This is a genomic window from Amycolatopsis rifamycinica, from assembly GCF_000695625.1.
GTDB classification, from domain to species: domain Bacteria; phylum Actinomycetota; class Actinomycetes; order Mycobacteriales; family Pseudonocardiaceae; genus Amycolatopsis; species Amycolatopsis rifamycinica.
This window is the reverse complement of the sequence record NZ_JMQI01000071.1, coordinates 1-55,356: the sequence shown is the minus strand read 5'-3', so window position 1 is coordinate 55,356 and position 55,356 is coordinate 1. Positions and strand designations below refer to the sequence as shown.

The 55,356-nt window shown below is 71.0% G+C and carries 57 protein-coding genes and 2 tRNA genes (1 of these 59 only partly in view); 21 read left to right on the top strand and 38 right to left on the bottom strand.

Annotation, left to right across the window (positions count from 1 at the left end; all coding sequences use genetic code 11):
* The 4 genes from DV20_RS34695 to DV20_RS34680 form a co-directional block, all read left to right on the top strand.
* Nucleotides 1-704: the 3' portion of an RNA polymerase sigma factor gene (locus tag DV20_RS34695; RefSeq protein ID WP_043787458.1), read on the top strand. It extends 523 nt beyond the left edge of the window; only the last 704 of its 1,227 coding nucleotides appear in the window; its start codon lies beyond the left edge, outside the window; its stop codon occupies nt 702-704.
* Nucleotides 705-780: 76 nt separating this feature from the next.
* A complete protein-coding gene (locus tag DV20_RS34690) occupies nt 781-1,263 on the top strand; it encodes an SRPBCC family protein (protein ID WP_043787457.1) in 483 nt (160 codons plus the stop codon).
* A gap of 33 nt (nt 1,264-1,296) precedes the next feature.
* Entirely contained in the window at nt 1,297-1,632 is a 336-nt protein-coding gene (locus DV20_RS34685) for a hypothetical protein (RefSeq protein WP_043787456.1), read from the top strand.
* Nucleotides 1,619-2,200, top strand: a complete 582-nt coding sequence (locus tag DV20_RS34680) for a carboxymuconolactone decarboxylase family protein (protein WP_043787455.1) — start codon at nt 1,619-1,621, stop codon at nt 2,198-2,200. Before DV20_RS34685 ends, DV20_RS34680 begins: the two co-directional genes overlap by 14 nt.
* 200 nt (nt 2,201-2,400) lie before the next feature.
* On the opposite strand, the gene DV20_RS34675 is transcribed toward DV20_RS34680, so the two are convergent.
* The 4 genes from DV20_RS34675 to DV20_RS34660 all read right to left on the bottom strand — a co-directional run bounded on the left by DV20_RS34675 (nt 2,401) and on the right by DV20_RS34660 (nt 5,338).
* Nucleotides 2,401-2,477 (bottom strand) — tRNA-Leu (locus DV20_RS34675).
* Between the two features lie 102 nt (nt 2,478-2,579).
* Entirely contained in the window at nt 2,580-3,914 is a 1,335-nt protein-coding gene (locus DV20_RS34670) for an NAD(P)/FAD-dependent oxidoreductase (RefSeq protein ID WP_043787454.1), read from the bottom strand.
* A gap of 84 nt (nt 3,915-3,998) precedes the next feature.
* Nucleotides 3,999-4,682 carry a uracil-DNA glycosylase gene (locus DV20_RS34665; protein WP_043787453.1) on the bottom strand — a complete coding sequence of 228 codons (684 nt, stop codon included), beginning with the start codon at nt 4,680-4,682 and terminating at the stop codon, nt 3,999-4,001.
* Entirely contained in the window at nt 4,679-5,338 is a 660-nt protein-coding gene (locus DV20_RS34660) for an endonuclease V (RefSeq protein WP_084093814.1), read from the bottom strand. Before DV20_RS34660 ends, DV20_RS34665 begins: the two co-directional genes overlap by 4 nt.
* Nucleotides 5,339-5,369: 31 nt before the next feature.
* On the opposite strand from DV20_RS34660, the gene DV20_RS34655 reads away from it, so the two are divergent.
* Entirely contained in the window at nt 5,370-6,863 is a 1,494-nt protein-coding gene (locus DV20_RS34655) for a S10 family peptidase (protein WP_043787451.1), read from the top strand.
* On the opposite strand, the gene DV20_RS34650 is transcribed toward DV20_RS34655, so the two are convergent.
* The 17 genes from DV20_RS34650 to DV20_RS34570 form a co-directional block, all read right to left on the bottom strand.
* Nucleotides 6,841-7,281: a hypothetical protein gene (locus tag DV20_RS34650; protein WP_043787450.1), complete on the bottom strand. Its 441-nt coding sequence runs from the start codon at nt 7,279-7,281 to the stop codon at nt 6,841-6,843. The genes DV20_RS34655 and DV20_RS34650 overlap by 23 nt on opposite strands.
* A 66-nt stretch (nt 7,282-7,347) precedes the next feature.
* Nucleotides 7,348-8,112, bottom strand: a complete 765-nt coding sequence (locus DV20_RS34645; RefSeq protein WP_043787448.1) for a hypothetical protein — start codon at nt 8,110-8,112, stop codon at nt 7,348-7,350.
* Nucleotides 8,109-8,522 (bottom strand): hypothetical protein, encoded by a 414-nt coding sequence (locus DV20_RS34640; RefSeq protein ID WP_043787447.1) that lies wholly within the window; start codon nt 8,520-8,522, stop codon nt 8,109-8,111. The genes DV20_RS34645 and DV20_RS34640 overlap by 4 nt, the downstream gene beginning before the upstream one ends.
* On the bottom strand, nt 8,519-9,370 hold the full coding sequence (locus tag DV20_RS34635) for a hypothetical protein (protein WP_152603794.1): 852 nt from the start codon (nt 9,368-9,370) through the stop codon (nt 8,519-8,521). The genes DV20_RS34640 and DV20_RS34635 overlap by 4 nt, the downstream gene beginning before the upstream one ends.
* Nucleotides 9,371-9,417: 47 nt before the next feature.
* Nucleotides 9,418-10,251, bottom strand: coding sequence for a hypothetical protein (locus DV20_RS34630; protein WP_152603793.1), 834 nt, complete (start codon nt 10,249-10,251; stop codon nt 9,418-9,420).
* Nucleotides 10,252-10,331: 80 nt separating this feature from the next.
* Nucleotides 10,332-12,056 (bottom strand): S8 family serine peptidase, encoded by a 1,725-nt coding sequence (locus DV20_RS34625; protein WP_043787444.1) that lies wholly within the window; start codon nt 12,054-12,056, stop codon nt 10,332-10,334.
* Between the two features lie 74 nt (nt 12,057-12,130).
* Nucleotides 12,131-13,168, bottom strand: coding sequence for an ABC transporter ATP-binding protein (locus DV20_RS34620; RefSeq protein ID WP_051736245.1), 1,038 nt, complete (start codon nt 13,166-13,168; stop codon nt 12,131-12,133).
* Nucleotides 13,155-14,156: an ABC transporter ATP-binding protein gene (locus DV20_RS34615; protein WP_043787443.1), complete on the bottom strand. Its 1,002-nt coding sequence runs from the start codon at nt 14,154-14,156 to the stop codon at nt 13,155-13,157. The genes DV20_RS34620 and DV20_RS34615 overlap by 14 nt, the downstream gene beginning before the upstream one ends.
* Before the next feature lie 5 nt (nt 14,157-14,161).
* Nucleotides 14,162-15,115 (bottom strand): ABC transporter permease, encoded by a 954-nt coding sequence (locus DV20_RS34610; RefSeq protein WP_043787442.1) that lies wholly within the window; start codon nt 15,113-15,115, stop codon nt 14,162-14,164.
* The gene (locus DV20_RS34605) at nt 15,108-16,037 is read right to left on the bottom strand and encodes an ABC transporter permease (protein ID WP_043787441.1); all 930 of its coding nucleotides are present in this window, start codon (nt 16,035-16,037) and stop codon (nt 15,108-15,110) included. The genes DV20_RS34610 and DV20_RS34605 overlap by 8 nt, the downstream gene beginning before the upstream one ends.
* A gap of 93 nt (nt 16,038-16,130) precedes the next feature.
* Nucleotides 16,131-17,756 carry a peptide ABC transporter substrate-binding protein gene (locus tag DV20_RS34600; protein ID WP_235191063.1) on the bottom strand — a complete coding sequence of 542 codons (1,626 nt, stop codon included), beginning with the start codon at nt 17,754-17,756 and terminating at the stop codon, nt 16,131-16,133.
* Nucleotides 17,757-18,150: 394 nt separating this feature from the next.
* A complete protein-coding gene (locus DV20_RS34595; RefSeq protein WP_043787439.1) occupies nt 18,151-19,104 on the bottom strand; it encodes a Ppx/GppA phosphatase family protein in 954 nt (317 codons plus the stop codon).
* A 52-nt stretch (nt 19,105-19,156) separates the two neighbouring features.
* On the bottom strand, nt 19,157-20,338 hold the full coding sequence (locus DV20_RS34590; RefSeq protein ID WP_043787438.1) for a lytic transglycosylase domain-containing protein: 1,182 nt from the start codon (nt 20,336-20,338) through the stop codon (nt 19,157-19,159).
* A 139-nt stretch (nt 20,339-20,477) separates the two neighbouring features.
* Complete coding sequence (locus tag DV20_RS34585; protein WP_043787437.1) at nt 20,478-20,987, bottom strand: DUF501 domain-containing protein; 510 nt, start codon at nt 20,985-20,987, stop codon at nt 20,478-20,480.
* Between the two features lie 24 nt (nt 20,988-21,011).
* Nucleotides 21,012-21,374, bottom strand: coding sequence for an FtsB family cell division protein (locus tag DV20_RS34580; RefSeq protein WP_084093813.1), 363 nt, complete (start codon nt 21,372-21,374; stop codon nt 21,012-21,014).
* A gap of 251 nt (nt 21,375-21,625) precedes the next feature.
* Nucleotides 21,626-22,912 carry a phosphopyruvate hydratase gene (gene eno / locus DV20_RS34575; protein WP_043787434.1) on the bottom strand — a complete coding sequence of 429 codons (1,287 nt, stop codon included), beginning with the start codon at nt 22,910-22,912 and terminating at the stop codon, nt 21,626-21,628.
* 65 nt (nt 22,913-22,977) lie between these two features.
* On the bottom strand, nt 22,978-23,439 hold the full coding sequence (locus tag DV20_RS34570) for a VOC family protein (protein ID WP_043787433.1): 462 nt from the start codon (nt 23,437-23,439) through the stop codon (nt 22,978-22,980).
* 72 nt (nt 23,440-23,511) lie between these two features.
* On the opposite strand from DV20_RS34570, the gene DV20_RS34565 reads away from it, so the two are divergent.
* On the top strand, nt 23,512-23,916 hold the full coding sequence (locus DV20_RS34565; RefSeq protein WP_043787432.1) for a tetratricopeptide repeat protein: 405 nt from the start codon (nt 23,512-23,514) through the stop codon (nt 23,914-23,916).
* Between the two features lie 221 nt (nt 23,917-24,137).
* On the opposite strand, the gene DV20_RS34560 is transcribed toward DV20_RS34565, so the two are convergent.
* Nucleotides 24,138-24,884 (bottom strand): lysozyme family protein, encoded by a 747-nt coding sequence (locus DV20_RS34560; RefSeq protein ID WP_043787473.1) that lies wholly within the window; start codon nt 24,882-24,884, stop codon nt 24,138-24,140.
* 366 nt (nt 24,885-25,250) lie between these two features.
* Between DV20_RS34560 and efeU the strand changes: the two genes are divergently transcribed.
* The 6 genes from efeU to DV20_RS34530 are packed head-to-tail and all read left to right on the top strand — an operon-like array spanning nt 25,251 to nt 30,670.
* The gene (efeU, locus tag DV20_RS34555; RefSeq protein ID WP_043787431.1) at nt 25,251-26,096 is read left to right on the top strand and encodes an iron uptake transporter permease EfeU; all 846 of its coding nucleotides are present in this window, start codon (nt 25,251-25,253) and stop codon (nt 26,094-26,096) included.
* The gene (gene efeO / locus DV20_RS34550) at nt 26,093-27,235 is read left to right on the top strand and encodes an iron uptake system protein EfeO (protein ID WP_043787430.1); all 1,143 of its coding nucleotides are present in this window, start codon (nt 26,093-26,095) and stop codon (nt 27,233-27,235) included. The genes efeU and efeO overlap by 4 nt, the downstream gene beginning before the upstream one ends.
* Nucleotides 27,232-28,491, top strand: coding sequence for an iron uptake transporter deferrochelatase/peroxidase subunit (gene efeB / locus DV20_RS34545; protein WP_043787429.1), 1,260 nt, complete (start codon nt 27,232-27,234; stop codon nt 28,489-28,491). Before efeO ends, efeB begins: the two co-directional genes overlap by 4 nt.
* Before the next feature lie 48 nt (nt 28,492-28,539).
* Nucleotides 28,540-29,109: a TetR/AcrR family transcriptional regulator gene (locus tag DV20_RS34540; RefSeq protein ID WP_043787428.1), complete on the top strand. Its 570-nt coding sequence runs from the start codon at nt 28,540-28,542 to the stop codon at nt 29,107-29,109.
* Nucleotides 29,106-30,242 (top strand): SGNH/GDSL hydrolase family protein, encoded by a 1,137-nt coding sequence (locus tag DV20_RS34535; protein ID WP_043787427.1) that lies wholly within the window; start codon nt 29,106-29,108, stop codon nt 30,240-30,242. The genes DV20_RS34540 and DV20_RS34535 overlap by 4 nt, the downstream gene beginning before the upstream one ends.
* 17 nt (nt 30,243-30,259) lie before the next feature.
* Nucleotides 30,260-30,670 carry a PPOX class F420-dependent oxidoreductase gene (locus DV20_RS34530; RefSeq protein ID WP_043787472.1) on the top strand — a complete coding sequence of 137 codons (411 nt, stop codon included), beginning with the start codon at nt 30,260-30,262 and terminating at the stop codon, nt 30,668-30,670.
* A 268-nt stretch (nt 30,671-30,938) separates the two neighbouring features.
* Here DV20_RS34530 and DV20_RS34525 read toward each other — a convergent pair whose 3' ends face one another.
* Genes DV20_RS34525 through DV20_RS34495 form a run of 7 tightly spaced genes read right to left on the bottom strand, consistent with a single transcriptional unit; the run spans nt 30,939 to nt 37,092 of the window.
* Nucleotides 30,939-31,502 (bottom strand): hypothetical protein, encoded by a 564-nt coding sequence (locus DV20_RS34525; RefSeq protein WP_043787425.1) that lies wholly within the window; start codon nt 31,500-31,502, stop codon nt 30,939-30,941.
* Nucleotides 31,499-32,857 carry a hypothetical protein gene (locus DV20_RS34520; protein WP_235191062.1) on the bottom strand — a complete coding sequence of 453 codons (1,359 nt, stop codon included), beginning with the start codon at nt 32,855-32,857 and terminating at the stop codon, nt 31,499-31,501. The genes DV20_RS34525 and DV20_RS34520 overlap by 4 nt, the downstream gene beginning before the upstream one ends.
* Nucleotides 32,854-33,657, bottom strand: coding sequence for an ABC transporter ATP-binding protein (locus tag DV20_RS34515; protein ID WP_043787423.1), 804 nt, complete (start codon nt 33,655-33,657; stop codon nt 32,854-32,856). Before DV20_RS34515 ends, DV20_RS34520 begins: the two co-directional genes overlap by 4 nt.
* An 11-nt stretch (nt 33,658-33,668) precedes the next feature.
* Nucleotides 33,669-34,502 carry a zf-HC2 domain-containing protein gene (locus DV20_RS34510; RefSeq protein ID WP_043787421.1) on the bottom strand — a complete coding sequence of 278 codons (834 nt, stop codon included), beginning with the start codon at nt 34,500-34,502 and terminating at the stop codon, nt 33,669-33,671.
* Nucleotides 34,499-35,056, bottom strand: coding sequence for an RNA polymerase sigma factor (locus tag DV20_RS34505; RefSeq protein WP_043787419.1), 558 nt, complete (start codon nt 35,054-35,056; stop codon nt 34,499-34,501). The genes DV20_RS34510 and DV20_RS34505 overlap by 4 nt, the downstream gene beginning before the upstream one ends.
* A gap of 54 nt (nt 35,057-35,110) precedes the next feature.
* A complete protein-coding gene (locus tag DV20_RS34500; protein WP_043787417.1) occupies nt 35,111-36,043 on the bottom strand; it encodes a MazG family protein in 933 nt (310 codons plus the stop codon).
* Nucleotides 36,040-37,092: a SurA N-terminal domain-containing protein gene (locus tag DV20_RS34495; protein ID WP_235191061.1), complete on the bottom strand. Its 1,053-nt coding sequence runs from the start codon at nt 37,090-37,092 to the stop codon at nt 36,040-36,042. Before DV20_RS34495 ends, DV20_RS34500 begins: the two co-directional genes overlap by 4 nt.
* An 85-nt stretch (nt 37,093-37,177) precedes the next feature.
* Between DV20_RS34495 and DV20_RS34490 the strand changes: the two genes are divergently transcribed.
* Entirely contained in the window at nt 37,178-37,585 is a 408-nt protein-coding gene (locus tag DV20_RS34490; protein ID WP_043787415.1) for a hypothetical protein, read from the top strand.
* Here DV20_RS34490 and DV20_RS44410 read toward each other — a convergent pair.
* The 4 genes from DV20_RS44410 to DV20_RS34475 form a co-directional block, all read right to left on the bottom strand.
* On the bottom strand, nt 37,569-37,733 hold the full coding sequence (locus DV20_RS44410; RefSeq protein WP_084093812.1) for a DUF397 domain-containing protein: 165 nt from the start codon (nt 37,731-37,733) through the stop codon (nt 37,569-37,571). The genes DV20_RS34490 and DV20_RS44410 overlap by 17 nt on opposite strands.
* On the bottom strand, nt 37,714-38,592 hold the full coding sequence (locus tag DV20_RS34485; RefSeq protein WP_084093811.1) for a helix-turn-helix domain-containing protein: 879 nt from the start codon (nt 38,590-38,592) through the stop codon (nt 37,714-37,716). The genes DV20_RS44410 and DV20_RS34485 overlap by 20 nt, the downstream gene beginning before the upstream one ends.
* Nucleotides 38,593-38,688: 96 nt before the next feature.
* Entirely contained in the window at nt 38,689-42,243 is a 3,555-nt protein-coding gene (gene mfd, locus DV20_RS34480) for a transcription-repair coupling factor (RefSeq protein WP_043787469.1), read from the bottom strand.
* Nucleotides 42,244-42,325: 82 nt separating this feature from the next.
* Nucleotides 42,326-43,243: an LLM class flavin-dependent oxidoreductase gene (locus DV20_RS34475; RefSeq protein ID WP_043787414.1), complete on the bottom strand. Its 918-nt coding sequence runs from the start codon at nt 43,241-43,243 to the stop codon at nt 42,326-42,328.
* Between the two features lie 74 nt (nt 43,244-43,317).
* Between DV20_RS34475 and DV20_RS34470 the strand changes: the two genes are divergently transcribed.
* Together DV20_RS34470 and DV20_RS34465 are read left to right on the top strand one after the other, a co-directional pair.
* Nucleotides 43,318-44,115: a helix-turn-helix transcriptional regulator gene (locus tag DV20_RS34470; RefSeq protein ID WP_043787413.1), complete on the top strand. Its 798-nt coding sequence runs from the start codon at nt 43,318-43,320 to the stop codon at nt 44,113-44,115.
* Nucleotides 44,116-44,179: 64 nt separating this feature from the next.
* Nucleotides 44,180-45,361, top strand: a complete 1,182-nt coding sequence (locus DV20_RS34465) for a PQQ-dependent sugar dehydrogenase (protein WP_043787412.1) — start codon at nt 44,180-44,182, stop codon at nt 45,359-45,361.
* A 198-nt stretch (nt 45,362-45,559) separates the two neighbouring features.
* On the opposite strand, the gene DV20_RS34460 is transcribed toward DV20_RS34465, so the two are convergent.
* Nucleotides 45,560-46,444, bottom strand: a complete 885-nt coding sequence (locus DV20_RS34460) for a serine hydrolase (RefSeq protein WP_043787411.1) — start codon at nt 46,442-46,444, stop codon at nt 45,560-45,562.
* Nucleotides 46,445-46,594: 150 nt separating this feature from the next.
* Nucleotides 46,595-47,323 (bottom strand): SDR family NAD(P)-dependent oxidoreductase, encoded by a 729-nt coding sequence (locus DV20_RS34455; protein WP_043787410.1) that lies wholly within the window; start codon nt 47,321-47,323, stop codon nt 46,595-46,597.
* Nucleotides 47,324-47,353: 30 nt separating this feature from the next.
* Here DV20_RS34455 and DV20_RS34450 point away from each other — a divergent pair, with 30 nt between their 5' ends.
* A complete protein-coding gene (locus tag DV20_RS34450) occupies nt 47,354-47,752 on the top strand; it encodes an NUDIX hydrolase (protein ID WP_043787409.1) in 399 nt (132 codons plus the stop codon).
* Entirely contained in the window at nt 47,749-48,141 is a 393-nt protein-coding gene (locus DV20_RS34445; protein WP_043787408.1) for an NUDIX hydrolase, read from the top strand. Before DV20_RS34450 ends, DV20_RS34445 begins: the two co-directional genes overlap by 4 nt.
* Before the next feature lie 51 nt (nt 48,142-48,192).
* Here the strand turns inward: DV20_RS34445 and DV20_RS34440 are convergent, their stop codons facing one another.
* The 3 genes from DV20_RS34440 to DV20_RS34430 all read right to left on the bottom strand — a co-directional run bounded on the left by DV20_RS34440 (nt 48,193) and on the right by DV20_RS34430 (nt 50,777).
* Nucleotides 48,193-49,089, bottom strand: a complete 897-nt coding sequence (locus DV20_RS34440) for a GNAT family N-acetyltransferase (protein ID WP_043787406.1) — start codon at nt 49,087-49,089, stop codon at nt 48,193-48,195.
* Between the two features lie 33 nt (nt 49,090-49,122).
* Complete coding sequence (locus DV20_RS34435) at nt 49,123-49,716, bottom strand: TetR/AcrR family transcriptional regulator (protein ID WP_043787405.1); 594 nt, start codon at nt 49,714-49,716, stop codon at nt 49,123-49,125.
* A 95-nt stretch (nt 49,717-49,811) separates the two neighbouring features.
* Nucleotides 49,812-50,777 (bottom strand): acyl-CoA desaturase, encoded by a 966-nt coding sequence (locus DV20_RS34430; protein WP_043787404.1) that lies wholly within the window; start codon nt 50,775-50,777, stop codon nt 49,812-49,814.
* A 192-nt stretch (nt 50,778-50,969) separates the two neighbouring features.
* Between DV20_RS34430 and DV20_RS34425 the strand changes: the two genes are divergently transcribed.
* From DV20_RS34425 to DV20_RS34410, 4 genes are all read left to right on the top strand, one after another.
* Nucleotides 50,970-51,041: transfer RNA gene (locus DV20_RS34425), tRNA-Gln, on the top strand.
* A gap of 36 nt (nt 51,042-51,077) precedes the next feature.
* Complete coding sequence (locus DV20_RS34420) at nt 51,078-52,832, top strand: GGDEF domain-containing protein (RefSeq protein ID WP_043787402.1); 1,755 nt, start codon at nt 51,078-51,080, stop codon at nt 52,830-52,832.
* Nucleotides 52,833-52,880: 48 nt separating this feature from the next.
* Nucleotides 52,881-54,353 carry a bifunctional UDP-N-acetylglucosamine diphosphorylase/glucosamine-1-phosphate N-acetyltransferase GlmU gene (glmU, locus tag DV20_RS34415; protein WP_043787400.1) on the top strand — a complete coding sequence of 491 codons (1,473 nt, stop codon included), beginning with the start codon at nt 52,881-52,883 and terminating at the stop codon, nt 54,351-54,353.
* A complete protein-coding gene (locus tag DV20_RS34410; RefSeq protein WP_043787398.1) occupies nt 54,350-55,330 on the top strand; it encodes a ribose-phosphate diphosphokinase in 981 nt (326 codons plus the stop codon). Before glmU ends, DV20_RS34410 begins: the two co-directional genes overlap by 4 nt.
* The last annotated feature ends 26 nt before the right edge of the window (nt 55,331-55,356 follow it).

The following is a 55,356-nucleotide window of genomic DNA, read 5'->3' as shown; positions in this document are numbered from 1 at the left end:
ACCTGCTGCCCGAGCGGCTCTCCGGCGTCCTCGCGGTGATCTACCTGATCTTCACCCGCGGCTACACCGCCGGCGGCGACCAGCCGGAGTACCGCGAGCTGCAGCAGGAGGCGATCCGCCTCGCCAAGCTCGTCGCCACCCTCATGCCCGACGAACCGGAGGCCCTCGCCCTGGTCGCGCTGCTGCTGGTCCACCACTCGCGCTCAGCCGCGCGCTACACGCCGGCCGGGGACTTGGTCCTGCTCGAAGACCAGGACCGGTCGCTGTGGGACCGCGCCGAAATCGCCGAAGCCGTCCGGCTGCTGGACCGGGCCCTGCGGTTCGGGACGTCCGGCCCCTACCTGCTGCAGGCGACCATCGCGGTCCTGCACGCCCAGGCACCGACGGCCGGGGAAACGAACTGGTCCGCGATCGCCGCGGTGTACGAGCAGCTGCTCGCCGTGACGCCGTCTCCGGTGGTCGCGCTCAACCACGCCGTCGCGGTCGCCATGGCCACCACTCCTGAGGAAGGGCTGGCCCTGATCGACCGGATCGAGGGCCTCGACGGCTACCACCTGCTGCACGCCGCCCGCGCCGACCTCCTGCGCCGCCTCGGCCACACCGGCCACGCGGTCGCGGCGTACCGGCGCGCTCACGAGCTCGCCACCAACCCCGCCGACCAGCGCTACCTCGCCGGCCGCATCCACGAACTCGAAACCTCATGAGATGAGCTGTCGAGAAGCCGAGCGGCCGTTCGTCCTCTGGTGCGTCAACCGACGACTCACCGAAAGGACCCATCCCATGAGCAGCACTTCACGAGCCGCGACCTCGGTTCAGGCCGACATCGTCGTCGATGTGCCCCAGGAGCACGCCTTCCGCCTGTTCACCGAGCGGTTCGACGAGGTCAAGCCACGTGAGCACAACCTGCTCGCGGTACCGATCGAGCGGACCGTGCTGGAGCCCCGGGCCGGCGGCACGGTGTATGACGTCGGCACCGACGGCAGCCGCTGCACCTGGGCGCGGGTGCTTGCGTATGAGCCGTCGGAGCGGCTGGTCCTCAGCTGGGACATCAGCCCGCGCTGGCAGCTGGAGTCCGACCCCGGCCACACCAGCGACGTGGAGATCCGGTTCACCTCCGACGGTGCCGAGCGCACCCGCGTCGCACTCGAACACCGGCACCTCGACCGCCACGGCGAAGGCTGGGAAAGCTTCACCAGCCTCGGCGCCGGCTCCGGGTGGCCGCTCTACCTCGACCGGTTCCGCACCGCGACGCAACGGGGCTGAAGCGGATACCGTCCCAGCAGCGGAAAGGCCCCCATGAGCACAGACGACTCGCACCACCGCCACCACGCGGAAACGTTGCGCGCGGCGATGGCCGGCGAAACCGGAATCACCGAAGCGGCGCTACGGACCGCGGCAGCAGCCCGCGCGGCGGGCGGTCCGCCCATCGCCGAACCGTACGACGAGCTGGCCCGGCAGATCGGTGCCGCCTCCTACCGGGTCACGGACGCCGAGGTCGACGCCGTCCGCCAGGCGACCGGCAGCGACAAGGCAGCCTTCGAGATCGTCATGTCCGCCAGCATCGGCGCGGGCCTGGCCCGGTGGGACGCCGCCGCCCGGGTGATAGCGGAGGCGACGGATGCGCCTGCCTGAAATCGAACGCGGCGACGGTCTCCGCACCAGGATGCTGATCCGGGTGATCTCCCTGGCGCTGGGCGCGCGTCTCCCGGACGCCGCCCGGGTTGCCTTCTACCACAAGGGCTTCGTCGGGACAGCGCTCGGCGCGTGGACGCAAGCCGCGATGCGCGGACCGAGCGAATGGTCCGTGGCGGAGCGGGAACTGATGGCCGCGATGGTCGCCAAGTGGAACTCCTGTCCCTTCTGCGTCGGAGCACACCGGGCGATCGCCGTACGCGGGATGGACAAGCCGGTGGCCGACGCGGCCCTCGCCGACTATCACACCGCGCCGATACCGGGTCCCCTGCGCGCCACGCTCGCCGTGCTGGAAACGATCACCGTCCACCCTGGCGAACTGCGGGGCGACCAAGTCCGAGCGGCGCTGGCCGCAGGCGCCACCCGACAACAGCTCGAGGACGCGGTGGCGGTCGCAGCTGTGTTCAACATCGTCACCCGCTACGCCAACGCCCTGGACTTCACCATCCCGACCGACGCCGAGTTCGACAAGGCCGCGGGCATGCTGCTCAAGCGCGGCTACGCCTGACCTGCAGGTCGTCGGCGAATCAGCCTGATCGCGCCGCCCGGGTGCCCAGGGTTCTTCCAAGGGCTGTCGCCAATAGCCGATGTCAGCGAGAATTCTCTGAATTGGCTGACAGTAGGTAAATCCCTGCGCAGCGTCTTCGACCGGCCAGTGACCTCAAGCGTGCCGGTCAGATCGAGCTGCTCAGGAGATGATGGTCTGCGTGGTGCCCCCGACGGGACTCGAACCCGCACTGAATCGATTTTAAGTCGACTGCCTCTGCCGGTTGGGCTACGGGGGCACCGCACACTCTAGGCGATACCCGCTCCCCACCGGCAGCTTGTCCCGGAAAGCCGAAAGCCCCCAGCCGCAACGGCCAGGGGCGTCGACAGGGGAACCCGCGTCAGGACTTGGAAACCCGCGCGAACTCGTCCTTCGGGTTGTTGATCTGCCCGAGCGAGATCACCTCACGCCGGAACAGACCGCCCAGGATCCAGTCGAACAGGATGCGGATTCGGCGGTTCCAGGTCGGCATCGCCTTCAGGTGGTAGGCGCGGTGGAACAGCCAGGCCGGGAAGCCCTTGATCTTCAGGTTCAGCGCGTCCGCGACGCCCTTGTGGAGGCCCAGGCTCGCCACCGCGCCGAGGTTCTTGTGGAAGTAGTCCTTCGGCTTGCCGCCGCGCAACACCTTGATGATGTTCTTGGCCAGGAGGCGGGCCTGGCGGACCGCGTGCTGCGCGTTCGGCGGGCACGTCGCCGTCGGGTCCTCTTCCGTGCGGGACAGGTCCGGGATCGCCGCGTTGTCGCCCGCCGTCCAGACGTCCGGGTGGCCCACCACCTGCATCGCCGCCGTGGCCTCCAGGCGGCCTCGCTTGTCGACCGGGAGGTCGGACTGGGCGACCACCGGGTTGGCCTTCACGCCCGCCGTCCAGATGATCGTGTCCGTGTCGAACTCCGTGCCGTCCGACAGCACCACGTGGCCGTTCTCGAACGACTTCGCCGCCGTCGACAGGTAGACCTCGATGCCGCGCTTCTCCAGCTGCTCCACCGTGTACACGCCGAGGGTCTCGCGGACCTCGGGCAGGATGCGGCCGGCCGCCTCGACGAGCACCCAGCGGATGTCGGAGACCTTGATGTTCGGGTAGTAGTTCTCCACCGCGAAGCGGGTCATGTCCTCGAGCTCGGCCAGCGCCTCGATGCCGGCGAAGCCGCCGCCGACCACCGTGAACGTCAGCAGGCGCTTGCGCAGCTCGGGGTCGAGCGTGCTGGCCGCCTCGTCGAGCTTGGTCATGATGTGGTTGCGCAGGTAGATCGCCTCGCCGATGGTTTTGAAGGCGATGCCCTCCTCGACCAGGCCCGGGATCGGCAGGATGCGCGCGACGGCGCCCAGCGCGACGACCAGGATGTCGTAGCCCAGCTGCTCGATGTGGCCGTCGGCCGCCTCGACCGTGACGGACTTCTTCTCGTTCTCGATCTTGGTGACGCGCGCGGTCAGCACGTGGCAGCGCTTGAGCACCCGCCGCAGCGGCACGACGACGTGCCGGGGCTCGATCGCGCCGGCCGCGGCCTCCGGGAGGAACGGCGCGTAGGTCATGTGGGGCTGCGGGTCAACGACGGTCACGGAGGCCTCGTTGGCCCGAAGCATCTTCTGGAGGCCGTACGCCGTGTAGAGCCCGACGTACCCACCACCGAGGACGAGGATCCGAGTCGGTTCCGACTTCGACTTCGCAGCAGCCATGTCCTCATGGTGACACCTTCGCCGCGACCTCGCTCGGGGGCCCCATCCGGCTGTGACCAGCGTCGCTGCGGTTTCCGTAACGATTCAGTCCGGTGCTGTCACCGAGGTCGCGGCGCGGAAGACGTCCGCCACCATGGCGTGGGTCACGCGATGTGTCTGGACATTGCGCGGTGAGACGTGATAACAGCCGAAAAGCCGCAGGTCGCCCAGCTCCACGACGGCTCCGTGCGCAAACGCCGGACGCGGCTGCGGCACCGGCCAGCCTGCCTCGGCCAGCACGGGCAGTAACGCCTGCCAGCCGAACGCGCCGAGCACCACGATGGCCCGCAGTGTCGGACGTAACAGCGCCAGCTCCTCGGCCAGCCACGGACGGCAGGTGTCCCGCTCGGCCGGCGTCGGCTTGTTCTCCGGCGGCGCGCAACGCACGGGCGAAACGAGCCGCGTGCCGTACAGCCGCAGGCCGTCGCCGATCGCCGTCGACGTCGGCTGCGACGCCAGCCCGACCTCGTGCAGGACGCGGAAGAGGAAATCACCCGATGGGTCGCCGGTGAACATCCGGCCGGTGCGGTTGGCGCCGTGCGCCGAGGGCGCCAGGCCGACGACGGCCAGCGACGCGTCCGGCGGCCCGAAGCCCGGCACCGGCCGCGCCCAGTACTCCTCGCCGCGGAACGCCGCCTTGGTGCCCGCGACGCTCTCGCGCCAGGCCACCAGCCGCGGGCAGGCGCGGCAGCCGGCGACGGCGGCGTCGAGCTCGGGCAGCGACCTCACCGCAGCGCCGCCCGGGACAGCCGGTCGGCGTGCCGCGTGGTCTCGGGCAGCCGGTAGCGCGGGGTCAGCGCCAGCGTCAGCCGGCACGCGTGGGCCAGGTCGATCCGGTGGCCGGCCGAGACGTACACGGGCTTGACGCCGTCCTGGGTCCGCAGCACCGCGCCGACCTCCTCCCCGGCGTCGACCAGCGGGACCGAGGAGCCCCGGGCGGTCCCGGGAGCGCCGTGCGTGCCGACGAACCGCGTCTTGCCGACGCCGAACGCGGGCCGCCCGGTCAGCACGCCGAGGTGGCAGGCCAGGCCGAACCGCCGCGGGTGCGCGAGGCCGTGGCCGTCGCAGACCAGGACGTCCGGCGCGCGCTCCAGCCGGTCGAGCGCGGCCAGCAGCGGCGGCAGCTCGCGGAAGGCGAACAGGCCGGGCTCGTACGGGAAGACGGCCCGGGCGCGGTGCGTCCGCGCCTCGACGACGGTGAGCCCGGCGGTTTCGAGGGTGACGACGGCCGCGGCGATGACACCGGTTCCGTCGTAGGCGACGTCGAGCCCGGTGACCGTGGGCGGCAGCTCGGGGCAGTCGTCGGCGAGCTCGACGCGGCCGCGGAGCCGGTCCTGCACCGCGAGCGCCGCCTCGACCGTGGTGGGCCAGTCCCCGGTGTGCACCAGGCCACCCTCCCACAACTAGGTTGGGTCCATGGCGGACAGCACCCCCGAAGAGGCCACCGAGCCGAAGGCCGCGGAAACCACCGAGATCCCGGCCGAGCCGACCGACGACATCGTCACGACCCAGCACACGCTGACCGTGAAGCGGAAGAAGCTCGCGTACACGGCCAAAGCGGGACGGATCGTCCTCCGCAAGGAGATCGTCAAGGACGGCAAGTCCGAGGGCTTCAAGGCGAAGGCGGAGGTGTTCCTCACCTCCTACACCCTCGACGACGCCGATCCGGGGTCCCGGCCGGTGACGTTCGCCTTCAACGGCGGCCCCGGCTCGTCGAGCATCTGGCTGCACATGGGCCTGCTGGGGCCGCGCCGGGTGCTCTCGGGCGACGTCGACGACCTGGTGCCGCCGCCGTACGGGCTGGCCGACAACCCCGAAACGCTGCTGGCGCACAGCGATCTCGTGTTCATCGACCCGGTGTCGACCGGCTACTCGCGGGTCTCGGGCGGCGAGGAGACCAAGGACTTCCACAGCTTCAAGGGGGACATCGAGTCGGTCGGCGAGGTCATCCGGCTGTGGGTGTCCCGCCACCAGCGCTGGCTGTCGCCGAAGTTCCTGGCCGGCGAGTCCTACGGCACGCTGCGCGCCGCCGGGCTGGCCGCGCACCTGCAGGACCGGCACGGGCTGTACCTGAACGGCCTGCTGCTCATCTCCTCGGTGCTCGACCTGGGCACGCTGCGGTTCACGGAGGGCAACGACCTCCCGTACTCGCTGTACGTGCCGACGTACGCGGCGATCGCGCACTACCACGGCCTGCACGGCGAGCGCCCGCTCGACGACGTCCTCGCCGACGCCGAGGACTTCGCGGCGAAGGACCTGCCGTGGGCGCTGTCCCGAGGCGCCCGCTTGTCCACTCAGGACCGCGCGGAGGCGGTGGCCACGCTGGCGTCGCTGACCGGCCTCACCGAGTCCTATGTGGACCGCGTGAACCTCCGGATCGAGCACGTCCGGTTCTTCACGGAGCTGCTGCGCGACCGCGGCCTGGTGGTCGGCCGCATGGACGGCCGCTTCACGACGTGGGAGCCCGACGGCGGCCGCGAGCACATGAGCGACGACCCGTCGATCTCCCGCGTGGTCGGCGCGTACGCGGCGGCGTTCAACCACTACGTGCGGGCCGAGCTCGGGTACGCCAGCGACCTGCCGTACGAGCTGATCAACGAGGACACGTTCAAGGCGTGGTCGTACTCGGACTTCGAGGGCCGTTCGGTCTCGGTGGTCGACTCGCTGAGCGCGGCGATGCGCGCCAACCCGCACCTGAAGGTGCACGTGGCGTTCGGCCACTACGACGGCGCGACGGCGTACTACGCGGCCGAGCACGTGCTGGCCCATCTGCAGATCCCCGAGGAACTGCACGAGAACATCGACACGGCGTACTACCCGGCAGGCCACATGATGTACATCCACGAGCCGACGCGGGTGCAGCAGTCGAAGGACCTGGCGAAGTTCGTCAAGAACGCGTCGAACCGCTGAGACCGGCGGCGCCCGGCCCGGAGCCGGGCGCCGCGGTCCGGTGACTGGCGATGAGCACGGGATCACCGGAGACGTAGGCATCTGCTGACGGCGCGTTCGGGTGCGAGTAGACCGTGAACCCCACGCAAGCCACGAGGCCCTCACCGTCTCCGGATCGCAAGGCCATGACGTGCACGCGAGCCGCGTTCGCTCCCTCGAGCCCGGTCAGTTCCAGCATCTCACGGCGTTGCGCGTCGTCGGCGTAACCGAGTTCCGGCGACCGGTACTTCGTCTTCAGCTTCATGCCGAAAACGCTGTAGAACTTGATCTCGATCCGGTCGTCCGCGTCGCCTTCCACACTCCGCAGTGCGAGTTCGGAGTGCGACACCAGGTAGCGGAAGACGAAGAAGTCACGGTCGAAGGTGACGGGCAGCTGCATGGAGTCATTCTCACCCGAACGGATTACTCGGCGTCTCCCCGTCATTGACGAAGCTCTTGAACTCGCTCATCCACCGATCACCCCGGCGCCCGGCTCGCCGTAGTGGCCGGGTGGCAGGGGACGGCGGCTCCGGAGGTAGGCGACCAGCTCCGTTCCCACCACCAGGGCCGCGTACCCGGCCAGCGCGGCCCCGTACCCGGCCGGCAGCCGGTCGGCGCGGGCGACGTCCAGGATCGGCGGGACCGCCGCCAGGGCCGGTGCCGCCACGTGGATGTTCTCCGCGAGCAGTGCCCGGTACACCGCCAGCGACGGCCCGTCGACCGCGAGCACCGGCGCCCGCAGGAAACCGGCCAGGACGCAGCCGGTGCACAACGCGCTCAACGCCAGCAGCCCCAGCCAGCTCACGGCGTAGGTCCGCGCCGGGGTGCTGAAGAGCGCCAGGCTCAGCGCCGCGCCGCCGCAGTACGCGAGCGCGACGGAGGCGATGAACCAGCCGCCGGGTGTTCTGGGCACCGGGCCGGGCCACGGGTGGGTCACCTTCGCGAGCGCGCGCTGCCGGGACCGGGCGCTTCGCCACAGGGTCAGCTGGATGGCGAAACAGGCGAAGTACGCCGGGGTGCTCACGGTCGCGCCGGGTCCGAAGAGCGAGTCGTAGCCGATCGCTCCGAACAGCGCCAGGACGCCGAACAGCAGGGCCCACGGCAAGGCACCGCCGATGGCGACGTTGCGCGTGGCCAGCAGCGCGCCGAGGAACGGCGTCGGCGCCGCGACCGGCTGTCCGCGGCTCGCCAGCCACCGCAGGGCCATGGTGCGCTCGGCTTCGGTGTTCATCGGGTGTCCTCCCCGATCAGCCACGGCTCGCCCGGCAGGTCCTCGAACACGACGTCGGCGAGCGCCGGGATCGCGAACCCCGAGGGCATCAGCAGGTGGGCGTCTTCGACCCGGCGGTCGCCGAGCCGGGACGCCGCCCGCCGGTCGCCCGCGCGGACGTGCAGCCACGTCGTGAGCAGAACCGAGGCCACGACGAAGAAGACGTACCCGCCGTCCGGCAGGTCGCCGCGGTCCACGCCGGGCAGGAGCCGCAGGAACAGGTAGCCGAAGAGGCCGATGACGAGCACCGCGTTCAGGGCGAAGACCGCGACGAAGGCGTCCGGCGACGCTCTCCCGGAGCGGACCCTCAACCGGTCGGTCAGCAGCGTCGTCGGCTCGGTGGCCCGCTCGGCCTTCGTCAACGCGATCACCGGGCTCCCTCCGGTGACCAGCCGGGCACGGCCTGGGCCGGCAGCGGGACCCCGTAGTCGCCGTCCGGGAGCGGCGGGTGCGGCCGCCGGCGGGCGGCGAACGCGCCGGCGATCTGCAAGGCGAGCACGAGCACCGCGTACCCGATGAGCCACGGGGCGAAGCCGGGTGGCTGGCGGTGGGTGGTGATCAGGTCGGTGAGCACCGGAAGCGCGTAGAGCGACGGCAGCCCGTACGCCAGGTCGTAGCGCCGCAGCATGGCGTCGACGGCGGCGGACGGCTCGTCCTCCGCGATCACCGGGCGGCGGACGACCCCGGTCACGATCACCGCGCTCACCACCGCGCCGAGCACGAGCAGGCCGAGCCAGCTCCAGGCGTAGGTCCGGTACGGCGTCGCCGCGAACATCGTGATCCCGAGCGCGGCGCCCCCGGCGAAGGTCACCGCGGCCGAGGCGAGGTACCACCCGTCCAGCGTGGCCCGCCAGGACGGCCGCGGCCGGTTGAGCCGGCGGTCGCCGAGCAGGTCCACGGCCCGCCGGTCCCGCCGCCACACGGGGCACCAATGGGCCAGCTGCATCCCGGCGGTCAGGAAGTAGAGAAGCTTGCTCTCGGTCATCTCCACGCCGCGCACGCCGGGCAGGTACTGCAGGCACTGGTAGGCGACGGCGCCCCCGATCGCCACCAGCGCGATCACCACCTGCAGGACCAGCACGGGCCAGGGGCGGGCGGTGTTGCGGACGCCCAGCCGCGTCGCCAGCAACCGCGTCGGGATGCCCACCCGCACCCCGTTCCGCCCCAGCCAGACCGCCGCCTGCACGTACTCGCCGCGGCTCGGTACTCCTTCACCCACGGAACCCTCCCCTGTCCCGTCCAACACGCCCGAAGAGCCGAAAAGGTTTACCGGCCGTAGAAGCCCGGCGGCAGCCGGCGGTACCGGTGGCGCTGCAGCAGCCAGCCGGTGAGCTCCAGCGCGGCCACCACCGCCACGTACCCCCACGCGGCCAGCTCCAGCAGGACGGGCGGCTGCCAGGCCATCATGAGCACCGGCACCGCGAACAGGGCGTACACCGCGCACCGGGTGTACCGGTAGACGTCCTCGCCGCGCAGCACCGCGTCGACCAGCCGGGACGTCTCGTCCTCCGCGATCACCGGCGAACGGAGTGCCTTGCCGAGCACCACCGCGGCCGCCCCGGCGCAGCCGGCCAGCGCGGCCGTGGACAGCGCGATGTCGACCCAGAGCGGGTACCGGTAGTCGCCGAACCGCGGGGCGACCAGGAACGTCGCCGCGCACAGCACGGCCCCGCCGACGAAGGTGACGGCCACCGCGCTCAGGTACGCCCAGCCGACCTGCCGGGCCCCCGCGCGCAGCGGGAGCGGGGGCCCGGCCGGGACGAGGCGCTCGGCGAGCCGCTCCCGGTGCTGCACCCGCCGCCAGCGCACCAGCTGCACCACGGCGAAGGCCACGGCGACGGCCGCTCCCCGGCCCGGCACGTCCAGGACGGCGGTCAACCTCGAGAAGACCCACCCGACGACCACGCCGATGACGATCTGCACCGGCCGGTTCGGGAGGCCGAAGCCGCGTGCGCCGATGCGCAGCGCGAGCAGCCGCGTCGGCAGCCACACCCGCACCCCGCGCCGGCCCAGCCACAGCCGGGTGCTGCCGACTTCGAGCATGGTCGGCTCGCCGGGCAGTCTCGGGTCCACCGGCAACGCCGGTTCACGAACAATCAACGGAACCCCCCCAGTCCCGTGGAACACGCGCGACGCCCCGGACAGGTTGCCTGTCCGGGGCGTCGCCGTGCCGATCTTCGTTACTTCAGGTACTGCGAACCGTGCGTCACCGCCGCGTAGGCGTCGACGGCGCCGTGGCCGTAGAAGCCGTTGAACGACGGGTCACCCTCGCAGGTCGCCGTGAACGTCGCGTCGCGGCCTTCCTTCAGGTAGTCCACCGTGCGCGGCACCGGGCAGGCGATCTCCGCCGCCGTGCCCTCGAGGACGCGCTGGACCTTGTCCGGGTCCAGGCCGAACTCGCCGTGCGACTTCTTGCCGTACTGGGACACGATCAGCGCCGCGACGCCGGTGGCGTGCGGGGTGGCCATCGACGTGCCCTGCAGCCACTGGTAGTAGCCGACCCGGCCGTCGGCCGCCGTCGCCTTCTTGACGCCCGCGGCCAGACCGGCCTCGGTGATGTTGCCGTCCGCGTCGATGTTGCCCTCGGCGATCCCGACGTTCTTCGGGTACGTCGAGAGGATTTCGTTCTCGACCGTGCGGTACCACGGCGTGCCGAAGTAGTCGCGGAAGAAGCCACCCGGGGCCGACACCGAGATCTGCTCGAGGCCGTAGTTCGAGTAGTCCGCCTTCCGCTGCGACGGCCCGAACGAGCTCACGCCGATGGTGTGGTTGCCCTCGACCGGCAGGTTGAGGCAGGTCGAGTTGTCCACCGTGCGCGGGTGCGTGCTGTTCGCCGGGTAGTCGGGGCTCGTGGTGTCCGGCTGCGGCGCACCGAGGTCGGTGTGCTGGTTGCCCAGCGCGACCAGCATCGTGACGCCCTTGCGGTGCGCGTAGTTCAGCGCGCGCTGGGTCGCCTCGATGATCGTGCGCTGTTCGGCCTGCTCGGCGGCCGAATCGGCCGGGTTCGCCGTGCAGTTGTACAGCCACGGGTCGGTGTAGAACGACATGTTGACCACGTCGATGCCCGCGTCGCCGGCGTAGGTGATCGCGTCGACGGTCGGCTGCAGGAAGAAGTAGCCCGAGTCCTGGCCGGCGCGGATGTTCACCAGCGTCACGTTGGGCGCGACACCGGAGACGCCGAAGCCGTTCGCCGCCGCGGCGATGGTGCCGGCGACGTGCGTGCCGTGGCCGCCGTCGTCGTGGTTGGCCGGGTCGACGCAGCCGCGGAACTCACACGGCCCGTCCACCTCGACGCCGTTGACGTCGGCGACGATGTCCTTGGTGAAGTTGCGCGAGTCGGCCAGGTCGAAGTTCGGCGCGATGTCCGGGTGCGTGCCGTCGATGCCGGTGTCGATGACGCCGACCTTGACCTGCTTGCTGCCCGCCTGCTTGGTGCGCGACAGGTCCGAGCGGACGGACTTGAGGCCCCACAGCTGGTCGTCCAGCGGGTCCATGCCCACCGGCGCGGCCGCGGCCTGCTTCTTCGAAGCGCCGCCGCGGCCTTCCTTCTCGACGCCGGCGTCGCCCTTGGCCTTCTTGCCGTTCTTCGGCACCGAGCCGATGACCTGGGCCTTGGCCGCGCCGAAGACGGCCCGGTTCGTGGTCACGCGCTCGGTGAAACCGGTGGCCGGCGCGCTGGCCTTGATGAGGCCGACCGCGGTGTTGGTCTCCAGGACCGTGCCGCCCGCGGCCTTGATCGCCTGCTGGGCGCTGCCGATGCTCTGGACGTCCTTGGCGAGCACGGTGAACTCGGTCGCCGGGCCGGCCAGCGCGGGCTGCGCCGACGCGGCAGGCACCGCGACCGCGGACACCGCGCCGAACAGCGGCACGGCCAGCACCGCGGCCAGAAGCCTGGGTCTCTTCACGTTTCTCCTCCTCGCGGAAAGCGGTTCCTGCACCGTATAGATCGGACAATGCGCAAACAACGGCCAAACGTACGTTATGGAACAACCGACTTCTGCTCGGCGAAGTGACAAGCTGACAAGTGGCCGTCCGTCCTGGGCACCAGGGCCGGCACCTCCGTCGCGCACTTCTCCTGCGCCTTCCAGCACCGCGTGCGGAACCGGCACCCGGACGGGGGATCCAGGGGGCTCGGCACGTCGCCGGTCAGCCGGATCACCTGGCGGCGCCCGCGCACGGCCGGGTCCGCCACCGGCACCGCGGACAGCAGTGCCTGGGTGTACGGGTGCGACGGCCGTTCGTAGATCTCCTCGTCCGTGCCGAGCTCGACGATCTTGCCGAGGTACATCACCGCGACCCGGTTCGACAGGTGCCGCACCACCGAAAGGTCGTGCGCGATGAAGACGTAGGACAGGCCGAACTCGCCCTGCAGGTCACCGAGCAGGTTCATCACCTGCGCCTGGATCGAGACGTCCAATGCGGACACCGGCTCGTCGCAGATGATCACCTTGGGCCGCAACGCGAGCGCCCGCGCGATGCCGATGCGCTGACGCTGCCCGCCGGAGAACTGGTGCGGGTAGCGGTTGAGGTGCTCGGGGTTGAGCCCGACCACCTCCAGCAGTTCGCGCACCTTGGCCGCCCGCGAGCCTTTCGGCGCGACTTCGGAGTGGATCTCGAAGGGCTCGCCGACGATGTCGCCGACCGTCATCCGCGGGTTGAGCGAGGTGTACGGGTCCTGCAGCACGATCTGGATCTCACGCCGCAGCTTCCGCAGCTCGGCCCCGCGCATCGCGAAGATGTCGCGGCCCTCGAACTTCGCGGTGCCGCCGGTCGGCTCCTCCAGGCGCATCAGCACCTGGGCGAGCGTCGACTTCCCGCAGCCGGACTCGCCGACGACGCCGAGCGTCTCGCCCGGCATCAGGTCGAACGAGACGCCGTCGACGGCCTTGACCTGGCCGACCGTGCGCTTGAACAGGACGCCGGTGCGGACCGGGAAGTACTTCTGCAGGTCGGTGACCGAAAGGATCGGGTCCGCCGACGTGCTCTTCCCCGCGGAGACGGGATCAGAGACTGCCACGGGAACTCACCACCTCTTCGGCGAAGTGGCACGCGCTGGTCCGGCCGAAGCCGATGGCGTGCTGGGGCGGAACCTCCGCGGAACACTTGGCTTCGGCCCGCTTGCACCGCGGGTGGAACGGGCAGCCGGGCGGGATGTCCAGCAGGCTCGGCGGCAGGCCCTTGATGGTTTCCAGCGTCTGTCCTTTGAGGTCCAGCCGCGGCAGGGAGTCCATCAGCGCGGCGGTGTACGGGTGGGCCGGCGCGCGGAACAGCTCGGCGGCGTCGGCCTGCTCGACGATCCGGCCCGCGTACATCACCGCGATCCGGTCGGCGACCTCGGCGACCACGCCCAGGTCGTGCGTGATGAGGACGAGCCCCATCTTGCGTTCGGCCTGGATCTCCCCGAGCAGGTCCATGATCTGGGCCTGCACGGTGACGTCGAGGGCGGTGGTCGGCTCGTCGGCGATGAGCAGGTCCGGGTCCAGCGCCAGCGACATCGCGATCATCGCGCGCTGGCGCATGCCGCCGGAGAACTGGTGCGGGTAGTCCCTGATCCGGCGCTCGGCGGCGGGGATGCGGACGATGTCGAGCAGTTCGACCGCGCGCTTCCGTGCGTCCTTTTTGGACATGCCGAGCCGGACGCGCAGCTGTTCCTCGATCTGGAAGCCCACGGTGAACACCGGGTTCAGCGCGGACAGCGCGTCCTGGAAGATCATCGCGATCTCGCTGCCGCGCACCTCGCGGCGGCGGTCCTCGGACGCCGTCAGCAGGTCCTCGCCGCGCCAGCGCACGGCCCCGGCGGTGATCACCCCGGGCGGCACGTCGAGGATGCCCATCACCGTCTGCGCCGTGACGCTCTTGCCGGAGCCGGACTCGCCGAGCACGGCCAGCGTTTCCCCGGCGTGCACGGCATAGCCGACGCCGTTGAGCACGTTCGCCACGCCGTCGGACGTCCGGAACTCGACGTGCAGGTCCTCTACTTCGAGCAGGAGTTCGTTGTCGGACAAGGGAGCTACCTCGACTTCGGATCGAGCGCGTCGCGGATGCCGTCGCCGAGCATCACGAAGGCCAGCACGGTCAGGGTGACGAAGGCGCCGGGGAACAGCAGCATGTGCGGGTCGTTCCGGAAGTAGTCCCGCGAGTCGGCGATCAGCACGCCCCACGAAATCACCGGAGCGCGGACACCGATGCCGAGGTAGGCGAGCGTCGCTTCGGCGCCGATGAACGCGCCGAGCGCGATGGTGGCGTACACGAGCACCGGCGCGATCGTGTTCGGCAGCAGGTGCCGGAAGATGATCCGCGGGGTGCTCGCGCCGAGGCCGCGCGCGGCCTTGACGTAGTCGAGCTGCTTGGCCACCAGCGTCGCCGAGCGCATGATCCGCATGCTCACCGGCCAGCTCAGCACCGCGATGGAACAGACCACCTGGACGATGATCGTGACCGCGCCGGGGTTGGCGCCGGGGGCGTTGAACGTCGTCAGGATGACGATCGCGCCGAGCACGAACGGCAGGCCGGCGAAGATGTCGCCGAAGCGCGACAGCAGGCTGTCGACGATCCGGCCGTAGTAGCCGGCGACGATGCCGATGACCGAGCCGAGGAGCACGGTCACCAGCGTGGAGAACACGCCGACCAGCACGGACGCGCGGGTGCCGTAGATCGTGCGGGCGTAGACGTCCTGGCCCTGGTTGTCGTAGCCGAACCAGGCGTCCGCGGACGGGCCCTCGTTGGCGTGCGTGAGGTCGCTGAAGCCGGCTTCGCGCGAGCTGAACAGGCCCGGCGCGATCGCGATCAGCACGATCAGCAGGATGATCACCGCCGAGGCGATGACCGCCGGCTTGCGCCGCAGCTGCCGCCACGCGTCGCTCCACAGGCTGCGGGGTTTCTGCGGGCCGGTGGCGGAGTCGTCCACACGGGACAGTTCCGCCGCGCCGGCTCCGCCGCCGCCCACCAGGTTCGGGTCAGTCATAGCGGATCCTCGGGTCGAGAACGGCGTAGAGCAGGTCGACGACCAGGCTCATCAGCAGGTACACCAGCACCAGGAGGACGACCACGCCGACGACTGTCGCGCTCTCCCGGTTCTGGATGCCGCGGAAGATCAGCCCGCCCAGCCCGTTGATGTTGAACACGCCTTCGGTGACGATCGCGCCGCCCATCAGGGCGCCGAGGTCGGTGCCGAGGAACGTCAGCACCGGGATCACCGAGTTGCGCAGCAGGTGGACGAGCACGACCCGGCTCTGCGGCTGGCCCTTCGCGATCGCCGTCCGGACGTAGTCGGCGCGGCGGTTCTCGGCGATGCTCGTCCTCGCCAGCCGGGCCACGTAGGCCATGGACAGGCTGCCGAGCGCGATGCCCGGCACGATGAGCTCGCCGATGCCCGGGTCGTCGGACACGCTCGCCTCGATCCAGCCCAGTCCGTTGCCGCCCAGGGCCAGCTGCAGCACGATCGCGGTGACGAACACCGGCAGCGAGATCAGGAACGTGGTCGAGACCAGCACGAGGTTGTCGAGGAAACCCTTGCCGCGCAGGCCGGTCAGCACGCCGGCGGTGAGCCCGATGACCGCTTCGATGGCCACGGCGATCACGGCCAGGCGCAGCGTGATCGGGTAGGACGTGGCGATCAGCTCGCCGACGGACGTGCCGTTGAAGGTTTCGCCCCAGTCGCCGGTGAACAGGCTCCCGAGGTACTTGACGTACTGGACGAAGATGTTGTCGTCCAGGTGGAACTTCTCGGTCATCAGGGCGATGTAGGCCGGCGGGCAGGCGGTCTGGCCGCACTTGCCGGAGAACGGGTCGCCGGGCACGGCCCAGACCAGGACGTAGATGAGGAACGTGGTGCCGAAGAACACCGGGATCAGCTGCAGCAGCCGTCGCAGGACATAGCGGGTCATCAGGAGTTCCTAGTGCGCGCCGGCCGTCGTGAGCGGTAAGGCGGGTCAGCACCGGCCTTACCACTCACGACGGCGTGGTAGTGGGAGCCGCGGCTACTTCTTCAGGACCTCGATGGCCGGGTAGTCCGGCATGCGGCGGAAGTCCAGGGCGGCCGCCTTGAGGTTCTTCGACTTCGCCGCGACGCCCTTCTCGTCCCACACCGGGATCGTCGGCAGGTCCTTCGCGATCAGGTCCTCGGCCTGCTGGTACAGCTTGACCGCCGCGTCCTTGTCGGCGGTCGAGTCCGCCTGGACGAGGAGGGCGTCGACCTGCGGGTTCGAGTACGTCGAGTCGTTCGAGGACCCACCGGTCTTGTAGAGCGGGTTCAGGAAGTCCTCGATGGACGGGTAGTCCGCCGACCAGTCCGAGCGGCCCATGCCGGTGAGCTTGTGGCCGGTCACGATGCTGCGCCACTGGCCGAAGTCGGTGGCGGGCACGAAGTCGCACTCGACACCGAGGGTGTTCTTGATGCTGTTGCACGCCGCGACCAGCGGTTCCTTGCGGCCACCGTCCGCGTTGGACGCGATGGTCAGCTTGCCCTTGAAGCCCGACTTCTGGAAAGCCTCCTTGGCAGCGGCCGGGTCGAACTTGCAGAACTGGCAGACACCGGCCCGCGCGCCCTGGATGCCCTGCGAGATGTAGCCGTCGGCCGGCACGTAGGTGTCGTTCATGACGGTCTTGGTGATCTGCGCGCGGTCGATCGCCATCGAGATGGCCTTGCGCAGCTCGAGGTTGTTGTAGCCGGGCACGTAGTACGGGATGTTGATGGTGCTGATCCCGAGCAGGTGGCCGGTCACCAGCCGGTCGCCGAGGTCGTTCTTGTACTTGCCACCGGCGACGGCCGACGGCGGCAGCGCCTCCATGAAGTCGAGCCGCCCGCTCAGCAGGTCCTGGTAGGCGGTCTCCTGGCTGGAGTAGATCTTGATGTCGAGGTTCTTGAACTTGACCTTGTCGTCACCCTTGTAGTCGTCGAAGCGGGTGAGCTTGATGTCCTGGTTGGGCGTCCGCGAGACGAACTTGAGCGGCCCGTTGCCGATCGGGTGCTGCTCGAAGGCCTTGGGGTCCTTGAAGAACGAGTCGGGCAGCGGCGCGAAGGCCTGGTAGCCGACCTTGATGTCGAAGACGGAGAACGGCGCGTTGAGCGTCACCTGGAACTCGTAGTCGCCCTTCGCGACCAGCCCGGACATCTTGTCGGTGGCCGGCTTGGCGTTCTCGTCCTCGGGGTGGACGTCCTTGTAGCCTTGGATGTTCGAGAAGAAGTCGGTGTTGAGCTGGCCGTTCGGCGCGTAGGCGCCGTAGTTCCAGGCGTCGATGAAGTTGTGCGCCTTCACCTCGGTGCCGTCGTGGAACTTCCAGCCCTGCTTGATCTTGATGTCGTAGACCTTGGAGTCGGTCGTGGTGATCGAGTCCGCCATCAGGTTGAAGGGCTTGGCGTCCGCGCCCTTGAACCCGACCAGCGTGGCGAACATCGGCTGGACGGCCTTGGTGCCGCCGAGGTCGTTGATGTTGGTCGGGACCAGCGCGTTCTGCGGTTCCGTGCCGTAGACACTCACCGTGCCGTCCGGGTCCGCCTCGCCGGACCCCGTGGAGCTGCCCGAGCCACCGCCGCACGCGGTGAGCGCGAGCGCCAGCGAGGTCATCACCACCGTGGGTCCCCAGAGCCTGCGCGAACGACGCATGATCCCCTCCATTTCCGGTGTGTCCGAAAGGTGAGACGCACGCTATCGGGGCCGATGAAGCCGATCACAGGACTGCGGTGTTGCAAATGTGTGACGGTCGTCAGGACCACCTGGTTGGAGCACAACCAACGGAGGAATCCGGATACTCCGGACAGCCCAGCGCGGACAGGTGGTCATCACGCGCTCACCCTCGGTTTGCTTGCGGCACAAGCCCTTTCAGACGGCCGAACGGTCGGTCAGCCACCCGTGCACCCAAAGGCATCACCCGTGACCAAAGGGGCATCACCCGTGTCCAGCGGGGCATCACCCGTGATGGGAGGGGCATCACGGTGATGCCCCGCCAGACACGTGTGATGCCCTTCCAGACACGCGTGATGCCTGACGGATCACGGGGTCAGGCGAGGGAGAGGGCTATGCCGTCGAGGATGTCGTGCTCGCTCACGACCAGCTCCGTCGGGCCGCCGCGGGCGGCGAGCTGTTCGGCGAGGGTCTGGACCACTACCGCGCCGCCGCCGATCACGTCGACGCGGCCCGGGTGGATCACCGGGTTGGCCGCGCGGGTGGCGTGGTCCTCGGTGAGCAGGCGGGACGCGAGGCGGTCGATGTCGGCCGGGCTCAGCTTGGACAGGTGCACCCGCTCGCTGTCGTACTCGGACAGTCCCAACGCGATGGCCGACAGCGTCGTCACCGTGCCCGCCACGCCGATCCAGGTCTTGGCGCGGGCGACGTCGACGACGTCGAACGCGTCCGTCAGCACCTTCCCCGCCAGGTCGCGGGCGGCGGCGATCTCCTCGACGGACGGCGGGTCGCTCTTCAGCGCGCGCTCGGTGATCCGGACGCACCCGATGTCGACGGACTTCGCCGCGAGCACTTCGGCCCGCCGTCCGTCCCAGGTGCCCAGGACCAGCTCGGTCGAGCCGCCGCCGACGTCGACCACCACGAACGGGCCGTCGTCCGGGTCCTGCTCGCCCACCGCGCCGGTGAACGACAGCCGCGCCTCTTCGTCACCGCTGATCACCTCGGCCTCGACGCCCAGGGTCTCGCGCGTCATGCGGAAGAACTCGTCGCGGTTCTTCGCGTCGCGGGTCGCGGACGTGGCGACCATGCGGACCTTCTCCACGCCCTTCCGCCGCGCGGCGACCGTGTAGTCGGCGAGCGCGACGCGGGTGCGTTCGAGCGCCTCGGGGGCCAGCTCGCCGGTGGCGTCGACACCCTGGCCGAGCCGGACGATCCGCATTTCGCGGTGCAGGTCGCGCAGGTCGACCGTGCCGTCGTGGCGCGGCGTCAGCTCGGCGACGAGCAGGCGGATGGAGTTGGTCCCACAGTCGATCGCGGCAACACGAGGCATGCGGTCACCCTAACCCGGGCACTTTCACGTGAAAGTGCCCGGTTCGGCCGGGTCAGGTGGTGGGGGACGGCAGGGTGGTCGTGGTCGGGGTGGTCGACGTGGTGACCGAGGTGACCACCTGGCCGCACGTCGGGTCCGGCGGCGTGGTCTTCGTGGTCGGGGCCGGGCTCGGCTCGTTGGTCGTCGGCGACGGCACGGTCGTGACGCTCGTGACCGTCGTCGTGGTCACCGTGGTGGTCGGTGGCTTCGTGCACGAGTCCGGCGTGGTGGTCGTGGTCGGCGGCTTCGAGGTGCTGCCCGGCGTGGTCGTCGTCGGCGACGGCGGTGCCGAAGAGGCCGGCGGAACCGGCGGGGGCGGCGTCGACGGCGGCGCGGGGAGTGCCGCCGCGTTCGGCGCGCCGACCGGCACCGTGCTGTCCGGTACCTGCATGATCCCGTTGCGGTAGGCGTCCGCCCACAGGATGACCGTGTTCACGTACGTGTCGGAGTTGTTGTACCGGTAGATCGCCCCGCGCAGCTGGTCCGGCTTCGCCAGGTCGAACCCGCCGGAGCACAGGTACCGGCCGGTGGCCAGGGCCGCGTCGAAGATGTTGTTCGGGTCGGACTTGCCGTCGCCGTTGCCGTCGGAGGCGTAGCCCCGCCACGTTCCCGGGATGAACTGGGTCGGGCCGACCGCGCGGTCCCACACCGGGTCGGTGTCGAGCAGGCCCTGGTCGGTGTCCGGGATCGCGGCGAAGTTGCCCTGGCCGTTGAGCTGCGGGCCGAGGATCGGCTCGCGGGTGGTCCCGAACGCGTCGACGTACCCGCCGCGGGCGTGGTTGGACTCGATCCGGCCGATGCTGGCGATCAGCGCCCAGTCGATGTGGCACGCGGGCTGCTCGCGGCCGAGGATGCCGGCGGCGTTCTGGTACGCCCTGAGCGCGGTGGCCGGGATGCCGAGCGGGCCGTCGGGGAGCTCGTAGGCTGGCAGGGGCATCGGGGTGGGCGCGCCGGGCAGGGTGCCGTCGACGGCGATCTGCTGGAGGGCGGCGTTCCCGGGGTCGTAGCCCTGGGCGAGCGCGGCGTCGCGGGTGTGCTCACCGCCGCCGCCGAGCCAGCCGAGGGTGCCGCCGCCGGCGACCAGCGCCGGGACCACGGCCAGGATGCCGGTGATCAGGGGGTACGCGGTGCGGTGGCGGATCCCGAATCTTCGCGCGTAGCTCCCGACTGCTTCCGGCAGTCGCCGCACACGCATGCTCAGAGCCCTCCTGGCCGGATCGATCACGCTTTCGGGTGACAGCCTGCCGCAAGCGCGGCGAGGTTTCAGCCTGAAGAAACACGCGATCGAGGTTTTCGCTCACCCAGACCAGTTATCTGTTTACAACGCGCGAGTGTTACGCGGCGCAGTCCCCCGCGGGCCACCCGTTGGCCTTAAGCAGGGCCAGCGTCTCGTCACCGAACGGATTCACCCCGGGGCCGACGGCCAGGGCGTGGGCGACGTGCACGTGCAGGCACTTGACGCGGCCGGGCATCCCGCCGGCGGTGACCTGGTGGCCGAGCGGCTCGATGGCGTCCCGCTCGGCGAGGTACACCTCGTGGGTGCGCTGGTACTGCGCGGCGAGCTCGGGATCGGTGGTGAGCCGCTCGGTCATCTCCTTCATGATCCCGGACGCCTCGATGGTGCCGATCATCGAATTCAGCTTCGGGCACGTCAGGTAGTAGAGCGTCGGGAACGGCGTCCCGTTCTCCAGCCGCGGGCTGGTCTGCACCACGGACGGGTGCCCGCTCGGGCACCGCGCGGCGATCGCGCGCAACGCCCGCGGCGGCCGTCCGAGCTGCTCCGCGATGGTCTCGCGGTCGGCGTCGGTGACGGGCTCGAACCGGTGCTGCTGCGTGCTGTTCACGCGGTCAAGGTTAGAGCGTGCCCCTCAGCCGCCCGAGACCTGGTTCCACAGGTTCTCGTACCAGGAGCTGCCCGCGACCTGCTGCGGCCCGGCCGGCGGGGCCGCGTCCGGCGCCTTGTCCTCCGGCAGCTGGACGATGTACGGCGTCTCGCCCGGCTTGACGTACCGCAGCCGCCGCCGAGCCTCGGCCTCGATCTGCGCGGGGTCGCTCAGCTCCGCCTTGCGGCCTTGGAGCTGAGCGACCTCCTGCTGCAGCAGGGCCTGCTGCGCCTGCTGTTCGCGGACCTCCGTCCGCTGGGAGAGGTACGTGCGCAGGGGCACGGCGATGGTGAACGCCAGCGCGCACACCACGATCGCCACCACCGCCGCGCGGCGGGTGGTGGACATGCCGAGCACCTTCGCCGCACCGGACGCCCGCTTGGCCGCCAGGCCCCGGCGCAGCCGGGCCCTGGCGGTCTCGGCGTCGCCGGCGCGACGGCGGGCCGCTGTCGCCCCGTCCGCCGTCCGGGGCGCCCGGGAGCCCGGGCTGCCCGCACGCCCGGCTTCGGGGCGGCGGGTCCGCGTGGGCCCACCGACCCGCGATGCCCCGCCGCCACCGCCACGGCGGCCGCGCGTCCTCCCCCGGTCCGCCATCGGCCTCAGGCCTCGGCGCTGAACCGCGGGAAGGCCAGCTCGCCGGCGTACCGGGCGGCGTCACCGAGGGTCTCCTCGATGCGCAGCAGCTGGTTGTACTTGGCGATCCGCTCGCCGCGGGCCGGGGCACCGGTCTTGATCTGGCCGACGCCGGTGGCGACCGCCAGGTCCGCGATGAACGTGTCCTCGGTCTCGCCCGAGCGGTGGCTCATCATCGACTTGTAGCCGAACGACGTGGCCAGCGAGATCGCGTCGAGCGTCTCGGACAGGGTGCCGATCTGGTTGACCTTCACCAGCAGCGCGTTGGCGGCGCGGCGGGTGATGCCCTCCTCCAGGCGGTCCGGGTTGGTGACGAACAGGTCGTCGCCGACGATCTGGACCTTCTCGCCGACCTCGGCGGTCAGGGTGACCCAGCCGTCCCAGTCGTCCTCGCTCAGCGGGTCCTCGATGGACACGAGCGGGTAGTCGCGCAGCAGCTCGGCGTAGTACGCCGACATCTGCTCCGCGCTCTTCTTGCTGCCTTCGAAGGTGTACGCGCCGTCGGCGAAGAACTCCGTCGCGGCGACGTCGAGCGCGAGCGCGACGTCGCGGCCCGGGGTGTAGCCGGCCTTCTCGATGGCCTGCAGGATCAGGTCGAGCGCCTCGCGGTTGTTCGCCAGGTTCGGCGCGAAGCCGCCTTCGTCGCCGAGGCCGGTCGAGAGGCCGCGGCCCTTCAGCACCGACTTCAGCGAGTGGTAGACCTCGGCGCCCCAGCGCAGGGCCTCGCGGAAGGTCTCCGCGCCGATCGGCGCGATCATGAACTCCTGGACGTCGACGTTGCTGTCCGCGTGCGAACCGCCGTTGAGGATGTTCAGCATCGGCACCGGCAGCACGTGCGCGTTCGGCCCGCCCAGGTAGCGGAACAGCTCCAGCTCGGCCGAGTCGGCGGCGGCCTTCGCGACGGCCAGCGAGACGCCGAGGATGGCGTTCGCGCCGAGGCGGGACTTCGCCGGCGTGCCGTCGAGGTCGACCAGCTTCTGGTCGACGATCCGCTGGTCGACGGCCTCGATGCCGACCATCTCCGGGCCGATCTCGTCGAGCACCGCGGCGACCGCGCGCTCGACGCCCTTGCCGTTGTAGCGGCCGGTGTCGCCGTCACGCAGCTCGACCGCTTCGTGCTCACCGGTCGACGCCCCCGACGGGACCGCGGCCCGCGCCAGGGTGCCGTCGTCGAGAGCCACCTCCACCTCGACCGTCGGGTTGCCGCGCGAGTCCAGAATCTCGCGCGCGCCTACCTGCTCGATGAGAGCCACGCCATGCTCCTCGGGTGAATCGTTCCTGCCTGCGGTGACGCGCCCAGCCTAGCCGCCGCCGGGGTTCACCCGTTGGAGGACTCACCGCCCGCGCGGACCGCCTGCCAGCCCGGCGGCAGCTCGACGGTGTCGGACGTCTGCTGCCAGAACGTCCAGCTGTTGCCCCCGAGATCGGCGACGGTGAACACCCGGGCCCCGTAGGGCTGGTCCTGCGGCGGCTCCAGCTCGCACTCGTCCCCGAGGGCGGCTTCGACCCGGGCGTAGGTCTCGTCCACGTCGTCGACGTAGACGATGTTGAGCTGGCCGACCGGGCCGTCGACGCCCTTGGCCTGCCAGTAGTCCGCCCCGACACCCGCGAGCTGGATCCGCGCGTCGCCCGCCCGCAGCGTCGCCTGGAAGACCTCACCCGCCGCGTCGCAGAACCGGACCTCCTCGGTGAAGCCGAAGACCCTGGTCAGCCAGGCGAGCGCCGCCGTGGCGTCGGAGTAGTAGAGGTAGGGCGCCAGGCCCCGGTACCCGCTGCTCATGGCGGCACAGTCCATCACGTCCCGTTCGGAGGCGTGTGCATCCCCCTCCCCGGGGGTAACGTGGGAGCGACCATGACGGACGCCGCAGCTGCTTCGCAGCCTCCCGAGGAGTCGCGGTTCCATGCCTTCCGCCAGGCCGAAGATCTGGTCGGCCGCCGTCGTCCGCTCGACGCGCTGAAAGCCCTGCAGCCCCTGCTGGAATCCGAAACGGACAAGCCGTCGGTGCACCTGCTCGCCGGGCGCGCGTACTTCCACTCCGCTCAGCTGCGCCGCGCCGAAGAGGCGTTCACCCGGGTGCTGGAGCTCGATCCCACGGACCACTACGCGCGGTTCATCCTGGGCCGGACGCTGCAGCGGCTCGGCCGGTTCGTCGAGGCGCTGGGCCAGCTGCGGATCGCGTCGGCGATGAACCCGGTGCCGGAGTACCTCGAGGCGATCAGCGAGGTCAAGGCGCACATCGCGCTGCGCGAGCCCTGAGGCGACCAGGGCCGAACGGCCCGGGTCACCTCAGCCTTTCGGCCGATGAGGCCGGGCCCCTCGACCGATGTCCGGCGAGCCGTCTTCCGGCGAAGCTGGTTCCAGACCGAACAGGGAGGAACCACGATGTCGATCTTCGCCACGCTGGGCGCTTACGCCGGGTTGCTGCTGCTGGTGCTGACGGCCGTCACCCCGTTGCTCGCCGACCGCGAGCTCTGACCTCAGGGCGCGACGCTCGCCTCCGCGTAGGCGTCCGCCGCGCTGAAGACGTCCTGGCCGTACGCCAGGGCCTGGTTGTAGAACAGGATCGCCCGCCACCACCCCGCCGGGGTGCCGAGGTCGTCGCCGCCGGAACACAGGAACCGGGCCGCGGTGAAGGCCGCGTCGTCGACGTTCTGCGGGTCCGGCGTGCCGCCGTCGCCGTTCGCGCGCTCCTGGTACTTCTTCCACGTCGACGGCAGGAACTGCATCGGGCCGATCAGGTGGTCCCACGACTTGTCGCCGTCGAGCCTGCCGCCGTCGCTGTCGTGCACCGCCGGGACGCCCGGCGAACCGTCCAGCGGCGGGCCGACCACCGGCTTCGCCACCCGGCCGTCCGCGCCGATCGCCCCGAGGTCGAAGTCCCCGCGCTCGTTCTCGACGCGGCCGATGCCGGAAAGGGTCGCCCACGAGAGGTGGCACGTCGGTTTCTGGCGCTGCATCCACATCTCCGCGCGCCCGTACGCCGCGAGCACGCGCGCCGGGATGTGCGTCTTGCCGGCGACGCGGGTCGCCCACGCGTCCAGCTCGGCCTGGTCGGACACCTGCGGCCGGTCGATCGGCGCGGCCAGCCCGGCCCGGGGTGCTTCGGCGCCCGGCTGCGGTCGCTGTTCCGGGATGGCCAGCGCGGGCTGGACCGGCGGCGACGCGGTGGGCGCCTCCGGGTTCCGGACACCGATGGTGACGACGAGGACCACGCCGGTGAGCACCAGCCCCAGCGCGAGGGCGATCCGGCCGACGTACCGCCTGGGCGGCCCGCCCGGAGGCGGCGACGGAGGCGTGACGGTCGGCTGAGCGGTATCGGCCACCCGAACAGGTTACGGAGCCACTCAAGAGGGTCCCTTCGTCGCCTGAGCAGGCAAGCGGAGGGTAAAAACCCTCCCCCTGCCAGCGACGTCACAAATTTTGTTATCGAGTCGACGCGCAGGCCCCTGACCTGCGGTTACCCTAACCTAACTTCGCGCCGCAGTCCGTTATGCCGCTTTCATCCGTCTCTCGCGGGCGTAGTGTCACTGGACTTACAGGTGAGCCTTACCTAAAACCATCACGGAAGCAGAACTCAGGGAGGCGGACCGGTGTTGTTCTCGAGCGCGCTGATCGGGCTGCGCGAAGGCCTGGAAGCCGCGCTGGTCGTCAGCATCCTGGTGGCCTTCCTCGTCAAGACCGAGCGGCGGCACGCGCTGCGCTGGGTCTGGCCGGGCGTCGGCGCCGCGGTGCTGCTGTCGATCGCCGTCGGCGCGATCCTCACCTACACGACCGCCCAGCTCTCCTTCGAGCACCAGGAGCTGCTCGGCGGGAGCCTGTCGATCGTCGCCGTCGTGTTCGTCACCGCGATGATCTTCTGGATGCGCAAGGCGTCGAAGAGCATCGCCGCCGAACTGCGCGGGAAGATGGACGACGCGCTGGACGTCGGCCCGGCGGCCGTGCTGCTGCTGTCGTTCCTCGCGGTCGGGCGCGAGGGGCTGGAGACCGCGGTGTTCTTCTACTCCGCCGTCCAGACCGCGCAGTCCGACACCGTGCAGCCGCTGATCGGCTTCGCCGTCGGCATCGCGGCCGCGGTGGTGCTCGCCTGGCTGCTCTACCGGGGCGCCGTCCGCTTCAACCTCGGCAAGTTCTTCACGATCACCGGCGTCCTGCTCGTGTTCGTCGCCGCCGGCGTGCTCGGCTACGGCCTGCACGACCTGCAGGAGGCCGCCTTCCTGCCCGGGATCGGCACCCTGGCGTTCGACGCCTCGGCGACGCTGCCCGAGACGTCCTGGTACGGCGCGCTGCTGAAGGGCATCTTCAACTACTCGCAGCAGACGACCGTGCTGCAGGCCGTCGCCTGGGTCGCCTACGTCGCCATCGTGCTGCCCCTGTTCCTCAAGCCCAGCAAGAAGACCGCGCCGGCACCCGCCGCCGCGGCCGCCTCGAAGGAGTGACCGTGCGCAAGACCCCCTCGCTGGCCGTACTGGCCGGCGCCGCCGTCCTGGTGACGCTGGCCGCGTGCGACAGCAAGAGCGACACCGCCGGTGCCGCCGCGGACGGCCCCATCAAGGTCGCGGCGTCCGACTCCGCGTGCGAGGTTTCCGCGACCACCGCCAAGGCGGGGAACGTGACCTTCGAGATCACCAACAAGGGCACCAAGGTCACCGAGTTCTACCTCTACGCCGAGGGCGACCGGATCATGGGCGAGGTCGAGAACATCGCGCCCGGGCTGAACCGGCGGCTGATCGTCGAGGTCGCCGACGCGGGCAAGTACCAGACCGCGTGCAAGCCCGGCATGGCCGGCAACGGCATCCGCGGCGAGTTCACCGTCACCGGCGGCGTCGCGAAGCAGAACGACACCAACGCGCAGAAGGCGGACGCGACCAAGAGCTACGCCGGCTACATCGCGAACAACACCTCCGCGCTGCAGGACGAGACGGTGAAGTTCGCCGACCTCGTCAAGGCCGGCAAGACCGACGAGGCGAAGGCCGCGTACGCGCGCACCCGCGTCTACTACGAGCGGATCGAGCCGGTCGCCGAGAAGTTCGGCGACCTCGACCCGGCCATCGACGTCCGCGAGGCCGACCTCGAGCCGAACCAGCAGTTCACCGGCTTCCACCGGCTGGAGAAGGACCTGTTCAAGACCGGCCTGCAGCCCGACAGCGGCCAGATCGCCGACAAGCTGGTGACCGACGTCAAGGACCTGGTCGCCAAGTCGAAGACGCTGGAGCTGTCCGCTCTGGACCTCGCGAACGGCGCCAAGGGCCTGCTCGACGAGGTGGCCACCGGCAAGATCACCGGCGAGGAAGAGGCGTTCTCGCACACCGACCTGTGGGACTTCCAGGCCAACGTGGACGGTTCCAAGGGCGCGATCGCCTCGCTGCGGCCCATCCTGCAGGCCAAGGACGCCGCGCTCGTGTCCACCTTGGACAAGGAGTTCGCGAACGTGCAGGGCCTGCTCGACAAGCAGCGGACCGGTGACGGCTTCAAGCTGTACACCGAGCTTTCCCAGGACCAGGTCAAGGAGTTCGCCTCGGCCGTCGACGCGCTGAGCGAACCGCTGAGCAAGGTTGCGGAGGTCGTGTCGAAGTGACGTCGGCAGAGGGCACGCGGGTCTCGCGGCGGAAGCTCTTCGGCCTGGCGGGCGCGGGTGTCGCGCTCGCCGGGGCCGGGGCGGCCGCCGGCATCGGGATCGACAAGGCGACGAGCGGCAACGCCGAGGCGTCGACGAACGTCGTCGACTTCCACGGCGAGCACCAGGCCGGGATCGTCACGCCGGCGCAAGCCAATCTGCACTTCGCGGCCCTCGACGTCACGACGAAGGACCGCGAGAAGCTGCGGGCGCTGCTCAAGACGTGGACCGAGGCGGCCCGCCGGATGACGGCGGGCCAGGAGGTCGTCGCGAACGGCGCGGTGGGCAGCGGCGCGTACGCCCCGCCCGGCGACACCGGCGAGGCGCTCGACCTGCCGCCCTCGAACCTGACGCTGACCATCGGGTTCGGGCCGTCGCTGTTCGACGGCCGGTTCGGCCTGGCGGCCAAGCGCCCGCCGCAGCTGATCGACCTGCCGCTGTTCCCGAAGGACAAGCTCGACCCGGCCCGCAGCGGCGGCGACCTGTGCATCCAGGCCTGCGCGGACGACCCGCAGGTGGCGGTGCACGCGGTGCGCAACCTGGTGCGGCTCGGCTTCGGCGTCACCGAGGTCCGCTGGTCGCAGCTCGGCTTCGGCCGCAGCTCCTCGACGTCGCGGGCGCAGCAGACGCCCCGGAACCTGTTCGGCTTCAAGGACGGCACGAACAACATCAAGTCCGAGGACACGGACTTCCTGCGCGACCAGGTGTGGGCCACCGCGGCCGACGGCCAGGCCTGGATGGCCGGCGGCACGTACCTGGTGGCGCGCCGGATCCGGATGCACATCGAGACGTGGGACCGCGAAACCCTCGACGGCCAGGAGAAGATCGTCGGCCGCACGAAGGGCACCGGCGCCCCGCTGGGCCAGACCGCGGAGTTCGACGAGCTGGACCTGGACGTCGGCGGCGCGGGCGGCGAGAAGGTGATCCCGGAGGACGCGCACGTCCGGCTGGCCTCGCACCAGGCGCTCGACGGCGTCCGGATCCTGCGCCGCGGCTACAACTTCGTCGACGGGTCCGACGGTGTCGGGCACCTCGAAGCGGGGCTGTTCTTCCTGGCGTTCAACCGCGACACCCGGAAGCAGTACGTGCCGATGCAGCAGGTGCTGTCGTCGAAGGACGCGATGATGGAGTACGTCCAGCACACCGGCTCCGCGCACTTCGCGGTCCCGCCGGGCCTGACCCGCGAGTCGAGCTGGGCGGACGCCCTCTTCTCCTAAAGCATTTAGGATGATCTACACTCTCTTTAGGCAAAAGGGAGTGAGATCATGGTTAGAGCCGGGTTGACCACGGAACGCGTGGTGCGCGCCGGGGCGGAACTGGCCGACGAGGTCGGCTTCGAGCACGTGACGCCCTCGGAGCTCGCGCGGCGGTTCGACGTCAAGGTCGCGAGCCTGTATTCGCACGTCAAGAACGCCCACGACCTGCGGACCAAGATCGCCCTGCTAGCGCTGGACGAGCTCGCCGAGCGGGCCGCCGCCGCGCTTGCGGGCCGGGCCGGGCGTGACGCGCTCGTGGCTTTCGCCGACGTCTACCGCGACTACGCCCGCGAGCACCCGGGCCGGTATGCGGCGGCGCAGCTGCGGCTCGATCCGGAGACCGCCGCCGCGAGCGCCGGCCCCCGGCACGCGGAGATGATGCGCGCGATCCTGCGCGGCTACGACCTGACGGGGCCGGACGAGACGCACGCCGTGCGGCTGCTGGGCAGCGTCTTCCACGGGTTCGTCAGCCTCGAGACCCAGGGCGGGTTCGACCACAGCGCTCCTCCCTCGCAGCAGTCCTGGCACCGCATCCTCGCCGTGCTCGACACCGTCCTTCGCGATTGGCCCACCTCATGATCACCACCCCGCTGACCGCGGACCTCGTCCGCGGCGCCCTCGAACTCGAACGCACCGGGCGCGGCCTGGTGCCCCACCGGCTCCCGGCCCGCGCGCGGGCGCAGAACACCGACCCCCGGCTCGCCATGGCCGAAGCGCAGCCCGCGGGCGTCCGGCTGCGGTTCCGGACCACGGCGGACGTCGTCGAGCTGGAGACGCTGCCGACCAAGCAGGTGTACGCCGGCGCCCCGCCGCGCCCCGACGGCGTGTACGACCTGCTCGTCGACGGTCAGCTCACCGCCCAGGCGAGTGTGGCCGGCGGCCACACGCTGAACGTCGACATGGCGATCGGGGCGTCCTCGCTGACCGGGGGTGCGCCCGGTGTCGTCCGGTTCGCCGGGCTGGGCGGGCAGCGCAAGGACGTCGAGCTCTGGTTGCCGCACAACGAGCTCACCGAGCTGATCGCCCTGCGCACGGACGCGCCGGTCGAGGCGGTGCCGGGCGACCGGCGGGTGTGGCTGCACCACGGCAGCTCGATCAGCCACGGCTCGAACGCGGCGAGCCCCGCGACGACGTGGCCCGCGCTCGCCGCCACCGCGGCCGGCGTCGACCTGGTGAACCTCGGCTTCAGCGGCAACGCGCTGCTCGACCCGTTCACCGCGCGGGCGATGCGCGACACGCCCGCCGACCTGATCAGCGTCAAGCTGGGCATCAACGTGGTGAACGCGGACCTGATGCGCCTGCGCGCGTTCGGGCCCGCGGTGCACGGCTTCCTCGACACGATCCGCGACGGCCACCCGGACACCCCGCTCGTCGTCGTCTCGCCGCTGTACTGCCCGATCCACGAGCGGACGCCGGGCCCGGGCGACTTCGACCACGCGGCGCTGGCCCGCGGCGAAGTCCGGTTCCGCGCGACCGGCGAGCCGGGCCCGGGCAAGCTGACGTTGGAGATCATCCGGGAGGGGCTGGCCCGGATCGCTTCGCAGCGGCAGGCGTCGGACCCGCACTTGAGCTACCTCGACGGCCTGTCCCTGTACGGCCCGGAGGACTTCGCGGAGTTACCGCTGCCGGACGACCTCCACCCGTGCCCGGCGGCCCACCGCCGGATCGGCGCCCGGTTCGCCGCGCGGGTGCTTGACTTCAAGGGAGCTTGAAGTTGCACGCTTCGGGCATGTTCACCGAAGCAGAACTCGCCTACCTCGCCGCCCAGCCCCTGGGCCGGCTGGCGACCCAGCAACCGGACGGGACCCTCCAGGCCAACCCGGTCGGCTTCCGCTACAACCCGGACGAGAAGACCATCGACGTCACCGGGCACAACCTGCGCAACAGCAAGAAGTTCCGCAACATCGCGACGCACGATCGCGTGGCGTTCGTCGTCGACGACCTGCCGTCGACGAACCCGTGGCGGGTGCGGTGCCTGGAGATCCGGGGTCGCGCGGAGGCCCTGGTGGGGGTCGGCCTCCCGGACAACCACTTCGACGACGCGGTGATCCGCATCCACCCGGAGCGGATCCTGGCGTTCGGCGTCGAGGACTGGGACCGGGAGCCGCTGGAGCTGGAGACGAACATCCGCAACGTGTGATCGTCAGGCGGGCGGCGCACCCACCGCCCGATGTGGCCTTCGGCGCGCTCAACGCACCGAAGGCCACAACTGGGGTCAGGCCTGAACTCGCTGGAGAAGTCGTCGTCGATGAGCAAGGTGGGAGCGGTGATCCGCGGGAGTTCCGGGAGCGAAGGCGTCGGCGGCGAGTTTCGGGTCGTGGAAGTGCCGGCCCGGATCCGCCGTCCCGGTGGATTTTCGCTGTGCCGGGTGCCGAAGGAGACTTTTTGCCGGAGTTCGCCGGCCGGACCTAGCGGCGGCCACCCCAGGCGGTGTACGCCGCGGCTCCCGTGACCGCCAAGGTCACCGCCGTCCAGGTCGCCACGGGCGTCTGCGGTGGCTGCAGGAGCCAAGCCGTCACCTGGCCGGCCGTGGAACCGTCGTGCGGGACGAACGGGCTGATCGCGCACCAGGCCAGCGGGAGCGTCCAGCCGAATTGGCCGCCCGCGATCGTGGCCGCCAGGCCGGCTAAGCCCGCCAGGCCGGCGGCGTCGCGCACGATGATCGACACCGGCACCGCCGACGGGCCCAGCTCCTGCACCGCCAGCACCAGCGCCCCGGCCACGACGCCGATCAGCGCCAGGTGCCCGAGCCGCCGCGCCGGCCACGGCAGGGCCGCCGCCCGGTCGAGGTCGGGGTCTTGGCCGCTCAGCCCGATCGCCGCCACCGCGATCGCCGCGGTCAGCGTCAGCACGACCAGGAGCACGCCCCACGAATCGCGCCCGAGGAACCACAGCCCGAGCGTCACCGACAGCAGCGCCGCCGACGCCGCCGGCAGCTGCCGCGAGCGGGCGTAGAGCGTTGCCCACCTCATCGCCGGGCTCCCGGCACCAGCGTGTCGAGCGGGTCGCCCTGGCAGCTCAGCAGCACCTGGCGCAGCGCGACGATCCGGGCGAACTGGACGTCCGGCGGCAACGCGCGGAACTTCGCCCACGCCGGCTCCACCAAGGGGGAGTTCCGGCGGAACCAGTTCCCGGCGTACTCGGGCAGCGCCCGCAGCTCGCCGGTGAAGTACGCCGCCGCGATCATGCGAGCGCTCATGTCGGACACCTCGCCGTAGCTCGGCGGCACGCACCCGGGCAGCCCGGCGCCGGACACCACCGCGGTCCGCAGGGCCGCCGCGTCCGCCGTGAGCAGGTCGTCGTTGAGCTGGAAGTCCAGGTAGACGACCCCGGGATCGCGGGCGGGCGGGGAGGTGTAGGAGTACGGCCCGGTCTGCTCCTCGATCCGGGTGGGCGCGCCGGGCAGCTTCGCCAGCAGCGCCAGTGCTTCCCGGCCCGGCCCGGCCAGTGCGGCCAGCATGTCCTCGTGCGCCCGGCTGACGCAGATCGGGCCGTCGCAGCGCTTCTGGGCGGCGACGGCGTCCGGCGTCAGCAGACCGTCGGTGGACGCCGGGAAGACCGGCAGGGCGATCGCCGCTCCGGCCAGCACCGGCAGCAGGCCGAGCACCCTGGCTCGCGCGGACTCCGCCGCCAGCAGCAGGAAGCCCGTCGCGGCGAGGCCTGCGAACCACACCGTCTGCCCGAGGTCCATCGAACCCGACGTCGTCACGAGCGCGCCCCGCGGCTGGCCGAGGGCCGGCGCCAGCAACGCGAACCGGGTGTAGGACATCGACAGCACCTGCGCGTCGACCGACGTCCAGGCCAGCACCGAGGCCACCAGGGTCAGCACGGCGAGCGCGGGCGCGGTCAGCGGGTGCGGCAGCAGCCTGCCGACCGCCAGGCCGACCCAGCTCCCCGCCACGACGGCGAGCAGGCCGACTCCGACGACCGGCAGGAAGCTCGCGGAGACGAACCCGCCGTGCCCGAGCACCTCGCCCAGCCCGACGGCGAAGACCAGCAGGAACCCGAGCGCGCTCAGCGCGCCCACCGCGCCGGCCAGCCGCAGCGCGCGGTGCCGTCCCGGCCGGGACGTCGTGGCCAGCAGCTCGGCCATGCCGGAGCGGCTGTCCCGCATGCCCTGGATCGCCCCGGCGCCGACCGCGATCGGCCACAGGAACACCAGCAGGAACCGCAGCCACAGCGCGGTGGTCGTCGTGTGCCCGGTCCACGGCGCGGGCACCTTCCACCACGGCCCGGACAGCAGGAACAGGAAGCCGAGCGCGACCAGGAGCAGCGCCAGCCCGGCCCAGGGCGCGATCGAGCGCCGGAGTTCGATGCGGAAGATCACCACGCCCCCTTGCCCGGCTCGTGGTTCAGCAGCGCCGAGTAGCCGCGCTCGATCGGGCTGTCGCCGGTGTGCTCCGGGGTGCCCGCGGCCGCCAGCTCGTGCGGGGTGCCCTGGAACACCAGCTTGCCCTCGGCGAACAGGATGACGTCGGAGCACGCCGTGCCCACGTCCTCGACCAGGTGCGTCGAGATCAGCACGCACGAGTCCCGCCCGAGGTCCTGCACCAGCTCGCGGAACCGGACGCGCTGCGCCGGATCGAGCCCGGCGGTCGGCTCGTCGAGCAGCAGGATGTCCGGGTCGTTGACGATCGCCTGCGCGATCCCGACTCGCCGCACCATGCCGCCCGACAGCGTTTTCATCCGGTCGTCCGCCCGGTCGGCGAGCCCCACCCGCTCGACGGCGCGCTGCACGGCGCCGGAGATGTCCTTTTTGGACATCTCCTTGAGCCAGGCGATGTACTCGACGAACTCCCGGACGGTGAACCGCTTGTAGAACCCGAAGTTCTGCGGCAGGTAGCCGATCCGCCGGCGCAGTGCGCGCAGCCCGGCGTGTCCCCCGGCGGGCACACCGAGCAGCGACAGCTCGCCCTCCGCAGGCCGGAGCACCGTCGCCAGTGCCCGGATCAGCGTCGTCTTGCCCGCGCCGTTCGGCCCGAGCAGGCCGTGCACCCCCTTGCCGAGCGACAGGTCCAGCCCGTCCACGGCCATTTTCCGGCGTCCCGCCCGCACCTTCAGCCCCTCGGCCCGGATCTCCCAGGCATAAGCCGCCGGCGCGACCTCGGCCGCTTCCACCGCACGCATGTTCTTCCTCCCTAGTTGCGTGCGCCGAGCCGGGTGAACGCGCCCTTGTGCAGGGCGACGACCACCGTCGTCAGCGCGAAGATCCCCGCCCACACCGGCCAGGCGCCGGTGCTGAAGGCGAACGTCGGCCGCTGGACCGCGACGGTCGGCAGCACCAGTGCCGCGACCCACACCGCGACCAGCGCGTACGCCGCCCGGGTGACGCCGATCAGCCCGCCCAGCGCGAGCGTCCCCGTCGTGAAGGCCAAGCTCGGCAGCAGCCAGAGCGCCGGCGCCGTGCCGGTCAGCCACCCCGCGACGCCGAGCACCGGCAGGACGACGACGAGCACGGCCAGCGTCCGCCGCGCGACCAGGTACAGCCCGGCCCGCGGCGTCGCGACGACGACTTCGTACGCCGGATCCAGCCCCCGTGCCCACGACGCGGCCACGCCGAGCACCGGCAGCACCGGCGCGAACAGCTGCACCGCCGTCACGTCCAGCACCGACCGCCCGACGTGGTCCAGCACCACCGCGAGCAGGGTGACCAGCACGATCATCCCGAGCCACGGCGTCATCGCCGGGGTGACCCAGGTGTCGAGCCACCGCCGCCGTCGCCGCGCCGGCCTGGGCCGGGCCCGGGCCGTCCGGGGTGGGGACTCGTGGAACGGGCCCGCCGGCAGCAGGACCTCGGCCGAAAGCCGGTTCCAGACCAGGTCCACCACCGGCTGGACCGGCGCCACCTCCGCGAGCCGCGCCCGGCACAGCGGGCACGACTCGAGGTGGGCTTCCAGGCCCCACAGCTGGTCACCCGGGAGGTCCTCGCCCGCCACGTACGCGGCGATGAGCCGCTCCGGCGCATGGTTCATGACAGTGCCTCCCGCAACGCGATCCGCGCCCGCCGCGCGCGGGTCTTGACCGTTCCCTCCGGCAACCCCAGCAGGACCGCGGTCTCCCGGACGGTCAGCCCGTCCAGCACCATCGCCTGCAGCACCGCCCGCAGCTCCGGCGCGAGGTCGCGCAGCGCGACGCCGACCTCGTCACCGATCGTCGCCGCCAGCGCCTCGTCTTCGGCCGCCACCACCGGGGCGACGTCGAGCGCCACCTCCGGCGGCGGCTGGGCGTGGTGCGCCCGGCGCCGGAACGCGTCGACCAGCCGGCGCGCGGCGATCGTCCACATCCAGCCGACCGCGCTCCCGCCGGTGGCGGCGCCGGCGAACGACCCGGCCGCCCGCCAGACGGCCAGGAACGTCTCCTGCATGACCTCCGCGACGATCTGCTCGTCCGCGCACCGGCGGCGCAGGCGCACGGCGAGCCAGGGCGCCGTGCGGCGGTAGAGCTCCTCGAACGCCGCGCGATCGCCCTTGGCCGTGCGCCGGACGAGGTGCTCCTCGTCGGCGTCCTCCAGTGGCTTCTGTCTCACACCAGGCAAGACGCCGGATCGTCCGGAACGGTTCTCACCCGAATGTGTGCTGCGTCACACCGGACGAGTGGGCCAGAACTTCCGCCAGCCGTCGGCCTCCAGGGTCGTCGGCTCCAGCCCGGCGTCGCGGGCGGCCTGCTCGGCGGCCTGGATGTCCTTCGCGAACTGCTTCGCCAACGCCCTCAGCTCGCCTTCGGCGTCGACACCCGCCCGGCGCGCGGTGGCCGCGATGCGGAACAGCTGGGCGGACGCACTGGTCCCTTCGGGGAAGAGGTCGAGCGGGATGCCCGCGCGCCCGGAGCGCTGCCCGAGCTTGCCCGCCAGCGCGACGGCGGGCTGGCCGAGCGCCACGCCGTCCACAATGGACCGACGTTGCTTCTCGCGCTGCTTCAGCTCTTCCCACTTGACGTTCTGGTGCTCGACGGTGTGCACCTGGTCGCCGCCGGCGAAGACGTGCGGGTGCCGACCGACGAGCTTCGCGACCAGGCCCGCGGCGACGTCGTCGATGCCGAACGGATCGGCCGGGTCCTCGGCCGCGACCCGCGCGTGGAAGAGCACCTGCAGCAGGACGTCGCCGAGTTCTTCGCGCAGCGCCTCGCGATCGCCTTCTTCGATGGCGTCGAGCAGCTCGTAGGTCTCCTCGACCAGGTACTGCCGCAGCGAATCGTGCGTCTGCGCCGCGTCCCACGGGCAGCCGCCCGGCGAGCGGAGCCGGTCCATCACGTCGGCGGCCTCGACCAGCGGCGGCACCGGCGTCTCGATGACCTCCGCGCCGGTCGCGATGAGCAGCGCCGCCGCGGGCTCGTCCCGGGACCCGGCGAGCAGCACGACGTCCTTCAGCGAGGGCGCCTCGGTGACGGCCGGGACGCCGAACGCGGCCGGGTCGACGTCCGTGGCGGCGTAGACGGCGGGTGAGTCACGCAGGATCTTGAGCGCCGCACCGGGCAGCGTCGTCCCGCGGACGACTACGACGACACCCGCGCTCACTGCTGGGTACGACCGGACCCACCCGGGGACAGCACGAGGCCCTGAGTGGCGTCCTCGTCCGGCGCGAGGTTCATGGTGACGACATCCCACACGCCGTACCGCTTGTTGACGCGCACGCCGAGTTCGTCGAACAGCGGCTGCGTCTGCCGCATGCCGATCGCCGTCTTCGTGGCGGCGTCGAGCTCCGGCGCCTGCTCGGTGGCGACGGGCTGGTCCGAACGCTGCCGGATCATCCCGACGAACCAGGCGCGCGGGGTGTTCGGGAACGGGAAGACCACGGCCGAGCCGACCGGCGAACCGAAGAGCGGCCCGGCGGCCAGCGAGCCCACCTGGGCGGCCGGCAGCACCTCGCCCACGCCGGCGAACGCCGGGACCGACTCGGGGCTCTGCCCCATCTGGGCGGCCCGCTGCCGCAGCGACGTCAGGTACTGGCCGTCGGCCTGCAGCCGCTTGGCCGAGGCGGCCGGGTCGGCCGCGAACTGCCGGGCGAGGTCGAAGGCGGCCTTCTTCGCGTCGGCGCCCTCGACCTGGGCGCCGGTCGTGGGGTCCGGCACCAGGCCGACGGAGGTGTAGTCGAAGGTGACCGACGCGTTCGGCACGACCTTGTCGGCCAGCGCCTGGGCGAGGTAGGTGTCGGTCAGTTCCTCGCGGTGGTCGCGCACGCGGGCGACGACCTGGGTCATCGCCTGGGCCTCGTTGCTCGCGTCGGCGGGCACCGGGCCGTTCAGGGGGTCCTTGGCCAGCTGGGCGTCGATCTGCGCGTAGTTGGGCCTGATGCCCTGCTTCTCGGCGGCCTTGACGAGCAGCTCGTGCAGGACGAGCCGGCTGACGACGGCCCGGCCGACCACGTCCAGCTTGTGCTCGCCGGCGAGCTTCTGCGCGATCGGCTGCTCGCGGACGGCTTTGTTGATGAGTTCCTGCACCTGGTCGATGGAGACGGTCCGGTCACCGATGACGGCGGCCGCACCGACCTGGCTGGGGCCCGAGCCACACCCGGTGAGCAGAAGAGCACCGGCAACGACCGCGACCAGCGCGCGAGGGCGCCCCATGATCCGCATCACAGGCCATACCCTCTCACACCATCGCCCCCGAAACGCAACACCCATGGGGTCCGGACGGCGCTAATGTCGATTTATGGACCAGTGGCTGACGATCGAGGTGTTCGACGGCGAGCATTCGGCGTCGTTGTGGCGGCTGTCCCGCGGTGACGCGCTCACCGAGGCCGCTCTGACGAACGGCGCTGAGCAGTGGGTTTGGCACGAGCACCGCTGGGGTGTGGTGCTCGAGATCGAGTTCGCGACCGGGGAGCAGCGCGACGCGTTCCGCACGTTGCCGGTCGTGACGGCGGCCCTGGACGCGGTCCCGGACCCGGCGCGGGGGTTGCTCGTGTACCCGGGGCGGGGTGGAGGCGCGGGGTCGAGGATGCCGCGGACTCCCCGGCCGCTGCCGATGGCGGGGGCCGGGGCGGTTCCGGTGCCGGTGGAGTCGGTGCGGATGGGGCTGGCGGAACCGTTGCCGCCGATGTTCAGCGAAGTCGGGTAAGGAGTTCGCGCCAGGCCGGGGTGGAGGCGGTGAGGATGCCGCCTTCGCGGTCCTTGGTGTCCCGGATCAGGACTTGAGGACCGGTGGCCACCTCGACACACTCATCACCGTTGGTGCTGTAGCTGCTCTTACGCCAGGTCACCGTCATCTCGCCGCACTCCTGATGAGTAGAGGTTCTTCGCCAGGTCGGCGATGAACTCCCTCGATTGTGCCCGATCGAGGGCGACCCGATCGAGCCCTTCGAGCACTCGACGGTAGGCCACCACCTCCGCAGGCTCCTCGAGGAACAGCCCGGACACCTCACTGTCGATGTAGATGACCGGACTGAAATCCGCCGACTCAATCAACTTGAAATGCCCCGCCATCGCGGGATGACCACCGCATCGGGCGGGAACGATCCGGATTGAGATGTTGCCGCGCTCAGCGAGCCGATCGAGCTGGCGAAGCTGGCCACGCATGACATCGGGCGCTCCGCGCCCGATGGGCAGCCGAAGCACGAATTCGTGTAGGTAGAAATCAAAGGTGACGGTGGGCCTCTTGTCGAGGACCACCTGCCGGGCCATCCGAGCGAACACCAGCTCATCGATGTGGTCCGGATCGGTCGCGTTGCCGATCTCCGCGATCAAGCTCCGGGCGTAGTCGGCGGTCTGCAGCAATCCGGGCACCGAGCAGCCATGGAACTGCGACATGGCGGTGGCCCGTTTCTCGTGCCAGATCAAGGTGCGCAGCTGGAGCGGTTTCTCGAGAAGCCCAGGTGTGCGCATTTCGTCGCCCATGGCCATCAGCTCGTGGTATTCCGCACCCTTCACGCCCAAAACCGTCAGAAGCCGAGCCAAGTTCACCGGATCCGGCCGGGTGCGCCCGCGGGTCACCGCCGATACCCACTGCGCACTCATCTCCAGGCGCCGGGACATCTCCCGGACACCCCAGCCCTTCTCCGCCATGCGCTCGAGGAGCCGTTCACCAAGCTGCCTTGCCCGGATGTTCGGCTCGCGATATTCCGCCATGCGCCGAACGTAGAGCCACCACCGACAGAAACCCAGGCGCCACAACGGAAAGTCCCCCGAAATGGCGCCGGGTGTCCGCTCCCCTTTACACCGGGCCTAAACAGCGGCGGTTTTCTTCGTCAGCTGGACCAGCAGTTTCGTGCACCAATCCAGAAGCTCTTCGTCCCGCAGCGTCGGCGCTCCGATCCGCCCACCGGCCGGGCCCTCCGTCGGCTTCGGCACCGACACCGTGTTCGTCACCGCCTTGAACACCGCCTTCGGGTACAGCCGCTTCAGGCGCACCATCTGCGAGTCCAGCAGGGGCAGGGGCGCGAACCGGATGGTGTTGCCCTGGACCGCCACCTCCGTCACGCCCGCTTCGCGACACGTGTGCCGGAAACGCGCCACCGCCAGCAGCCGGTTCACCGGGGCCGGCGGCTGGCCGTAGCGGTCGATCAGCTCTTCGCGGACCGCGTCCAAGCCCTCCGTGTCCGGCGCTGCCGCGATCTTGCGGTACGCCTCGAGGCGCAGCCGCTCACCCGGGACGTAGTCGTGCGGGATGTGCGCGTCGATCGGGAGGTCCACGCGGACTTCCGCCAGCTCTTCCTCTTCGGAAGTCTCCGCGCCCGCGTGCCGCCGGAACGCGTCGACCGCTTCGCCGACCAGCCGCACATACAAATCAAATCCGACGCCCGCGATGTGCCCCGACTGCTCCGCGCCGAGGATGTTGCCCGCGCCGCGGATCTCCAGGTCCTTCATCGCGACCGCCATGCCCGCGCCGAGCTCGGTGTTCTGGGCGATCGTCGCCAGGCGGTCGTGCGCGGTTTCCGTCAGCGGCACCTCCGGCGGGTACAGGAAGTACGCGTACCCGCGCTCACGCCCTCGCCCGACCCGGCCGCGCAGCTGGTGCAGCTGCGCCAGTCCCAGCAGGTCGCCGCGCTCGACCAGCAGGGTGTTGGCGTTCGAAATGTCGAGCCCGGTTTCGACGATCGTGGTGCACACCAGGACGTCGTACTCGTTTTCCCAGAAGCCCTGGATGATCTTCTCGAGCTTGTCCTCGTTCATCTGGCCGTGCGCGGTGACCACGCGCGCCTCCGGCACCAGCTCGCGGATCCGCCGCGCCGCCTTCTCGATCGAGGAGACGCGGTTGTGGACGTAGAAGACCTGGCCGTCGCGCAGCAGCTCGCGGCGGATGGCCGCGCCGACCTGCTTGTCGTCGTACGCGCCGACGTACGTGAGGATCGGGTGGCGGTCTTCCGGCGGGGTCAGGATGGTCGACATCTCGCGGATGCCGGCCAGCGACATCTCCAGCGTGCGCGGAATGGGTGTCGCCGACATCGTCAGCACGTCGACGTGCGTCCGCAGGGCCTTGATGTGCTCCTTGTGCTCGACGCCGAACCGCTGCTCCTCGTCGACGATGATCAGACCCAGGTCCTTCCAGCGGACGCCGGTCTGCAGCAGGCGGTGCGTGCCGATGACGATGTCGACCTCGCCCGCGGCGAGCTGCTCCAGGATCAGGTCGGACTCGGTCTTGTTCGTGAAGCGGGACAGGCCCTTGATCGTCACCGGGAAGGAGCGCATGCGCTCGGTGAAGGTGTTCAGGTGCTGCTGGGCGAGCAGCGTCGTCGGCACGAGGACCGCGACCTGCTTGCCGTCCTGGACCGCCTTGAACGCCGCCCGCACGGCGATCTCCGTCTTGCCGTAGCCGACGTCACCGCAGATGACGCGGTCCATCGGGACGCCGCGTTCCATGTCGGCCTTGACCTCGTCGATCGCGGCGAGCTGGTCGTTCGTCTCGGTGAAGGGGAACGCGTCTTCCAGCTCGTGCTGCCACGGCGTGTCCGGGCCGAACGCGTGCCCGGGCGCGGACTGGCGCGCCGCGTACAGCTGGACGAGCTCGGCGGCGATCTCCTTGACCGCCTTCTTGGCCTTGGCCTTGGTGTTCTTCCAGTCGGAGCCGCCGAGCTTGTTGAGCGTGGGCAGCTCGCCGCCGACGTACCGGGAGACCTCGTCGAGCTGGTCGGTGGGCACGAACAGCCGGTCGCCCGGGTGGCCGCGCTTGGAGGACGCGTACTCCAGCAGGAGGTACTCGCGGGTGGCGCCCGCGACCGTCCGCTGGACCATCTCGACGAACCGGCCGATGCCGTGCTGGTCGTGCACCACGTAGTCGCCGGCCTTGAGCGCCAGCGGGTCGACCGCGTTGCGCCGCCGCGACGGCATCTTGGTGTTCAGGTCCTTTGTGGACGTTCCGGCGCCCGCGCCGCGGCCGGTGAGGTCCGCTTCGCTGAGCACGACCAGGGCGCGCTCCGGCGAGACGAACCCGTCGGTGAGGCCGCCGCAGGTGACCGTGACCATGCCCGCGGCCGGGGCGTCCTTGAGGCCGTCGCCGGCCTGGGTCGCCGGGACGTCGGCGCTGGTGAGCTGCTCCACCGCGCGCGCCGCGGTGCCCTGACCGGCGACGACGAGCACCGCCGTGCCGCCCGCCGCGGTGTGGGCGCGCAGGTCCGCCGTCGCGCGCTCGAGCTCGCCGCGGTAGCCGGGCGCGGCCTCGACCGAGACGCGGTAGACGTCCGGGTCTTCGCTGGTCAGCTGGGTGATCGTCCACCAGGGGCGCTGGGTGTGCTGCGCGTGGGAGGCGATCTCTTCGAGCCCGCGGTAGGCCGACGCGCCGAGGTCGATCGGGGCCTGCCCGCCCGCCGCGGCCGTCGTCCAGGAGGCTTCGAGGAACTCCTGGCCGGTGCGGACGAGGTCGGCGGCGCGGGCGCGGATCTTCTCCGGGTCGGTGAGCAGGACGTGGGTGCCCACCGGCATCGCGTCGGTGAGCAGCTCGAGCTCGCCTTCGCAGAGGACCGGGATGAGCGCCTCCATGCCCTCGACCGGGATGCCGTCGGCGAGCTTGGTGAGCATCTCGGCCAGGTGCGCGTCGGCTTCGTACGTCTTCGCCAGTTCCGCGGCCTTTTCCTTGACCGGCGGGGTGAGCAGCAGCTCCCGGCACGGCGGCGCGGTGACCCGCGGGATCTCGCCGGGCAGCGACCGCTGGTCGGAGACGGCGAACGCGCGGATCTCGCTGACCTCGTCGCCCCAGAACTCCACCCGGACGGGGTGCTGCGCGGTGGGCCCGAACAGGTCGAGGATGCCGCCGCGGACGGCGAACTCGCCGCGTTTCTCGACCATGTCGACCCGGGTGTACGCCAGCTCGACCAGCCGCTCGAGGAGACCCTCGAAGCTCTGCTCTTCGCCGACGACGAGGTCGACCGGGGCGAGCGAGCCGAGCCCGGGCGCCATGGGCTGGATCAGGCTGCGCACGGTGGCGACGACCACGCGCAGGTCGTCGTCCCCGGTCTTCAGCCGGTGCAGCACCTCGAGCCGGCGGCCGACGGTGTCCGCCCGCGGGGACAACCGCTCGTGCGGCAGGGTTTCCCAGGAGGGGAAGTCGGCGACTCTGTCCTGGCCGATGAGGGCTTTCAGGGCCGCGGTCAGCTCGTCGGCCTCCCGCCCGGTGGCGGTGACGGCGAGCACGGGCCTGCCGGCCCCTTCGTCGGAGGCGACAGCGGCGGCGACGAGCTGCCGCGCGGCGATCGGCCCCTGCAGCTCGAGCAGCGGCGCGCCGGCGCGCTCGACCACCCCGCGCAGGGCCGGGTCGGGAAGGATGGCGGTGAGGAGTCCGGACAGTGGAGCGTCGGTCACGGTCCCAGCCTACGTGCCACCCCCGACAGGTTTCCGATCACGGCTGGTCCGCGCCCCGAGCGGGTGGTCAACAGCGCAGCAGGTCCACGACCTCGGCCACACGGGGCAGCTGCTCGTCGAACACCTTCGGGTCCGTGCTCGCGATACGCAGCAGGAAGTGCTCCACGCCTTCGTACTCGCGCAGCCGCGCGGCCACCTCCGCGGCACTGCCGCTCACCTGCATCTGGATCCCCTGGACGAACGCCGCCGGGCGCCCGTAGTTGCTCTGGCAGTACTCCTCCAGCAGCACCTGCCCGCGGTCGGCGTCGTCCTCCACCAGGACCGTCGCGAACAGCGCCGGGGTCACCGGCCGGGACGACGAAGCGCGGATCCGGGCCAGGCCGGTGCCGTAATCCGCCGGGTCCGGCGGGTACGGCAGCCAGCCGTCGTACAACCGGGCGACGCGCTCCAGCGCGCCCGGCGTGTACGCCGCCAGCCACACCGGTGGCCCGCCGGGGCGAGCGGGCGCCGGGAACACCGGCAGCGAGTCGTGGTGCAGGACCGTGCCGTGGAAGGACTTCTCGCCGCTCCAGGCCGCGCGCCAGAGCGCCACGATGTCGTCCAGGCGGGCCCGGCGGCGCTCCCACGGCACGCCCGCGAACGCGAACTCCGGCTCGCTGCGCCCGGCGAACCCGGCGCCGACGGCCACCGTGAGGCGGCCGGCACTCAGCAGGTCGATCGAAAGCAGCTGGTTCGCCGTCAGGATGGGGTTGCGCAGGGCCGGGAGCAGCGCGGACGTCCCCAGCGTCACCCGGGAGGTCTGGGCGGCGAAGGCGGACAGCACCGCGAGCGCGTCCAGGGGCGCCCGCGCGAGGGTGTCGCCGACCCAGACCGAGTCGAGGCGGAGCTCTTCCGCGGCGACGGCCGTGGTGACCAGCTCGGGCGCGGTCCGCCCGGCGTCGAGGATGGGCTGGTAGGTCGGGATGACCAAGCCGTAGTTCGTCATGGGCGAAGCTTCGCCGCACCCGGGTATGCCCTCAATTCCCCGCGGGGAATGGACCGGCCGAGCAGGATGGACCCGTGGACTTCGGAACGGCGCTCAAGGACTGGCGCACCCGGCGGCGGATCAGCCAGCTCGACCTGGCCCTGCGCGCGGGCACGACCCAGCGGCACGTCAGCTTCATGGAGAGCGGGCGTTCGGTGCCCGGCCGCGGCATGGTCCTGCGGGTCGCCGAATCCCTCGAACTCCCCCTGCGCGAGCGCAACGGCCTGCTGCACGCGGCCGGCTACGCGCCGACGTACCCCGAGACGCGGCTCGACGACCCGGCGATCCGCCCGGTCCTCGACGGCCTGCGGCGGCTGCTCGACGGCCACCGCCCCTACCCGGCGATCGTCGTCGACCGCTACGGCGTGCTGGTCGCGGCGAACGACGGGTTCGGGCTGCTCACCGAGGGCGTCGGGCCGGAGCTGCTGCGCGAACCGGTGGACACGTTGCGGCTGGCGTTGCATCCCCGCGGGGTGGCCCCGCGCGTGGCCAACCTCGACGACTGGGCGCGGCACATCCTCGAACGCCTCCGCAACGACCTGGCCCGCACGCCGGACGAACGGCTGGCCGCCCAGCTCGCCGAGCTGACGGGGTACCTGCCGCCGGCCACCGCGCCGGGCCCGGAGCACCTGGGGTTCGCGGTCCCGGTCCGCCTGGCCACGTCGATCGGCGAGCTGCGGCTGATCACGGCGATCACCACCTTCGCGACGGCGGCGGACGTGACCGTGTCGGAGCTGAAGCTGGAGACGTTCCTGCCCGCGGACGCCGAGACCGCGGAACGGCTTCACACCACCAGCAACGTCGGCAGCGGCACTCCTCCCCGGTTAGGGTGATCTGGAGTTCCTCACCCGCGCGGCGGCGAACGGCGATTTCACCGCTTGATGGCAGGATGAGCCCATGCGGTGTGCGCTGGGTCTCATCAGTGTCCTGTTCCTGCTGGTCATGGGCTGCTCGGGAGCGGCGAGCGAGCCGGTGCAGAGCGTCCCGCCGGCGCCCACCCCGGCCGCCGCGAGCGGGGGCTTCAAGGTCGAGACGGTGACCGCCGGGCTGGAGCACGGCTGGGACGTCGGCTTCCTGCCCGACGGCGGCATCCTCGTGCCGCAGCGGCCCGGCAAGCTCGCGCTCGTCCGGGGCGGGCGGGCGGCGGAGGTGCGCGCCGACTTCTCCGACGTCCTGGTCAAGGGCGAGGGCGGGCTGCTCGGCATGGTCGTCAGCCCGGACTTCGCGACCAGCCGCGAGTTCATCACCTGCCAGGACCACCAGGAAGGCGGCAAGGCCGTCGACATCCGGCTGGTCACGTGGAAGCTGGCCGCCGACGGCGGGAGCGCGACGAAGGTGAAGGACCTGCTCACCGGGCTGCCGGTGAACCCGAGCGGACGCCACTCCGGCTGCCGCCCGACGTTCGCCCCGGACGGCGCGCTGCTCGTCGGCACCGGCGACACCGCACGCGCGTCGATCGCCCAGGACCGCCACTCCCTCGGCGGCAAGGTGCTGCGGCTCGACGCGAAGACCGGGAACCCGTTGCCGGACAACCCGTTCATCAACGCGAGCGACCGGCGCGAGCAGCTGATCTACACCTACGGCCACCGCAACGTCCAGGGCGTGGCGATCCGCCCGGGCAGCGGCCAAGTGATCACCGCCGAGCACGGCCCGACGTTCGACGACGAGGTCAACCTGCTCAAGCCGGGCGCCAACTACGGCTGGGACCCGTCGAAGGGCGGCACGGAGTCCGGCTACGACGAGAGCGTCCCGATGACCGACCTCAAGCGGTTCCCGGACGCGGTCAGTCCACTGTGGACGTCCGGCGAAATCACCGAGGCGATCAGCGGCAACGCCTTCCTGACCGGCGCACAGTGGGGAGCGAACGACGGCGCGCTCGTCGTGGTGGCGCTGAAGGGCCAGAAGCTGCTGCTGTACCACTTGGACGAGGCGGGCAAGGTCCTCGACGTGACCCTGCCCCCGGAGTTCGACGACAAGTTCGGCCGCCTGCGCGCGGCCCGCAGCGGCCCGGACGGCGCCCTGTACGTGACCACGTCGGACGGAACGGACGACAAGCTGCTGAAGGTCACGCCCGCCTGATCATGTGAAAAGCACGGCCACCGGGTGCCGTGGGCACTTCCGCCGGGGCGGGGGATTGCGGAACATGGTGTGCAGCAGAAGTTTCCGCCCTCCCCCCGACGCGTGTTGGACGCGGCCGAAGAGAGCGTTCCCGCGACAGCACCGCGCCGGTCCCCGGGCGCCGTCGCCGACCTGGCGACCCGGGGGCCGGCATCCACTTCAGGCCTTGCCTGCCTTGAGCGAGGCCTTCAGCGTGCCGATGGCCGTGGTCAGTGCCGTGGTGGCGGTGGGCCAGCCGATGGTTTCGCTCCAGGACGCCATCACGGCGACCGCGTAGAAGCCGGACGCGGTCCGGACCAGCCCCGTGGTGTTGAGCACCCGCCGGGCCTCCGAGCTGCCCCAGCCCTGCTTCACTGCCCAGTGCGCGCCCGGGAAGGCGCTCGGGATCCCGAAGTGCTGGTCGAAGCCGTCGACGGCGGTGCGCGGCGCGTTCTCCATCGCCTCGGTGACGAACCCGCGTTCTTCTTCGGACAGTTTCGCGGTGATGTACCGGTACACCGTGACGACGTCGGTGGGCGACATCCGGGTGGAGCCCCACTGGCCGGCGTCGGCCGGCGGCGTGGTGTGCGCCAGCCCCAGCTTCGCGACCTGCCGCCGGACGATCTCCGCTCCGCCGTTCTGCTGCCACAGGCGGCTGGCGACGCGGTCGTCGCTGGCCGAAAGCATGGTCCGGACGGCCGTCGCTTCGCTGCCGGAGGGCACTCCGGCGCGGTCGATCAGGTCGAGGGCGATGAGCAGCTTCACCACGGACGCCGTCGGCTGGGGCTGGTCGGCCTTCCAGCTCGTCTCGACCGCGCAGGCGTCCAGGTCGACGATGGCGATGCCGAGACGCGGGTCCTTCCCCTTGCTCAGCAGCGCTTGCCGGGCTTCGGCGACGGCGCTCGCCTGCTTGCCCGCCGGACCGGCCGGCGCCGAAACGCACTGGGCGCGCCAGTTGTCGCTTCCGGAGCCGCTGTTGAGCGCGAAGGCGGTGAGTACGCCCCCGACCACGACGACCGCGGCGATGGCCACGCGCACCTTGACGTTGCCGAGTTGCTTGAGCAACGGACCACCTCCGCCGGACGAGTGAGGAATCCGAAGCTATTGCGGAGGTCGACCGCGGGTATCGCCCGATGAGCCGGTCTGTTTTGGCCATCCGGCGGACAACCGGGCCGGGCCGGGCGCGCACATCGGCCGAACGGCCGATGTGCACCCTTATCTGCCCAGGTAAGCCCCGCCGTTGACGTGCAGCACCTGCCCGGTCACGTGCCCGGCGGCCGGGCTCGCCAGGAACGTCACCACGGCGACGACGTCGTCCGGCGTTCCGGGACGCTTGTTCATCGTGTTGCCGATCAGCCACTCGCGCCGCTGGTCGCTCAGCTGCCCGTGGAAGAACTCGGTCTCCCCGATCAGGCCCGGCGCGACGACGTTCGCGGTGATCCCGCGCGGGCCGAACTCCCGGGCCACGCTCACGTTCCAGCCTTCGACCGCGGCTTTCGCGGCACCGTAGGACCCGGCGCCGGTGTGCGCGGCGATCGACCCGATAGTGATGATCCGCGCGCCGTCGGCGAGGCGCTCGCGCAGCGCGTGCGTCACCAGCGCGGCACTGACCACATTGGACCGCAGGTTCCGCTCGAACGCGGCCGCGAAGCCGGCGAGCCCGGTTTCCCCGCCGCCCTCGGAGAAGTCCGTGTTGCCCCCGGCGTTGTTGACGAGAACGTCGACACGGTCCGGCAACTCCGCCAGTGCGGCTTCGACCGCCGCGGGATCGGCGGCGTCGAACACGACGGGCCGCGCGCCCGCGAGCGTCGCGGCTTCGGTGAGCACCTTCTCCCGGCGCCCGGTGATCGTGACGCGCTCGCCGGCCCGGGCGAAGGCCGCCGCCACGGCGTAGCCGATGCCCGTACCGCCGCCCGTCACCACGATTTCCCTGTTGTTCGCCATGAACCCGACCCTAGTGCCTACGATCGGAGGATGAGCGAGATCGACAAGGTCGCCTGGATCCGGGTGCGGGACGGCCGCATCCTGGCCGCTCGTTCGCGCGGCAAGGACAAGTTCTACCCGCCGGGCGGCAAACGCGAGCCGGGCGAAACCGACGCCGAGACGCTGATCCGCGAGATCCGCGAGGAACTCGGGGTGGAGATCGACGCGGCGACGATCACCCCGGCGGGCAAGTTCGAGGGCCAGGCCCACGGCCACGCGGAGGGCACGCTCGTCCACACGACGGCCTACTCGGCGGACTACCGGGGAACACCGAGGGCCTGCGCGGAGATCGAGGAGATCGCCTGGCTCGGCTACGCGGACCGGCCGCGGGTTTCGCTGGTGGCCCAGCTGGTCTTCGACCACCTCCACGAAACCGGCAAGCTGCGGTGATCGACAAGATCGCCTGGCTCCACCTGCGGGACGGCCGGATCCTCAGCACGCGTTCGCGCGGCAAGGAGGTCTACTACCTCCCCGGCGGCAAGCGCGAGCCCGGCGAGACCGACCACGACACGCTGGTCCGCGAAATCCGCGAAGAGCTCGACGTGGCGATCGTGCCGGAGTCGATCGCCGCGGCGGGAACGTTCGAGGCGCAGGCGGACGGCCATCCGGCGGGCACGCTGGTGCGGATGACCTGCTACACCGCCGGGTACCGAGGCACCCTTGAGGCGAGCAGCGAGATCGAAGAGATCGCCTGGCTCGAACACGCCGACCGCGGCCGGGTTTCCGCGGTGGACCAGCTCATCTTCGACCACCTCCACGAAACCGGCCGGCTGCGGTGACGGGCGGTTCCGGCGGCCAGGCCGGCCTCGGCGTCACCGCTGCCGCCCGCGTCACCCGCGCTTGATCAGCGGCGCGTCCCGCGAAAACGCCCGGAACCCCACGCTGTAGTACAACTCCCGCGCCGGTGCGGGCTCGCCCATGCAGGCGACCGTCGCGTGCCGGGCGCCCGCGGCCGCGGCCAGGTGCATCCCGTGCAGCAACATCGCGCGCGCCAGCCCCCGGCGCCGGTAGGCCGGGTGCGTGCCGACCGGCTCGAACTCGACCGTCGCGTTCACCTCGTCGAGCCACAGGATCGCCGAGCACGCCATCGTTCCGTCCGGCGCCTCCACCAGGACGTGCAGGTCGCCGCGGTAGCCCGGCGCCTGCCGTACGCCGAAGTACGACGCCACCGTGTACGACGTCGGTGTCCACGCGTCCACGTGCGCCTGCACCACCGCTTCCGGCGGAACCTCCGAAGCGGTGCGGAAGGAGAATCCGGCCGGCAGCGCCGGCTGCTCGACATCGGTGAGTTCGCGCTCGTTGAGCTGCGACCACGCGTCGGGCGCGTCGGGTTCGTAGCCGTGCGCCGCCCAGCGCCGCAAGCCGTGCGCGTCGGCCGCCGCCGGCAGCACCGTGCGCTCGACGCCCGCCGCCGTCTTTTCGCACCAGCCGATCACGTCGTCGACCAGCTCCGCGTGCCCGGGATCCACCTGGTACGCCAGGTACGCGCCGGTGATGTCCTTGACCGACCCGTCGTCGCGCCGCACCCGGCGCGGCAGCTCGGCCCGGCCCCACGCGACGAGTTCCCCGTCCGCGAACCACAGCCGGCGCTCGCCGTCGCCGCCGGTCCGGCCCCAGTTCCAGGCCAGCTCGCCGAACGACGCGTCGCTGTTCACCAGCTCCGGGTGGGTGGCGGTGATCCGCTGCGCCAGACCCTGCATCAGCCGCAGGTCACCGAAATCGGCCATACCCACTACTGTGGCAGGGCCGTCGAGCCGTTTTCAGCCCAGCCGCAGCTTCGGCTTGTGCTCCAGGTGCGACAACCCGTTCCACGCCAGGTTGACCAGGTGCGCCGCCACCTCGTCGCGCTTGGGCTTGCGCGCGTCCAGCCACCACTGGCCGGTCAGCGCCACCATGCCCACCAACGCCTGCGCGTACAGCGCGGCCAGCTTCTCGTCGTAGCCGAGGGAACCGAACTGCTGGGCCAGGATGTGCTCCACCTGGCTCGCGATGTCGTTGAGCACCGTGGAAAACGTCCCCGTCGAACTCGCCACCGGGGAATCGCGCACCAGGATGCGGAAGCCGTCGTGGGAGTCCTCGACGTAGGACAGCAGCGCGATCGCCGCCTGTTCCAGCATCACCCGCGGGTGACCGCCGTGCAGCGTCGAGACCATCCGGTCGAGCAGCAGCTGCGTTTCCCGGTCGACGACGACCGCGTAGATGCCTTCTTTGCCGCCGAAGTGCTCGTACACCACCGGTTTCGACACGTTGGCGCGGTGGGCGATCTCCTCGATCGACGTGCCGTCGAAACCCTTCTCGGCGAACAGGGCCCGCGCCACGTTCAGCAGCTGCTGCCGCCGCTCCGTCCCGGTCATCCGCACGCGGGCCACCGGGGCGGCCGGACGCGCCCCGGTGACCTGCTGCTCGCGCTTCGAACGTCGTCTCCCCGCCATCGGGGCAGCCTAGTTGACTAGCCCTTTTCGGTGGCGATTCGGGCCAGGCGCTGCGGCGTCGGCCAGCGGACGTCGTGCACCCAGCCGAACTTCTCGAAGATCCAGATCAGCCGCGCGGAGATGTCGATCTGGCCCCGCTTGACGCCGTGGCGCGCCGACGTCGGGTCCGCGTGGTGCAGGTTGTGCCACGACTCGCCGAACGAGAAGATCGCCAGCGGCCAGAAGTTCGCGGACTTGTCGCGGGCGGCGAACGGGCGCTCGCCGATCATGTGGCAGATCGAGTTGACCGACCACGTCACGTGGTGCAGCACGCAGATGCGGACCAGTCCGGCCCAGAAGAACGCCGTCACCGCGCCCCACAGCGACCACGAGATCAGCCCGCCCAGCAGCGCCGGCAGCAGCAGGCTGACCAGGGCCCACAGCCAGAACAGGTCGTCGACCTTCTTGATGGCCGGGTCCTTCACCAGGTCCGGCGCGAAGCGCTCGGCGTTGGTCGTGTCGCGCTCGAACAGCCAGCCCATGTGGGCGTGCCAGAAGCCCTTCGCGATGGCCCACGGCGAGGTGCCGAACGCCCACGGCGAGTGCGGGTCGCCGTCGCGGTCCGAGAACGCGTGGTGGCGGCGGTGGTCGGCGACCCAGGTGATCACCGGGCCCTGCAGGGCGATGCTGCCCGCGATGGCCATGAGCACGCGCAGCCACTGCTTGGCCTTGAACGAGCCGTGCGTGAAGTAGCGGTGGTACGACACGGTGATGCCGAGCCCGCTGATCGCGTAGAACACCACGAAGATGCCGACGTCGACCCAGCTCAGTCCCCAGCCCCACGCGAACGGCACCGCGGCCAGGAGGGCCACGAGCGGTGCGATCACCCCGAAGTAGACCGACAGCTGCACGCCGATTCCGCGCTTGCCGTCGATGACAGGTTTGGGCCCCTTGGGGGCCGGGGGCTCCCCGGTGGGCTGGGAGCGGTCGAGCGTGGCCGTCATACGCTTCACTTCTTCCTACACGGGCACGCCTTCTCGTAAGGGCGCCCTAACCTACGATGCCGTAAGTTACGGTACAGGAGGTTCGGGCGCCTGGGGAGAGCCCGAACTCACACCTGAGTACCCGGCAGACCGGCGCCTAACGCATCCCCCGCGCGGACGACACCCGATCGTCGCTATCCTGACCAGGTTCGATCCGCCGTAGTGTAATCGGCAGCACTTCAGATTTTGGTTCTGACAGTTCAGGTTCGAATCCTGGCGGCGGAGCAGCAGAAGGAACCGGAAACCCACGACACCGGGAGGTTGGCGCTGACCGACGAGGCGACCGATCCGGTGACGGCCAGGCGACCCGCGCTGGCCGAGATGTCCGACGCCTGGCTGGTCGGGCGCGCGCGGGAGCTGATCGCCGCGGTCCAGCGGCACGAGTACACCCAGCAGCTCGAGATCGTCGCGATGATGGACGAGCTGCTCGACGAGACCCAGCGGCGGGGTGAGCCCCTGCTCGTGGCCCAGCTGCTGCGCTCGTCGGCCCTCGCCCGGCTGGCCACCAAGGGCCTGGCCGCGGAGGCCGAACCCCGGCTCGACGAGATGCTCGCGCACACCCGGCGGCACGGCATCGCCCTGCTGCGGGCGGACGCGCACGCGCTGCGCGGGCGGCGGCTGGTGATCGCCGCGCAGGAGGACGCCGCGCTCACCGAGATCGCCAGGGCGCTGGCCATCCTGGACGACTCCGCCATCCCGGACCGGCAGGTCGGCCTGCGGAACTGGAACCGGCTGCTCTCCTCGACGCTCATCGACTGCTGGCTGGTGCTCAACCAGCTCGGCGTCTACGAAGCGGCCGAGGAGGCGATCGGCCGGGCCGCCGCGGCGATCCGCGAGAGCGCGAGCCCGCACGACATCGCCCTGCAGCTGATCAACCGGATCAAGATGCTGCTCGGCTGGGGCCTGCGGCTGGAGCGCATCGACGAGTACGACGAGAGCGCCGAGAAGTTCCGCACCGCCGCGTCGATGGGGCAGGCCGCCGAAGGCCCGTTCGCCGAGTCGCTGTTCCCGCGCCGGGCCGACGTCAAGGCGATCGACCAGGTCGGCGTGCTGGCCGCCGCGCCGGCGTTGAACCAGCCGGGCGCCGAGCACATCGAGCGGCTGCAGAACCTCTACAACGAGCGTGCTTTCGGGCACGACCGGGAGATCGTCGCGATCGCGCTGGCCCGCTGCCTGGACAAGGAGGGCCGGCGCGACGAGGCCCTCGCGGTCCTGCGCGAGACCCGCCAGTCCATCTCGGACGACACCTCGCAGCCGTCGATGCGGCTGAACATCGCCCGCGAGCTGGCCCGGCTCGACACGAGCCCGGACTACGCGTCCGGCGCGAGCGAGTCGCTGATCGACTACGCGCGGCGGCTGGAGTCGGAGATGTGGAGCCTGCGCGAGTCGCAGATCGCCACGCTGAACGCCCGCCGCGAGCACGAACGGCTGTCCGCCGAGCACGGCGCGATCACCCAGCAGGCCCTGCAGGACCCGCTCACCGGCCTGCCGAACCGGCGCGCGCTGGACGAGAAGCTGCGCCAGCTGGCGTCGTCGGCCGACGCGCAGCCGCTGGCCGTCGCCCTGGTCGACCTCGACGGCTTCAAGGGCGTCAACGACAAGCAGTCGCACGCCGAAGGCGACAACGTGCTGCGTGTCGTGGCGAGCACGCTTCGTGACGCGTTGCGCGGCGACGACCTGGTGGCACGCTACGGCGGCGACGAGTTCATCGTCCTGTTGCCGGGCACACCGGCGTCCGCGGCGAAGATGGCGCTCGGGCGCGCGGTGAAGTCCGTCTCGAACCTGCCCCACCACCTCTCGCACGGCGTCACGCTGTCGATCGGACTCGTGTCGTTGCGGCCGCAGGAGCGGGGCGAGCAGGTGCTCGCGCGCGCGGACGCGGCCATGTACCAGGCCAAACGCGGCGGCGGCAACCAGGTCGCGTCGGCGAACTCCATGGCCGCCGACCCCGCCGCGGCCTGGGCGAGCGAGGCACCTCCCACCGACCCCGCGTGGGACGCCGAAGAGCACAGTTAGGATCAGTGCCCGACAGAAGCCATCTTGTGGTAACCGTTGGGAGCGCCGTTGACCGGCCCGCTGAGCACGTTGATCCTCGCCGCGGGTGAGGGCACCCGCATGCGTTCCACGACGCCGAAGGTGCTGCACCCGATCGCCGGGCGGCCCCTGGTCGAGCACGCCGTCCGGGCCGCCGCCGGCCTGCACCCCGAACACCTCGTCGTGGTCGTCGGCCACGGCCGCGAACTGGTCGGCGAGCACCTCGCGGGGGTCGGGACCGCCCTCGGCCTCCCGGTCGGCACCGCGGTGCAGGACCAGCAGAAGGGCACCGGCCACGCCGTGTCCTGCGCGCTCGCGACGCTGCCCGCCGACCTCACCGGCACCGTGATCGTCAGCTACGGCGACGTCCCGCTGCTCGACACCGCCACCCTCGGCGCGCTGCTCGACGAGCACACCGAGGCGAAGAACGCGGTCACCGTCCTCACCTCCGTGGTCGCCGACCCGACCGGCTACGGCCGGATCGTGCGCGACAGCGACGGCAAGGTCACCGGGATCGTCGAGCACAAGGACGCCACCCCCGAACAGGCCGGGATCACCGAGATCAACTCGGGTGTCTACGCCTTCGACGCGGCGGTGCTGCGCGACGGCCTTTCGCGCCTCTCGACCGACAACGCCCAGGGCGAGCTCTACCTCACCGACGTGCTCGGCATCGCGAACGGCGACGGGCTGCACGTCGGCGCGCTGGTCGTCGACGACCCGTGGCTGACCGAAGGCGTCAACGACCGCGTGCAGCTGTCGGCGCTCGGCGCCGAGCTCAACCGCCGGATCGTGCAGCGCTGGCAGCGCGAGGGCGTCACGGTCGTCGACCCGGCCACGACCTGGATCGACGCCGGCGTGACCCTCTCCCGCGACGTCGTCATCGAGCCCGGTGTCCAGCTCAAGGGCACGACGTCGGTCGGCGAAGGCAGCACGGTCGGGCCGGACAGCACGCTGACGAACGTCACCATCGGCGCGGGCGCCTCGGTGGTCCGCGTGCACGGCTCGGACTCGGAACTCGGCGACGGCGTCAACGTCGGCCCGTTCACCTACCTGCGGCCGGGCACGAAGCTGGGCGTCAAGGCGAAGCTGGGCGCGTTCGTCGAGACGAAGTCCGCCGACATCGGTGCCGGCACGAAGGTGCCGCACCTGACCTACGTGGGTGACGCCACGATCGGTGAGCACAGCAACATCGGGTGCTCCAGCGTGTTCGTGAACTACGACGGGGTGAACAAGCACCGGACCGTTATCGGGTCGTATGTCCGGTTGGGTGCGGACAACACCTTCGTCGCCCCGGTGCACATCGGTGACGGCGCTTACAGTGGTGCGGGTGCCGTGATCCGCGAAGACGTCCCGCCAGGCACACTCGCGGTGTCGGCGCCGCCGCAGCGCAACATCGAAGGCTGGGCGATCCGGCGCCGGCCGGGTACGCCCGCGGCCGAGGCGGCCCAGGCCGCCCTCGACGCCGATTCAGCAGCAGGAACCGACGGGGAGTCACCAGCATGAGTCCGAAGCAAGGGACGCCGAAGAAGAACTTGATGCTCTTCTCCGGACGCGCGCACCAGGAGCTCGCCGAAGAAGTCGCCCAGCACCTCAACGTGACGATCACCCCGCAGACGGCGCACACGTTCGCCAACGGCGAGCTGTTCGTCCGGTTCGAGGAGTCCGTCCGCGGCACCGACGCCTTCGTCATCCAGGCGCACACCACGCCCATCAACGAGTTCGTGATGGAGCAGCTGATCATGGTGGACGCGCTCAAGCGGGCGAGCGCGAAGCGGATCACCGTCGTGATGCCGTTCTACCCGTACGCGCGCCAGGACAAGAAGCACAAGGGCCGCGAGCCGATCTCGGCGCGGCTGATCGCGGACCTGTTCAAGACCGCGGGCGCCGACCGGATCATGACGGTCGACCTGCACACCGCGCAGATCCAGGGCTTCTTCGACGGACCGGTCGACCACCTGATGGCGCAGACCGTGCTGGCCGAACACATCAAGAAGACCTACGGCGACGCCGACATCACGGTCGTCTCGCCGGACTCGGGCCGCGTGCGGCTGGCCGAGAAGTGGGCGCAGACGCTGGGCGACCGCCCGATCGCGTTCATCCACAAGACGCGCGACCCGGACAAGCCCAACCAGGCGATCGCCAACCGCGTGGTCGGCAAGGTCGAGGGCAAGCTCTGCGTGCTGATCGACGACATGATCGACACCGGCGGCACGATCGTGAAGGCCACGGAGGCGCTGATCGACGAGGGCGCGGCCGACGTCGTCATCGCGACGACCCACGGCATCCTGTCCGACCCGGCCACCCAGCGGCTTTCGGAGTGCAAGGCGCGCGAGGTCATCGTGACGAACTCACTGCCGATCCCCGAGGAGAAGCGCTTCCCGGGGCTGACGGTGCTGTCGATCGCGCCGATGCTGGCCGAGGCCATCCAGCAGGTCTTCGAAGACGGCTCGGTGACGTCCCTCTTCGACGGCAACGCCTGACCCGTCGTGAGTGGTGAGGCGGGTGC

Coding starts and splice junctions, on each gene's coding strand:
- DV20_RS34580 (WP_084093813.1), bottom strand. CDS start 21,374: ATGTCCACCACCCGCCGCGCGGCGGTGGTGGCGATCGTGGTGTGCGCG.
- DV20_RS34440 (WP_043787406.1), bottom strand. CDS start 49,089: ATGGCCGATTTCGGTGACCTGCGGCTGATGCAGGGTCTGGCGCAGCGG.
- DV20_RS34410 (WP_043787398.1), top strand. CDS start 54,350: ATGAGTCCGAAGCAAGGGACGCCGAAGAAGAACTTGATGCTCTTCTCC.
- DV20_RS34475 (WP_043787414.1), bottom strand. CDS start 43,243: ATGACGAACTACGGCTTGGTCATCCCGACCTACCAGCCCATCCTCGAC.
- DV20_RS34610 (WP_043787442.1), bottom strand. CDS start 15,115: ATGACTGACCCGAACCTGGTGGGCGGCGGCGGAGCCGGCGCGGCGGAA.
- DV20_RS34680 (WP_043787455.1), top strand. CDS start 1,619: ATGCGCCTGCCTGAAATCGAACGCGGCGACGGTCTCCGCACCAGGATG.
- DV20_RS34685 (WP_043787456.1), top strand. CDS start 1,297: ATGAGCACAGACGACTCGCACCACCGCCACCACGCGGAAACGTTGCGC.
- DV20_RS34495 (WP_235191061.1), bottom strand. CDS start 37,092: ATGGGGCGCCCTCGCGCGCTGGTCGCGGTCGTTGCCGGTGCTCTTCTG.
- DV20_RS34450 (WP_043787409.1), top strand. CDS start 47,354: ATGAGCGAGATCGACAAGGTCGCCTGGATCCGGGTGCGGGACGGCCGC.
- DV20_RS34465 (WP_043787412.1), top strand. CDS start 44,180: ATGCGGTGTGCGCTGGGTCTCATCAGTGTCCTGTTCCTGCTGGTCATG.
- DV20_RS34655 (WP_043787451.1), top strand. CDS start 5,370: ATGGCGGACAGCACCCCCGAAGAGGCCACCGAGCCGAAGGCCGCGGAA.
- DV20_RS34645 (WP_043787448.1), bottom strand. CDS start 8,112: ATGAACACCGAAGCCGAGCGCACCATGGCCCTGCGGTGGCTGGCGAGC.
- DV20_RS34515 (WP_043787423.1), bottom strand. CDS start 33,657: ATGCGTGCGGTGGAAGCGGCCGAGGTCGCGCCGGCGGCTTATGCCTGG.
- DV20_RS34485 (WP_084093811.1), bottom strand. CDS start 38,592: ATGGCGGAATATCGCGAGCCGAACATCCGGGCAAGGCAGCTTGGTGAA.
- DV20_RS34435 (WP_043787405.1), bottom strand. CDS start 49,716: ATGACCGGGACGGAGCGGCGGCAGCAGCTGCTGAACGTGGCGCGGGCC.
- DV20_RS34565 (WP_043787432.1), top strand. CDS start 23,512: ATGACGGACGCCGCAGCTGCTTCGCAGCCTCCCGAGGAGTCGCGGTTC.
- DV20_RS34670 (WP_043787454.1), bottom strand. CDS start 3,914: ATGGCTGCTGCGAAGTCGAAGTCGGAACCGACTCGGATCCTCGTCCTC.
- DV20_RS34530 (WP_043787472.1), top strand. CDS start 30,260: ATGTTCACCGAAGCAGAACTCGCCTACCTCGCCGCCCAGCCCCTGGGC.
- DV20_RS44410 (WP_084093812.1), bottom strand. CDS start 37,733: ATGACGGTGACCTGGCGTAAGAGCAGCTACAGCACCAACGGTGATGAG.
- DV20_RS34510 (WP_043787421.1), bottom strand. CDS start 34,502: ATGAACCATGCGCCGGAGCGGCTCATCGCCGCGTACGTGGCGGGCGAG.
- DV20_RS34430 (WP_043787404.1), bottom strand. CDS start 50,777: ATGACGGCCACGCTCGACCGCTCCCAGCCCACCGGGGAGCCCCCGGCC.
- DV20_RS34690 (WP_043787457.1), top strand. CDS start 781: ATGAGCAGCACTTCACGAGCCGCGACCTCGGTTCAGGCCGACATCGTC.
- DV20_RS34590 (WP_043787438.1), bottom strand. CDS start 20,338: ATGCGTGTGCGGCGACTGCCGGAAGCAGTCGGGAGCTACGCGCGAAGA.
- DV20_RS34525 (WP_043787425.1), bottom strand. CDS start 31,502: ATGAGGTGGGCAACGCTCTACGCCCGCTCGCGGCAGCTGCCGGCGGCG.
- DV20_RS34650 (WP_043787450.1), bottom strand. CDS start 7,281: ATGCAGCTGCCCGTCACCTTCGACCGTGACTTCTTCGTCTTCCGCTAC.
- DV20_RS34540 (WP_043787428.1), top strand. CDS start 28,540: ATGGTTAGAGCCGGGTTGACCACGGAACGCGTGGTGCGCGCCGGGGCG.
- DV20_RS34595 (WP_043787439.1), bottom strand. CDS start 19,104: ATGCCTCGTGTTGCCGCGATCGACTGTGGGACCAACTCCATCCGCCTG.
- DV20_RS34570 (WP_043787433.1), bottom strand. CDS start 23,439: ATGAGCAGCGGGTACCGGGGCCTGGCGCCCTACCTCTACTACTCCGAC.
- DV20_RS34455 (WP_043787410.1), bottom strand. CDS start 47,323: ATGGCGAACAACAGGGAAATCGTGGTGACGGGCGGCGGTACGGGCATC.
- DV20_RS34535 (WP_043787427.1), top strand. CDS start 29,106: ATGATCACCACCCCGCTGACCGCGGACCTCGTCCGCGGCGCCCTCGAA.
- DV20_RS34490 (WP_043787415.1), top strand. CDS start 37,178: ATGGACCAGTGGCTGACGATCGAGGTGTTCGACGGCGAGCATTCGGCG.
- DV20_RS34605 (WP_043787441.1), bottom strand. CDS start 16,037: ATGACCCGCTATGTCCTGCGACGGCTGCTGCAGCTGATCCCGGTGTTC.
- DV20_RS34600 (WP_235191063.1), bottom strand. CDS start 17,756: ATGCGTCGTTCGCGCAGGCTCTGGGGACCCACGGTGGTGATGACCTCG.